The organism is Candidatus Microthrix parvicella Bio17-1 (assembly GCF_000299415.1).
Taxonomy (GTDB): Bacteria; Actinomycetota; Acidimicrobiia; order Acidimicrobiales; family Microtrichaceae; genus Microthrix; species Microthrix parvicella.
Window position 1 is genome coordinate 112,196 of record NZ_AMPG01000005.1, and the last position, 47,226, is coordinate 159,421.

The window sequence follows — 47,226 nt, forward strand, 5'->3', positions numbered from 1 at the left end:
GGTGAGCGCCTCGGCGGCAGCGGTCGCCTCGTCCAGCAGGGAGGCTCCTGCCATCTCGAGGCCGGTCAGGTCCTGCACCATCGTCTGGAAGTTCAACAGCACCTCGAGACGGCCCTGGGAGATCTCGGGCTGATAGGGCGTGTAGGCGGTGTACCAGGCAGGGTTCTCCAGCACGTTGCGCTGGATCACGGCGGGGGTGTGGGTGCCGTAGTAGCCCTGCCCGATCATCGACGTCACCACCCGGTTCTTGGCGGCCAGGCTGCGCATGTGGGCGACCACCTCGGGCTCCGACATCGCCACGGGCAAACCGGTCAGCGTCAAGGGCTCGGTGTCGCGCACCGATGCGGGCACGGTCGTAGCGATCAGCTCCTCCATCGAGTCGAAGCCCAGGTCGGCCAGCATGGCCACCGTCTCCTCGGAGTCCGAACCCAGGTGTCGGCCGGCGAAGCTGCCGATTGGGGCGGCGCTGGGGTTTGCAACGCTGGGGGTAACGGGGGAGTGGGTCACTGATGGCTCCTGGAGCGCGTGAGAGGACGAGGGTCCCCCCGCTGTCCATGGTGCCTGAGAGCTTCACCGGCGAACCGGCTTTCCCCTTCGGCGAGGGCCCCACATCGGATGAGAAGGGCCCTGCTTTCCAGCGTGTGCCTGACCCGGGCGGTACCGGTGCCTGAGAGATTCCGGGGTGGTTGCTCCTCCGGCGGCCGGGTGGCGGTTGCCCCCGACGCTCTCCCGTCCGAGATGGTCGGCTTCAGTTTTCCCTCATCGTAGCCGCGGTATCTTCAACCCGTTCCGGTCAGCGCCTTCAGCAGGTCCCAGCGCCATGCCTGAAGGGCCGGGGCGTGTTCGATCGGGGTCTTGCCCAGCCGCACGATCACCGTGTCGGCGCCAGGTATCACCGTGATCGACTGCCCCTCGTAACCAGACGCCCAGAACACGCCCAGCTCGGATCCCACCTTTACCCACCACTGCTCGCCATAGCCGACCGCATCGTCGTCTGGATCGACCGACTGGAGGCGCCGAGCCCGGTCGACCCATCCCTCGGGGAGCAGACGTTGGCCATCCCACACGCCATCGCGCAGGTACCAGTGACCAAAGCGGGCAAAGTCGCGGGCCGTTGCCCAGACGTACGACGAACCGACGAAGGTGCCGGCCTTGTCAAAGCGCGGCTCGGCGGAGGCCATGCCGAGCGGACCGAACACCACTTCGTGCAGATGGCGGCGCATCGCGGCCTCGTTGCCGCCCACCGCGTCCCCGATCATCCGGGAGAGGATGTTGGTGGTTCCCGACGAATATACGAAGTTCGACCCCACCGGGTCCTCCAGCGGCAACGAGGCCGCGAAGTGCGCCATATCGGCCCGCTCAGCGCCAAACAACATCGCCAAACACGTGGAGGCATCGGGGTCGACGTAGTCCTCCACCCAGTGCAGGCCACTGCGCATCGCCAGCAGATCGGCGGTACTGATCGCCGAGCATGGATCGGCCGGATCGGCCCATTCGGCGACGGTCGCAGCGCCATCGGGGTCGACCCGCCCGTCGCCAACCAGCGGACCCATCGCAGCATGCGTGATGCTCTTGGCCATTGACCACGAGACCAGCGGCGTGTCGGCGTCGGTCTCGGGCCCGTAGCGCTCCAGCACCAAACGACCACCCTGGATGATCACGACGGCCAGGGTCAGAGCCAGGTCGTCGCGTGGCTGATCGGTAAATGCTCGATCAACGAGGTCATGCACCGACTGCAGGTCGACGGCCCGCAGCTCACCCGCAGGCCAGTGGGCGGTGGGCCAGGCGACGTCCTCGGCCTGCGGCGGAAGCGGGGGGAGCGAGGCTTCGACGAACGGATCGGTGCTGGGCACGGAGTCTCCTGAGTTGTGGGTACCGATGAGATGACGGATTGATCGTGTGCGGACCGGCCGGTGTGGGCGTGCCCCCGCCGGACCGCCGGGCACTCAGCTAGATCGGGCGACCGAACGGCAACTCGTCCTGCCACGTCGACAGGAACGCCTCGGCCGCAATACAGGCCTCCAGCACCAGCCCGTCGTCGCCCCCGGGAAGGGCCGCCAGCACCTCGGTGATGAGGTTTCTCACCGTCGTCGCCACCGACTCGGCCGTCGCTCCATCCGAGGGCCATTGGGCCGACAGCGGACCGGCCACCGTCACGAAGTCGGGCAGCACCCGGCGGTCGGCCCGTGCCGCAACCGCCAGCGCTCTGGTGGTCACCGCCAGCCTGGCGTAGGGAACCACCACCGGCGCGGCGACTCCGGCCATGCGGTCGTGGTCCACCGAGTTGGTCTTGGCACCCACGAAGGCCACGTCGGACCCGGTGTGCAAGCCGTCGGCGACCGCCTCACCCGGAAGAACACCGTCGGCGTCACCCGCCCACGCGTCAAGCACCTCGGCGTCAAAGCCAGACGCCAGGGTGCGACCTCCCAGCGCAACCACCCTCGCACCCTCGGCGAGCGCAGCACGTGCGAGCGAAACCTCACCGTCACCACCACCGTCGATGGCCACCCTGGCACCGGCGAGCGGTCCGTGGGCCCAGGCGGCGGCTGCCAGCACGCCTTGGTTGGTCAACGCTTGATGAGTCTCGGGGTCGAAGTACATCGTGTGACGGGTGTCGAGAACACGAAGCGGGGCCAGGTCCGCCTCCGAGACCCCCTTCCCGGCGTCGAGGAACACTCGACGGTCACCAACCGCGTCGGCCAGGTTTGCTCCGAAGGCCTCCACCGACTCGCCACGAACCTTGGGGTCGGCGCTGATGCCGGCCGAAGCCCCGGACACCTTCAGGCCCAGCGCCGCGTAGCTGTAGGTCATCGATCGGGCCAGGCCGGCTGCACCATCCTTGAGGATCTTCCGGGCCCATCGAACAATGCCGGTCGATTCGGGGGCGTTGGGCAGGTCGATGAGTACAAAGCCGCCGCTGTCAGGTACCGAGACATACTCCACCGTCGAAGTCTGCCAGACCTGACCGCGGCATCTGGAAGTCGGTCATGGAGGAGGTCCGCCCAAAAAGCGAACTGCCGGTGACTGTGTGAGCAACCCCCCGAAAGCTCACACAGTCAACCGGCTCATCGAAGGAGGAATGAGATTCCTCAACTCCGATGTCGTGAAGGTGACATTACCCAACTTCCCTCACGATGTCACGTCGTTCTTTTGGACCGATGTCACTCGATCGTGTGCACCGACGAATCCCACTCGGATGTTCGCACAGCACGATATTGGTCGAGTTGAAGGCACAACGCCTCGCTGCTCACCAGGATCGCCAGCGGTGCCAGGGAATTTCGAAGCACGCCGGCCGCGTAGTCGGCCGGGATTCCCACCACCGCGTCGGTTGGGATCGTCACCTCGTAGCCAAGCCCCACGGCCTCGATCACGGCACCCAACACACCGACGTTCAGGGACACCCCACAGATCACCAGGTGGTCGACCCCAAGCGAGCGGAGCAATGAATCGAGTGACGTTCCCGTGAACGGTGTCATCCCATGGTGGCGGTGCGATACCAGGTCACGGCTGGGCACCGCACCGATCCTTGGATCCAACTCGACGGCGGGAGTTCCCTCGAGGACCTGGTGCGGGTTGTTCGCAAGGTGACGGGCCAACGGGGTGTTCAGAGGCGTGCCCCGGCGATCGGCCCTCCACGACACGGTGGCGTGTACCACCGGAATCTCCGCCGCTCGGGCGGCTTCCAGCATGCTCCGCACCGTTTCCAGCAGTCCTGACTCGGCCACGGCTTCACGAAGTTCGACCATGGTGGCCAGGTCGCCGACCACACCACGCTGTAGCTCCATGGTGAGGACAGCCGTGCGCGCCGGCGGCTCGTTGAGATCCGTCACGCTGAAACCTTCCGGGGGCACATCATGCCTACGGTAGAGGTTGCGCCCGTGAGCACGGTCGCTGAGTCATGGGCATTCAAGGGGAACTCCTGATGGAACAAGCAGCACTCGACGAGGCCACGAGGCACGAGTTGGAGGAACTGAAGTATCGCTACCTCCGCGGGATCGACACCAAGGACTGGGACCTGGTGGCCGACACCCTGTGTCAGGACGTGGTGGGGGAGTGGAGCGGTGGTGCGCTGCACTACGAGGGGCGCGCGGCCGTCATCGGGTTCTTTACCGAGGCGATGGGGCGAGAGAGCTTTCTTTCGGCGCATCGGGTGACCCATCCCGAGCTGGAGCGCACCGGCGAACGGACCGCCACCGGCATCTGGGCGCTGACCGACCAACTGGTTGATCTGCAGTGGCAGTTTCTCTTGCAGGGCGCCTGCTTCTATCACGACGAGTACCGCATCGACCCCGACGGGCGGTGGCACATCTCCCGCACCGGATACCAACGCACCTTCGAGCACGTCACCCCGCTCGCCGACCTGCCCGGCTGGCGGCTCACCGCCTCCGGGTGGGAGAACGACGGCAGGAGCAGCCTGGTCTGAGACCAACTCAACAGTCGCGGCGCAGCAAGACAGGAGCGGGTGACATGATTGGGGCATGGACGACGGGTCGACCGCTGGAAGGCTGCTGGTGGCTTCACCGGACCTGAACGACCCGAACTTCGAACGGTCGGTGATCTACGTGATCGATCATGACGAGGCCGGCGCCATCGGCGTGGTGCTGAACAGGCCGGCGGACACCGAGGTGGACGAGGTGCTTCCTGCGTTGGCGCCCACGACCGCCGTTCCACGGGTGATGTTTCTGGGCGGTCCGGTCAGCACCCAGGGCATCATCTGCCTGGCGCGGGCGAGGCCCGGCCGGCAGCCCAACGGCTTCCATCACATTTCCGGCACTCTGGGTCGCCTCGACTTGGAGGAACACCTCGAAGGGGCCCAGAGCGAAGTGGATGAACTCCGGTTGTTTGCGGGCTACGCCGGGTGGGGTCCAGGCCAGTTGGATGGCGAGTTGATCATCGACTCCTGGTTCATCTGCGAGGTACACCCGGACGATCCGCTGGACCGTGACCCCGACACGCTGTGGCAGCGGGTGTTGCGGCGACAGGGCGGCCGCCTGGCCCGCTTTGCGCACGCGCCGGTGGACGCTGATCTGAACTGAGGGCCCTACGCCTTGTCCGCCACCTCGTCTGCAGCCTCTGCACCCAGCAGTCGGTTCAGATCCTCGGTGTGGAGTTCCGCAGCATCGGTCGTCTCGATGAAGTCCACCAGCAACTTGGTGAACCGACGGGGCTCCTCGGCATAGAGAAAGTGGCCGCAACCTTCCATGATCTCCAACCGGCTCCCGGCGATGGCCGCATGTGCCTCATGGGCGTGATCGATGGGAATAATCGGATCCTCGTCGCCCCAGACGATCAGTGTGGGGATATCGGCGGCCAGGTAGAGCTTGTCCATCGCGGACACCCGTTGCCCTCTCAGGTCCACCACCGAGCGGAGCGTGTGGGTGAACGCCTTGCGGGTCTCCCCATCCATCAGCGAGGTGTAGGAACGCCACATCTCGTTGGTCTTCGGTGCCGGGGCCAGGCCCATCTTGCCAAACCACCCGGTGACCGCCTCCACCCCGGTACGGATGAACGGCTGGAAAGCCAACGGCATCACCAACTCCAAACCCGGCAGCGCCAAAAGCTTCAGCAAGGGTGACACCTCCTCGCCCAGCCCGCCGGCGCCCACCAACACCAACCGCTCGCACCGTTCGGGGTGCTGGTAGGAGAACTGCATGGCGATGCCGCCGCCAAGGGACGTGCCCACCACCGTGGCCCGGTCGTGCCCGAGGGCGGCCAGAAGGTCACGCAGAAAGCTGGCCTGGGCACCGAGGGAGTAGTCGCCTCTCGGCTTGGCCGAGCGACCGTGGCCGGGCAGATCGGGCGCCACATAGGTGGCGTGCTCGCCGAGATCCTCCAGGATCGGCTTCCACGCCGAAGAACTTCCGGCCATGCCGTGGATGAGCAGAACGACGGGCCCGGAACCGCCGGTGCGGTACGAGATCTCATGCCCGTGCACCTTGATGGTGCGACGGTCCGAGACATGACGATCCTGATTGGTCTGGCTGCCCATGGAGTGCCTTTCGGGAGGTTCGAATCAAGTCTACTGGTAAACACCTGTTCACTGAAGCCGGATGTGAAGCGCGCACCAAGTTCCGTGGGTCGACCCGGTCTCGCTCGTTGTTCAGCGACGCCTCAGCCTGGCACCAATCAGCCGGCAGCGGATGCCCAGCCTCCGCGCCGATCGGTGAGCGCTGCTCCGCGTTCGCTGCCACCACGAGAGTTCGGATGGTGGCACGAGACGATGCAGGCCCTCGCCCGCCGGAATCGCCATCACCGGCCGATGGCGGGCCATCAACGGTTCGCTTCGGCCGGTCGCAAGGTTGAGCAGTGGGTCGCGCACCCTCCAGCGTCCCTCCGAGGGACGAGACCGTTGCGGCGTGACCACCGGAGCCCCCTCAAACACATAGTGGGTCACCTGGGACCAGCGGGTGGAATTGGGGTTTCGGATGGGCGAGCCACCATGCAGGGTGGTCGCAGCCCAGATCACCACATCGCCGGTTGTGGCGGTGATCTCTCGTGGCGATTGCAGGTCATCCGACCCGAGGGCGGCCGCATTCGCCATGCTTCCGCACACCGCCAACTCGTAGGCACCATCATCGAAGCGGCCGGCGTCGGTCTGAAACTCCTCGGGCGAGAGCGCCGGAAGTCGTTGCGACCCGGGAACCAGCCGCAGCGGACCCTGCCCCTCGGTCACGTGTTCCAACGCCACCCAGGCTCCACACATCAATCCCCCCGGCACGGTGTCGAAGTGCATCGAGTCGGCGTGCAGCGGCTGTTCCGTCCCGGTTCGGAAGTTCAAGGTCTGAAATGGGATCGGTCGCATGGAGTACAGGCCGACCAACGTGCTGACCACTGCGGGGTTGGCCGCAAGTGCCCTGACTGCGGCAGACGTCCGCCACAGATCCTGAATCCGATCGGAGTCCCTGCTCATCGAATCCCAGCTCGACTCGACGTCTGCCCGCACCCGAGCGGCCGTTGCAACGTCGATGAGCCCCCGCACCACCACGAAGCCGTCCCGCACGTAGTCGGCCTTCAGCCCGCTCTCGTCGACAACGCCGGGTTCAGCGGACGAATCCGACGCCCGAACGTTCACCGGCGGCTCAGTGGACCTGGCCGACTACGCCGGTCGGCGTCAGCCGGACCAGGAGGCGGCCCTCGTCGGCCATGGCCTGCCGGTACTCGCCCAGGTCGGGGTGGGGCTCTCCTGCGACGGCTGCGTAATAGTCCACCATCAGGTCGCTCGTGGCATCGCCGGCCCGCTTGGTCGGCTCGCTGAGTTCCGCCCGGGCATCGAAGGACACGTACGACCAGGTGGCCGGGTCGGTGAGGTGGAGAACCACGCGCGGGTCGCGGCGCATGTTGGCGGTTTTGGCCCGACCGTTGGTCACCGAAATCTCGAAGAGTCCGTCGCGAATCCCGTAGACAATGTCCGACGACTGGGGTCTCCCGTCGGAGCGGATGGTGATGAGCACGCCGTGCTTGCGCTTGGCCGCCCATGTCAGTGCATCGGTGAGGTCCATGGGCCCGAACGTAGTCCTGCCGACGTGTCCAGTCTCGCCACCGACTCAGGCCACATAAGAGCCTCCAAGAAGCCCGGAGCGATTCATATCGCGGATCTCTGGCGACAAACTCAGCTACCTTCCGAGCCCCAATTCGGGTTGTAGGTCGCCGTCGTGACCCCGGCTTCGGCGAACAATCGGAAAGGTCGCCGAGTACCCCAGGATGAACCGGCGTGGCCCCTCAGTCTGGAGGCGGCGCGTCGGCCTGCGTTGCGAGTTGAACGTTGGCTGGACCAAGCGCGACCGCCAGGCCGTCAACCGACAAATCCCCAACGGCACCACCTGGAATGTGACCCGTGGGTTCGAGCTGGAAGAACCTTCCGGCGGCCTTGGCGGTGGACCGGGTGATCACCGCTGATCCGGCGGCGCCGATACCGGCACCGATGCCGAAGGGAACCATTCGACCGATTCGAAACGCCCCATGTTCGATTCCCAACCTGGTCGGCAACTGGGCGCTCAGCTTGGCGTTGAGCGTAACGAGGGCCTCGTCCGGGATCTGGCTCACCAGCTTGGCTCCGCCGGCGGAGCCAAGCCGCCCCGCAAGACCCTCGACTCCAGCCGATGCACCGTTGGCCATCGTCAGCACGCTGACCACCCAACTGCGCCGCTGTTCCAACGATTGGGCATCGTGTCCCGCGGCGATACCAATGGCCAGGATCATCTCGCCCATTTTGGTGATCGAGTAGGCCAGGTCTGCCGTGCCGGACACCATTGCCGTGCCCCTGCCGGCACCCGGTATCGCCGCCGCTCCGCCAGCGAGGGCGGACACCGCAGCGAGCTCACGGATGTAACGCTTGGCGATCAGCTTGATCAATTCGTCGGAGTTGCCGGGCCGATATTTGCGACGCAACTCCTCGACCATGTCACGGGCAGCCGGGTAGCGCGTGCGCGCCACCCGCTCGATGGCGGGATGAAAGATCCTGTCGATGGCTCCGGCCATTGGCGACTCCCGGGTTTGGCTGCCAAGCCAGGATACGGGAGGGGAGTGGCGCCATCGCGTCGCCTCGGCACCGCGCGGCACCTGGGTCGATAGGGTCCACCAGATGACGCCGCTCCTCGGCCGGCAGGCCCTCCCCGCGCGACCACAGCTGACAATTCAGCCCCGAAACTTTGCGGCGGATGACCCCGGCGGGTGGGATCGGTTGGTCGACACGGCCGTCGCCGCCGACGCCGCAGGCATTGACCGGATCATCCTTTCGGACCATGTGGTGTTTGGGGAGAACCCCGAGGCCTATGCAGACCCCACGCGTGGGGGTACCAAGGGTGGACGCCAGCCGACTGGACCCGACGGGCACTGGTTGGAGCCGTTGACGACCCTGGCGTTCTTGGCCGGACAGACCACCCGGGTGCGTTTGGGCACCAGCATCCTGCTCGCAGCACTGCGACGGCCAGTGGTGCTTGCCAAGACTGCAGCGACGCTCGACGTGTTGTCCGGCGGGCGGTTCGATTTGGGGGTGGGAGTCGGTTGGCAGGAGGAGGAGTACACCGCCGCCGGGCTGGAGTTCGCAGCACGCGGCCGACAACTCGACCACACCCTCGAGGTCTGCCAAACGCTCTGGGGCCAAAGCCGAGCCTCCTATGAATCACCGGAGTTGAGCTTCGACGGCATCCACGCCATGCCGAAGCCTCTTCAGGCCGGCGGAGTGCCGATCTGGATCGGCGGCACCGTGCAGCGGCGCTCGATGGAACGGCTGGCCCGCTTCGGCAGCGGCTGGATCCCGTGGGGTCCGGCCGTCGCGGACCTCAAAGGGGGAGTGAGGGCGATGCGGGAGGCGCTCGAGCAACTCGGACGCGACCCGGCGACCGTACAGGTGACCAGCTACCTCCCGGCCATCATGGACAGCGACGGCGTCCTCGACCTGGCGGCCACGGTGACGGCGGCACCAACCTGGGTCGAGCTGGGCATCACCGACTTCAAGGTACCCATGGTGGTGCCCGCCGGGCTCGGGCCCGCCACCGAGGCGCTGACGGGGCTCGTCGAGGCATTTCGTGCCGCGGTGGGGTAGCAGCGAAACCGTCGATCGGGCAGAATATCCACCAATGATCGACCTGCCGTTGGACGCCGAACTCAGCCGGTCGCTCGATCTGCACACCCGACATCCACGCCTCGACGTCCTTTGGGCAACCGGCGCCGTGCGGCTGACCGATGCACCCGAGGTCTGCCCGGAGGGTGAGTGGCGCAGCCTCGATTACCTCGATTGGAAGTCCGGCGGCGACACACACTTTGCGCCGCTCGCCTCGGTCGACGGTGGAATGAACTGCGTGGGCTTCTCCAACCTTCGCCGAGCCGACAAGGACGGCATCTGGACCGCCAATGCCTCCGTGGCGCCGTCGCTTCAGCGGTACGTCCAAGACGTTGGTTGCAACTTCGGGCGCGTCCGGGTGATTTCGCTCAAGCCCCAGGCCAGAAGCGAGGCCAAGACGCTGCTGCACCGCGACCAGAACAACCGTTACAACCCGGAGAACGCAGGCTGGGTGGTCCGTTCCTGGCTCGAACTCACCGACAATCCAGACAGCTACATGATGCTGATGGACAACGATCCCGACGGCTATCCCGATCCGGCAACCGAGATTCGAATTCCGCTGCACCGAGGGTCCCGCTTTGTGGTTGACACACAACGGCTCTGGCACGTGGTGGTGCATCGTGGAGATCAGCCCCGGCATGGGCTCATCTCCAGTTTCGAGTCCGGGCCGGAGCTCGACCGCTGGATCCGTCGCAATCGCTCGTTGCCCGCACGCTTCGCAGACGCATACCCGGCGGCGGGCGAACCGCTCAAGCAGCTCCGGTCGCTCACCAGGCGCTTGAAAACCCGGTGAGTCGTCCCGGATGACGATTCGTCAACCACCCTGCCGAACCGTGTCACTTGACATAACGAGGATTTACGGCGGCGTTCTCCCAGCCCGGCGCGGGTGGCTCAGACATTCGACGGGTATTGTTGGCCCCAAGCAGTTGGTGGCATCTCCGACGGTGGCGACGGTGTCGCACTAGACCCTGGAGCACTATGCGTACGCCCAACCTCGAGGACGTGGTGGCCAACGGCAGCGATCACCCGGTGCCCAAGGTTCCGCTGCCCGACCATCACGATCGCCGGCGACCGCTGGTGCTGTGCCTCTGGGACGCGCCAAACATGGACGCCTCGCTCTTCTCGGTGACCGGTGCAGACCATCACACCGTGGTTCGCCCCCAATACGACGCATTCGGCAAGTGGCTGGTCGGTCAGGGCACACCGTCCACGGAAACGGTTGAGGGCCGGCGCCCGGGTTCGCCGATGGACGTCGAGGCCCTGCTGTTTCTCTCGGTGGTGTCCAACCGTGCAGCCCAGGTTGCACCGTTCGTGACCGCTGCCCGCCAGAGCGGGTTCACCGTGTTCTGTCGGGACCGCGACGAAGGCGACATCGACGACGCCTTGGTTGCGGCGAGCGCCCAGCGCCTGGCCGAGCGAGACCAGCCAGGCACGTTGATCGTGTGTTCGGCCGACCAGGACCTCGCCCGCGTGACCGCCGACCCGGCCAAGGCGGCCGGCTGGAGGGTGATGGTGGTCGCCTATCGCGAGCTGTGCGGCTGGACCGACGAGGCCGGGTATGAGTTCCTCGATCCAGAGGAGATCCCGCACCTGTTCCCCAAGCCACTGAACCGATTCGATCTGGCCCACCTGCCCACCGGTGGCGTGTTCGCACCCTCGCTTCGCACGCTTACCCCCCTCCAGCCCTGAGGCACGTCGTCAGCTACGGTTCGGGAGATGAAATCCGAACCTGATGGTGCGATTCCCTGATGAGCCCACCGCCCACACCGGAACTGCTCAGTCGATCCCGACTTGATGGCATCCCCTGGTCGGCACGAGCCACCCGAGGACTCTCCGGCGCCCTCATGGCGGTGGGCGTCACGCTGCTTCCCTGGATGGGCCCTTCGATCACCCCTGGGGCGGGCATCACCTACGCCGCGCGGTTTCCAGTGTTGGCTGTGTGCGCCTTGGCTTGTGCCCTCGTGGTGTTCTCAGGCTCGCTGAGACCCGACCCTCCCCCGACCTCACCGCTCGATCCCCCGGTTCCGAGAAGCAAGTCGGTGTCCCTGGCGGCCCTGGCCGCTGCCGGGTTGGTGCTTGGCACCAACCTGATCGCCGAGTTGTTGGCCGCCCTGTCGGTCGGGCGGACTGCATTGGAAGCCCTCGATGGCGCCCCCGTCCGCCTGTTGCCCGGCCCAGGTCAGCTGTTGTTTGGCGCATCGGCCATGGCTGCATTGTTGAGTGGCGCCGGGCGTCCACCGGTCTTGACCTTCAAGTCCTGGCTCTCACGCGGGCCGCTGGGCACGGTTCGTGGCTGGATCGTGCTCGGCGGGATCGCCATCGTGGCCCTTTCCAGAGGGGACACGTGGCTCCAAGCTGCGAACTTCACCGTGACAGGAGCGGAGATTCCGGTGTTGGGACAGCTTCTGGGCACACTGATTCTTGGGTTGGTCGTGACTGCGCTGTGGACCATGACCCGTGGCGGCGCAACCCCCCGCCTACTTGGTGGAATCTTCGGCATCTCACTGTTGATCCTTGCCGGTGCCACCCTGTTGATCAGCGGATTCGTGGTGCGGCTGGTGCCGACCGATGCACTGGAGCTCCGCGCCGCAGAGTTTGCTCCGTCCGGCCTCGGCGATCAGTTGGTCGGTCAGACCGCGGATGGCCTGCGAGGGGCGGGCGCAGGAAACGGCCCGATCCTGGCCATCATCGGGGTGGCCCTGTTGACCGTCGGCGCCGCATTTCCCTCGCTCCGCAGGAACCGGGCGCAGCAGCAACCGGCCCACGCTGGAGAACCGGCCTCGGCTCCACCGCCGCCACCCCCATCACCGCCGCCTCCCCAACCACCATCGCCACCGTCGGCCGGAACTCCTCCCCCACCCCCGGCAACCTGGTGGGAAACCTCCGAAGGACTCGATCGATGACCGCCTTGTTGTGGAGTCTCAGTATCTGGTCGCTTGTCGCCGTCGCCTGGGCGCTGATCTGGGGTTCGATCGGCTGGACGAGGGGCGAACGAGCCGGATTGGATCCGGCCAAGGCGGCTGCGCTGTGCTGGTTGATCGGACCGTTTGCCCTGCCTGTCATCAACCGCTGGCGACGGGCACAGCTTGGGTCCGTGGCCATGGCGGAGCGTCTGGTCCACGGAACACATCACACCGTGGCCGCCGCCGGCCGCGCCGGCCAACGCCGACGCCGACGCCGACGCTGACGACCACTCGCTCAGCCGGAGTCGCAGCCGGTCGGTCGCCCCGGACCCTGCCCCCCGGGCCCCGGATCCGACACCCCTGGATCGGACAGCTCGGCGTCGGGCTCGACCACCTCGGCATCCCAGATCCGTCCGGCTCCCTGCGGTGTCGACGACCGCGCCGACGTGCTGGTTGAGGCTCTGCCGAATCCCCCGCTGAAGCCAAACCCGCCGGCGCCACCCGGGGAGCCCATCGAAACGAACTGAAACCCCTGGCCCATTTTGGCGGTGAAGCGTCGCTTCAACAGGGAGCGAAGAGGTATCCGGGTGACCGGCAACAGCAAGAGGAAGCCCGTGATGTCGGTGATGAAACCCGGGGTGATCATCAAAGCGCTCGCTCCGAGGATCAGGACACCATCCACCAGTTCGTCGGTGGGCAACTCGTTGACACGGAGACGGTTGTCGACCTTGGCCATCACCCCCTTCCCCTGCCGCCTTAAAAGCCAGGCGCCAAGCAGGCTGTCGAAGAGCAGGAGAGCGATCGTCGGCCAACCGCCGATGGCGTCGGACACGGCGATGATCGCCCACAACTCAGCCAGCGGAACGACAACCAGCAGGAGGAGCAGCACCAGAAACATGTGGGGACACCGTACCGGCGGTGGCGCCGCGCGGGACGTCGCCGGTCGGCGCAGTGACGCTTTGGGTCAGGCCTCCCCGGCGGCGATGAGCCTGCCGAGGGCAACCAGGCTGCGGCTGGCGCCGCCGAGTTGCAGTTCGTGCTCCTTCATTTGCAGGAAGTAGCGGTGCACCGGGTAGTCGCGGTCGACGCCCATGCCGCCGTGAAGGTGCATTGCTGCATGCACCACCCGCTGCCCGGCATCGGCGGCCCAGTACTTGGCGATGGCCACTTCGGCCGCAGCCGGCATGTTGGCCTCCAGACGCCACAGTGCCTGCGCCGCCGTCAGGCGGACGCCCTCGGTATCGACAAACGCGTCAGCCGCACGGTGGGCAACCGCCTGGAACGCGGCAATCGGCTGCTCGAACTGCTTCCGATCTTTGGTGTACTGCGCCGTGATCGCCATGGCGGTCGCCACCCCGCCCGTCACGACGGCGCATTGGGTGGCAACCGCCCGTTGCCAGGCCCAGCTCAAGGCATCGGCGCCCACGGCGATCACGTCACCGGTCGCCCCGACAAAATCAAGGTTGGCGTCCGGGCTGGCCGCCGTCGTTCGCAACGGCGTACGGGTGACCCCCTGCTGATTGAGTTCAACCAGGACGAGTGCAACCTCGCCGTCGGAGCCAGTCACCGGCACGACCGCCGCGTCGGCGATCTGGCCGGCGGGCACCGCCACCTTGGAACCCGTGACGGTCACCCCACCGCCGTTCTCGGACATGCGGGCCGTTGGGACGCCGGGCTCGCCGCCGTCCTCATGCCATGCGGCGGTCAAGACCGCGTCGCCGGCGGCCACTCGGTCGAGCCAGGAGTCGCGCACCTTTCCGAACCCCAAATGCGCCAGCGGCAGCGCTCCGAGCGCCAGCGTCTCCCATAACGGCACGGCTGCCGCGGTTGCCCCCCGGGCCTCACAAATGCGCCCCATGGCCACCAGCCCCAACGCCGCTCCCCCGCCGCCGGGCAGATCCTCCGGCAGGCAGGCCCCGAGAATGCCGGTGTCCGCCAGCGTGGCCCAGAGCGCACGGTCGAAACGCGGTCCGGGCGCCGACCCGTCGGACGGTCGTTCCAGCTCCCGCAGCCCGGCAGGGTCGCTGCCGTCGGTCAGTACCTGAAGTGCCAGGTCACCGATCGCCTGCTCGGAGTCGTCGTAGGAGAAGTCCATGTTCTTGTCCCTTTTGGGTCTACGTCCACCAGCGTCGGTTGTACGTCGGGCGCAACAGGTTCGTCGCGTCGCTACGCCCGCAACGGCCGGGGCATCCCCAGGCCGAACATGGCGATCAGGTCTCGTTGAATCTCGTTGGTTCCGCCCCCGAAGGTGAGGATCAGCAGCGAGCGATAGTTCATTTCGAGGCGCCCGGCCAACAGATCGCCGGCCGAGCCGCGGGCCACGTACCCGCGAGGTCCGAGGATCTCCGTAAGCAGCCGGAACGACTCCAGGTACCACTCGGTTCCAAACACCTTGATCGTGGACGCATCCGCCACATCCAGCGTGCCCTGGGTTCCGGTCCAGGCAACCTTCCAGTTGATCAGGCGCAGGTAATCGAGCCCCGAGCGCACGCGGGCCAGGTTCATCTGCACCCACTCATCGTCAATCACCCGACGGCCGTCGGCGTTGCGGGTGGCCAAGGCCCAGTCGCGCACCTCGGTGTATGCCTGTTCGAGTAAACCTGACGAGCACAGCGTGACGCGCTCGTGATTCAGCTGGTCGACGATCAGCGACCAACCGTTGTTCTCGCCGCCCACCAGGTTGTCGGCCCGCACCCGCACGTCGTCGTAGAACACCTGATTGATGTCGTGCTGACTCAGCAGGTGCAGCGGTTCGATGGTGATGCCCTCGGTCTCCATCGGCACCACGATCATCGAAATGCCCTTGTGTTTGGCAGCCTCCGGATTGGTGCGCACAGCCAACCAGCAGTAGTCGGCGTCGGAAGCCAGCGAAGTCCACATCTTCTGACCGGAGATGACGTACTCGTCGCCATCCCTGGTGGCCTTGGTGGTCAACGAGGCCAGGTCGGTGCCGGCCTCGGACTCGCTGTAGCCGATACAAAACAGGATCTCCCCGGCAAGGATCCGGGGCAGGAAACGCCGCTTTTGCTCGTCGGTGCCGTTCTTCATGATGGTGGGACCCACCGTGTTGATCGTGAGCATCGGCACCGGAGCGCCGGACCGCATCGACTCGTCGTAGAAGATGAACTGCTCGATCTGGCTGCGGCCCTGGCCGCCGTACTCGGTGGGCCAGCCAATGCCCATCCAACCGTCTCGGGCCATCTGACCGATGACCTCCCGATGCACCTTGCCCACTCCCTCCTCAACGTGAAGCGCCTCACGAACCTCGGCGGTGAGGATGCGGTCGTAGTAGCCCCGCAGTTCGGAGCGAAGCGCCTCTTGCTCTGCGGTGTAGGCCAGCTGCATGGTTCTCCCCCGATGGGCTGATGATGGCGACGGTGCGGGGACGAACGATAACGCGTTCTCGTTTTGCTCTGCTGCCGGCCCAGCGCACGTGGGCGGTTGACCGCGCTGGGGCCGAGCGTCGAGGCCCACCGGCACGGTGCAACGACACGCCGTGCAGCATCACCAGGACCAGTGCGATCACGCCGGTCACCGAGGCGAGGACCAGGAGGTCGGCGGTGTTGTAGAGGTGCTTCAGCTCCCCGGTGGCCAGACGCTCCGGGTTGCTGAGCCGCCTCAGCAGTCCGCCCAGCTCCCACAAGCCGGGCAGAGCGGCGATCAGCGTCACCGCGCCCAGTACCCAGAAACCGAACGACACCCGACGGGCGCGTCCCGGGCCCGCCCGCGACGCGCCCCCAAGCAACGTGAGCACAGCAAAAGTGGCGGCACTCCAGGCCAACACCACCAGCGACGCACCTATGGCGTCAGAGGGTCGGTGCCAGCCGATTGCCAAGGTGCCATTGGCCACCATCGTGGCCGGCGCCCCGACCACCAGGGCCACCGTGCCCCGCCAAAGCTGAGGCGCCACCAGAATCAGCCCCACTGCGACAGCCACCGCCACGGTGGCATGTCCGGACGGGTAGCTGTTGAAGGGGTAGGTCGTATCCAACGACGGGCGATCCAGTACCGCCTTCTTCAGCATCTCGGAGGTGGCGAATGATCCACCGATCACCATCGCTGCGGCGGCCGCCTGAGCAAAACGTCGCCGCGACAACGCCCATCCGAAGGCCAGCGCGGCCCCAGCCAACAGCGCCAGGCCACTCCGACGCGTCAGGCGTGCCACAACCGACCAACGAAACCAACTCCGCTGCTCCGCACGGCCGCTGACCACCGCATCGTCCAGCCGCTGGCCGATGCCCGTGCGAACGGCGACCAGATACAGCACCGCCACGCCAAGGACGCCCGCAACCACCAGGACAAGCGCACGCGCCACGACCCAGGTACGCCACGACACCGTTGGGAGGCCGCCGCAGAGTTCGACCCGCTCATCGATAGTGATGCTCGTCCCGCTCACCCGCCCAGTGTGCCCGCTGGGGCCGCCCCCGCCGGGGACCTGGCAGGATGATTCGGTGACCTCCCCAACCACCCCAACCCCCGCTTCTCCGTCGACCACCACGGCGCATCACGACCTGTGCGTCATCGGCTCAGGTTCTGGCAACACGTTCCTCGATGAGCGCTTTGAGCACCTGTCGGTGGCCATGATCGAACGCGGGGCCTTCGGCGGCACCTGTCTGAACCGGGGCTGTATCCCATCGAAGATGCTCATCTACCCGGCAACGGTGATCCGCCTCGCCCAGGAGGCACGAGCACTTGGGGTGGACCTGACCCTGGACGGGGTGCGTTGGAGGGAGATCCGGGATCGCACGTTTGGTCGCATCGATCCCATCGCCGCCGGAGGTGAGGACTACCGCCAAGGCCAGGATCACCTCACGGTCTACAACGGTGAGGCGACCTTCGTCGGCGACCGTACCGTCGAGGTGGTCGACGCTCACGGGGCCACCCAACAGGTGAGCGCCGACCGGATGGTGCTTGCCGCCGGTGCCCGCCCCCGCATACCCCAGGTGGCGGGCCTTGAGACGGTCCCGTTTCACACCTCCGACACGATCATGCGCATCGACGAGGTGCCCGGGCACCTCGTCATCATCGGGGGCGGCTTCATCGCAGCCGAAATGTCGCACGTGTTCGGCACCTTCGGCGCGGAGGTCACGGTCATCGGCAGGTCATCGCGGGTGCTCAGCCACGAAGACTGGGAAATCGGCACCCGATTCACACGGGCGCTCGGCCGGCAGATCGACCTGCGGGTCAACGTGACGGTCACCTCGGTGGAACCGACCGCGGCCGGGGTTGTTGCCCACTGCTCCGACGGTTCGGTGGTGGAGGGCGACACCCTGCTGGTGGCCGCCGGACGTGTCCCCAACGGGGACCAACTGGCCGTTGAACGCACCGGGGTGCGCCTCGACGAGTATGGCTATGTGATCACCGACGACACGCTGGCCACCGACGCACCCGGCGTCTGGGCGCTGGGAGACATCCGTAACCCCCTCCAACTCAAACACCTGGCCAACCGTGAGGCCGACATCGTCGGCCACAACCTTTCCCATCCGGACGATCTGCATCGGATCGACGAGTCGGCCGTACCCCACGTGGTGTTCAGCCATCCGGAGGTCGCTCAGGTCGGCCTTTCGGAGGAGTCGCTTCAGGCGTTGGGCCGGCCGTATCTCGTTGGCCGACGCGACTTCGGCTCCACCGCCTATGGCTGGGCGATGGAGGACTCGGTTGGGTTCGCGAAGGTGCTGGTCGACCCGGAGACGCGCCTGATCCTCGGTGCTCACATTCTGGGCCATGAGGCGTCGCTCCTGATCCAGCCACTCGCCCAGGCCATGGCCCTGGGCAACACGGCCGACGAGGTCGCCCGCACCGTCATCTATCCCCACCCGGCGCTGACCGAGGTGGTGGAGCAGCTGCTGCTGGAGGTACCCCACGCTCCGAGCACCGGCGGAAAGTTCAAACCCTGGGAGGGGTAGGACGCCCGTACCAGGGTGACGTTCCCAGCGCCCGCATCGCAGAACGCTACGATTGATAGACGGTCTCGGGCACCGCCCGAGACCGTGGCGCGTCAGCACTGCTGTGCCGACCCCAGACCGACCCCGGCCCTTCGCCACCGCACGGCGGGCCCATGCACCGACGAGAGAGCCAACCATGTCAAGCCGCCTCGAGATCGAAATCACCAGCCTTCCCGGCGACGACCGCTTCACCTGGCGTGTCGTCGGGGCCAAGCAACCCAAGGGCGAGGGCCCCCGGACGCTGCTGCCCGAGGGGACCAAGGTGGGCGACCAATTCAAGGCCGAGGCCGACTTCGGTCTCGATGGCATCGACCTCACCAACATCACTCCGGCCAGACGCCAACGCAAGGAGGCCACGACCCTCGAGCTCATTTCGAACGAACCCTCCCAGTTGGTCACCACCAAGCTGGCGGAGAAGGGTCGGGGCGGCGGACGCCGAGACGACCGTGACGGCGGTCGAGGCCGGGGACGTGGCCGAGAAGGCGACCGTGATCGCGGCCGTGGCCGAGGTCGGGACAACCGGGGTGAAGGTGGCGGGCGCGACGACGGCCGCGGTCGCGGCGACCGTCCGCATCGCCCGGCGCCGCCCGAGGTGCCCACCCGGCCCAAGGCAAAGCGGCTGCGCGCCGGAAAGACCCATCGCAACGAGGTACTGGCGTCGTTGCCGGACGAGCAGCGACCCGTTGCCGATCAGCTGATCGCAGGCGGCCTGCCCGCGGTGCGCGCCGCCATCAAGGAACAGAACGAGCACAACAAGGCCGAGGGTCGCCCAGAGGTGAAGCCCGGACCACTGATCGGACTGGCCGAACAGCTTCAGGAACAGCTCCGAACGGCAGAATGGCGCGATCGCGCCGAGGCGGCCGTGGAACAGGCCGACGAGGTGGACCTACGCGACCTCCGTTCGGTGGTGGTGGCCGGCGACACGGCCGCGAACGACGAGGACACCCGTGCCCTGGCCAGCCGGCTGCGCGACGCACTGAACAGTCGCGTCGAGACCGAACAGACCGCGTGGGCCGAGGAAATCTCAGCGTTGATTGGGGCCGGTCGGGTGATCCGTGCGTTGCGGGTATCCAGTCGGTCCCCCAAGGCCGGTGCCCCGCTGCCCGGCGATCTGGCCACGCGACTGGCCGGTGCCGTGGTCGACTCCGTGGACGACGCCATGACCGACGACCGGTGGGGCGCATTGCTGGACGCGCTGGCCTTCTCCCCCATTCGTGCGCTCGTGGATCTCGACCACATCCCGGCGAAGCCCAGCGAGGAACTGTTGGGCACCGTTCGGGCTGTGGCCTCCCGGCTACCCGAACTGGCAAAGAAGTTCGGCGTGGACCCTGCCACTGCGCCCAAAAACCCACCCAGGCGTCGCCGCCCCGGTGGTGACAAGGCGAAACCGGGGCGCAAGCCCAACGAGGCCAGGCAGGGCGATCGACCACCGCGCGATCGACCACAGCGGAACGCGCCCGGCGGCGGCGTGCCCAAGGACCAGGCCCCCACGGACCAGGCCCCGACCGAGGCGCCGGCCGCGGACGCAGCGCCACCCACCGAGACGGCTCCCGTGTCGGTGGCTGACGACACCGACACTCACGAGGGTGTCGTGCCCGACGCGACCGACGCCGAGTAACTCGCCCCAACCCGTCGCCGGCTCCTAACTTGGGACGATGACGAACGAGGAAACCACAGCCAGTCCGGTGATCGAGGGCAACAACAAGGTGCTCATGGAGCGCCGCGGCCACGTCGCAATCATCACGATCAACCGTCCCGAGGCACGCAACGCCGTCAACGGCGACGTGGCTCAGGGCATCGAGGCCGCAATCGACCAGTTGGAAGCTGATGACGACCTGTGGGTCGGAGTGCTCACCGGTGCGCGCACCGAAAAGGGCTGGATCTTCTCGGCCGGAGCCGACCTGAAGGCCATGAGCACCGACCCGGGCGCCATGATGACCGAGAAGGGCGGATTCGCCGGGTTCGTCGCACGTGAGCGCACCAAGCCGGTGATCGCCGCGGTCGACGGTCCGGCACTCGCCGGGGGAACCGAGATCGTGTTGGCCTGCGACATGGTCGTTGCGTCGGAGACGGCCGTGTTCGGCGTACCCGAGGTGCTGCGCAATCTCGTCGCCGCCGGCGGCGGGCTGTTCAGGCTTCCCCGCGTGTTGCCCCGCAACGTGGCCATGGAACTGGTGCTCACCGGGCGCCTGGACTTCCCGGCCGAGCGGGCTCATCACTTCGGTTGGGTGAATGCCCTGACCGAGGAGGCCGATGCGTTGGACGGTGCCGTCCAATTGGCCGAGCAGGTGGCCAAGGCTGCTCCGCTGGCCGTCCGCGAGAGTCGCAAGATCGTGCTTGAGTCGGCCCTGGCCGATGAGGAGACCGGCTGGCGGCTGTCCAACGAGGGAATCGCCAAGATGTTCGGCGCCGAAGACTTCGGTGAAGGTCTCACGGCCTTCTTCGAGAAGCGCGACCCCGTATGGAAGGGCCGCTGAACCCGGTCCTCGTGTTGTGGCTGCGGGGCCAACGCCCCGCAGCCACTCAGGCGATGGTGTCGATGATCTCGTTGGCCGAAAGAAACTCTGCCAGGCCAGGCGTGAGATCCAGAGCGGCAACATCCCACACAGGTACCCAGCGTGCGTCTGAGACGTCCGATCCCGCTTGTGGCTCTTGATGCGGATCCAACAGGGTCACCTGGAAGTCGACGACCACGTAGTGGGCACGGGTCCCGGCCGAGTCGGGCAGGAGTTCGGCAATGCCGACCTGGTTGCTGCACACCCCCACCACACCGGTCTCCTCCCGAAGTTCACGAATCACAGCTTCTGCAAGCAACTCGCCGTGCTCCACACGGCCGCCAGGCAACGTCCATGCGCCCACGTCGGGTGCGGTCGCTCGCCTCACCAACAACAGTTCGTTGTCGCGCTGCACCACCGCACCCACGGCCACCTGAGGCCGTTCACCCAACGTCAAGGCTCCACCGGTGCGGGGGAGGCTCTTCGGACGCCAAACTTCGATGCACCACGATCGCCCGGGCGATCAGACCGGCCGCCTCAAAGAAGTTCTTGGTGGCCCGGTCACCCGGGAGCGCCAGCGAGTCGATACCGATACATCCCGCAGCGCGAGCCCAGCTTTCCACCGCTTCGATCATGTGTCGCCCGACGCCCACCCCGCGGGCATCGGGATGGGTGTGGATCTCCTCGACGACGGCCAGGAGGCCATCTGCAACGGGCTCAAGGCGGGCTACCGTCACCCCGAGCGGCACATCAAACACCGTGCCGACCACAACCAGGCCGTCGGCCAAGCGGTCTCGGAGTCGCTGCTCGGTGACCGGTGCTGCGTTGGCCAACGCCCAGGTACCGCCATCACGCTGGTTGAGTTGCCCGTCGTGGGCCTGACGGACCAACTCGAGCACGGTTGGCAGCTCGTCCAGGGTGGCACTGCGAGCTTCGATCGGCCCCGTCACATCGACGATTGCAGTTGACGAACCCGCGTCAGGATGGTGCGTCGCCCGCGGTTGGCCTGCTCGTAGGCACCGATGGCGGCCAGCTCAGCGGCGGTCAACGCGTCAAGACGCTTCACCACCTGGGAGGCGGCAAGCTCATCAAAGCCAGGAATGGCCAGGTCGCCAACCACTGGCAATGGCTCAGATGGGGTCGGTTGCACCGAAACGGTCTGCGCCACGGTTCCGCTGGGTGCCGGCCCGTCGTTGGCGCTCATCGCCGAGAGTCGGTCCTCGACGCGAAGCGGGCTGACGTTGGACGGGCGGGTCATCTGGCGCACCGGATGCAGCCGCGGGCGGTCCCCCAGGTCGAGTCCAGGAGGATCCATCGGAAGACCGGCATGGGCGCAGACGAGCCGGCCAAGTCGCACGCCGAGCGCCATCTGACCCTGGGTACGGGTGATCAATCGGTCGACAGCACCGGCCGAGCCGATGGCCAGCCGCGCGAGCGGCGTGTCGAAGAGCACGTCCTCGGGGGCTTCAACGGGGAGCGTGGCAGCCGGGATCACGACATTCCGAATGCGATCTGGATGCCAGGGCAGTCTTCCTCGCCGGACGGACACGTGGGGTTGACCCGCCGTCCGAACTGGCGTGGATGCACCACCATAAAGCACCCGGGGCAGGTGAACTCGCCCTCCTGCTTGGCCGTCACCCCATCTGCCTGCTCCACCGGTGCCGGCTTCTTCACCGGAACGACAAGCGCCTCTTCCTCTTCTTCATCGTCATCATCGAGGTCGTCCTCGGAGGCGATTTTCCCTTTGAGGATCGTGTCGAGGTCGGCCTCGACGTCATCGGGGCCAAGGTCCTCCTCGTCGTCCTCGTCCTCGGACGGCGCCTTGGCGGCCGCTGAGGCATCGTCCTCGGACGGCGCCTTGGCGGCCGCAGAGGCATCGTCGGAGTCGTCGTCGTCCTCCTCGGGGACCTCAACGAGGTCCTCATCCAGGTCGGTGGACAGATCGTCGTCGTCGAGCTCCTCGTCGAGCTCTTCGACCTGGTCGTCGAGCTCGTCTGCATCATCTTCGAGATCATCGATGTCGTCAGCAGCCATTGCAGTAAATCCTCAGAACGTCAGCGGGTGGTCGGGCGGCATCATAGACAGCTCTCGCGTCCTCGCCGACCCGGCTTCTCGGCGAAGCCGGTGCATTGCCTACAACCTGGACTCGGCGGCGTCCACCCCAGCGCACAAAAAGTCACCCGTGGACGCCGGGAAGCGCCCTATTCGGCGGCCGCACCGCGCCTGGCCTCCGCCCGGCGCTCGGCCTCGAGACGCTCCAGTTCCACGCCAGACCCATGGTCCACATAACTCATCATCTCGGCCACCAACCGGTGACCCGCCTGCTCGGCGATCGCCCGGTGCATCTGCTGTGCCACCACCCGGTAGCTCACGTGCCCCTGGGGTGCCGAACGCAACTCCGTCAGATGCATGGCCTCCCGCGCATTGAGGTTCATGACAAAGCGAACCCGGTAGGCCAGCGCCACGGCATAGCTCGCCCGGTCTGGGAACTGTCGAGCCAACAGATCATGCAAACCCGCCGAGGTTGCCATCGCCCGGTCGTACTCGGCCGCCGCACCGGCGTCATCCACCTCGGCCGGCCGCAGGTAGCCGTGGTGCGGCGTCAGGTTCTGCCACTCGATCGTCATCATGCGGTGCCGCTGGAGGTCGCGGAAGGCTCCGTAGTCGGCCACCACCTCGAAGCGATAGTTCACCCGCTCGAGCCCTCGACCCGGCTTGTGACGCCGGTTGGACCGCTGCCCCACGTACGCGGCGACCACCGCACGACGGTCATCAGCACCCATTGCGGCCACCTCGGCGAGCAGCGTTGCGTCACTCAGATGAGTGTGGGGGGCCAACATGGCGGCGATCATCTTGGTTTCGGCCTCGGGATCCCAGTCCACCAGACGCACTGCGGCGTCACCCTCGCTGTCGACGCGGCCGTCGAAGAGCCGCTCGGCGACCTCTGACATGGTCGAACGGTTGGTCGCCAGATAGTTGCTCCAGGCGCCGCCCCGGTCTGGCACGTCCACCCGCTTCAGGAAGGATGGGATCACCTTGCGCAGTTCGTGGAGCATGTCATCTGCGTACGCACGGGCCTCTGGCAGCGGATGGGCACGAAGGCGCAGGAGAAGCGCCTCGTAGGCCTGGCCGCTGCCGTAGATGCCCACGTTGGATTGAGCGGCGGCCGGGAGGAGCCCCCGGAGCGCATCGAAGGATTTGGCGCGAATCGACTGGCGATACACAAAGTCGGAGTCGTCTGCATGCTTGGGATACACCCGACGGAAGTGGTCGCCAAGCACCGGGAGCAGCGATGAATAGGTGTCGAACAGGTCGTCCATGTCCCCGACATAGCGGGCGCCCAGGCGTGATGCGAGCACCTCGGGGTCGCGGTAGTACCGGAACCGACCGTTGACCCGGGCGTCGTAGGGGATGTAGCGGGTCGACTGCTCCAGGTAGCTGGCCAGGCGACCCCATTCGAGCAGCTTGGTCAGGATGTTTGATGCCTGCTCGCACGCCAGGTGCACCCCACCCAGTTGGGCGACCGAGTCGTCGCCGTACTCGACGAACACCTTGTCGTACAGCTTCTCCGCCCGTTCCAAACCAACCCCGGCGTCGGTGCCGACATCAGCGGTCAGTTCCAGGTCAACCGCAAACTCGTCCAGAAACAGCCGCCGCAGCGACTTGGCCGATCGGCTGTAGCGGGCGAACAACGCCCCCTTCACCACCTCGGGCAGGTTGGTCAGTGCAAACACCGGTCGATCGAGGTTGGTGAAATACCGGCGCAACACCAGCGCCTCGTCGTCGGTGAACTCCTCGGCCTGGTGGGTGAACACGAGCCGAGACTATTTCACTCCGGCCAAACTCTGGGCCATGGTGGGATCCAAAGCCGTCCACCCCGGCGGTTCCCCCAGCCGAGCGGTGATGGGGGTCAGTGCGTCACCGAGCGCCATTCCTCCGTCGCTGCGGTCAGCACGCTGGGATCGGCCCAGAGGTCGACGGCAACGCCGGCCATGGCCTTGGCACCATCGAGCACCGCCAGGTCGCCCGAAGGCGAGGCGGCGGCGACCGCAAACGCCTCGGTGTGGATCGAGCTGTCGGGCGGCGCTGCAGCAATCGTGGGGTGGATGCTGGGCACCTCGAGGCTGACGTTGCCCATGTCGGTCGAGCCAACGGTCAGCGAGGCGTGCTCCACCCCGGCCACGCTCCGCCCCAGGAGCGCAGCGTGGGCGCTGTAGCGAGCACCCAAGGTGGCATTGTGCACCAGCTCTGCGTACGGGGAATCCACCCAGACGACCTCCATCTCACAACCGGCGCTGAGCGCTCCGCCCTCAAGCGAAGCCAGCACCCGTGGCTTCAGCTGCTCGAGGCGGGCCAGCGTGCCCGAACGAACGTAGTAGTGCGCCGCAGCGCGCCGGGGCACCACGTTGGGCTGGTCCCCGGCCTCGGTGAAGATGCCATGGATTCGCTCGTCGGGAGCGATGTGCTGACGCAACGCGCCAACGGCGCTGTAGCCCAACACGGCGGCGTCGAGCGCGTTGCGACCCAGTTCCGGGTGAGCGGCAGCATGGGAGGCTTTGCCGTGGTAGGTCACCTTCACCTGCTGAACGGCGATGGCATACATCGACTCGACGTCAGCCGATGACGGGTGCACCATCATCGCCGCGTCGACCCCCAGCAGTGCCCCGGCATCGATCATGGCGATTTTGCCGCCGCCACCCTCCTCGGCCGGGGTACCCAGCACCACCAGGTTGCCGTCGAGTTCCTCGACCACCGATGAGGCGCCCAACGCTGCCCCAAGCCCGGCGGCGGCGATGATGTTGTGACCGCAGGCATGACCGATTCCCGGCAGCGCGTCGTACTCACAGATGATCGCCACCGTTGGGCCCGATCCCCCACCCACCCGTGCCTCGAATGCCGTATCGAGGCCGTACGCACCCCTGGTGACGTGGAGGCCCGCCTCCTCCAGCACCCCACACAGCAGGTCGTGGGCGTGGTATTCGGCGTATGCCAACTCCGGGTCGGCGTGGATGCGATGCGAAACGTCCAGCAACCGATCCGCCAACCGGTCGATCTCCTCGGCAACTCGGGCCTGGGCGGCCGTCTGGCCGATGCTGTGGGGCGTTGCACTCGCGTCGTTCACCATCATCTCAATGTAGGAGCAGCGCAGCGACGGGCGGCGCCCGGCCTACATCACCACGGCGAACGCATCCGGAACAACGCTCACAGTGAAGCGGTCCACCATGCCGTGGTCCAGCCCGTCGACGAAGAGTCGCCACGGGCCACCCGCCGAGTCGACCGACTTGGGCCGCGAGGTGGCCAGGTCCGGGTGAGGCAGGTGCGTGCCCGTGCGCAAACGGGCGCCGAGGCGCCGCCGATCACGCCTGGGTAGCGACCCGCGGGTCACCTCCAGGCGTCCGTCGTTGGGGTGACCGCGCGGCGCGATGTTCCAGTCGCCGAGGAAGGCCGCGTTGGCCACCACCAGCGTCTCGGCCTCAAACCAACCCATGTGCCGCAGCTCCCCACCACGAGAGCGGGCCGGCTGCCGAAACGCCACCACGTGGGCCACGGCCGCCATCGCCCCGCCCGCGGCACGGTCAGAGTCACAGCGAACCACCATCGCGTCGAGCGGAAAAAGCCAGGCATCAGGGCCGCTGGGGCTTCGGCCGCCGGCAGCGCCGCCAAGGGTGACAAACAGGTCACCTCCGGCCAGCCCGACTGCGGTGGCACCCTCGAACCTGCCAGGGTTCGGCTTCGGACCATCGAGCACCTGGCGACGAACCAGTTCGGCCAGTTCGGCATCGCTCGTGGCCACCGGCCGACCGATTTCGAGCGAGCAGGGACGGCCCCACTGCACCCCCTTCGCGATGGTCACGCCGGCGGTGAACCGGATGCGGTGTCGTTGGACCGGTCAGCAGCGGCTGCGTCGGTCGTCAAACCCGTCTCGAACTCCAGCTCGGTCATCGTGGAGACCACGCCCCGGTGCAGGCCATCGACGGCCGCCCGAGCGGTCACCGCCAGGCCGGGCCGGTCGGTCACCTCGGCGATCTGACGGGTGAGATCGATCAACTGACGGATCCAGCGCACGAAGTCACCGCCGGAGAGGTCTTCGTCCACCACGTCAGCGAGTCCGGCTCCGGCCACCCACGAGTAGGCCACCTCGACCATGCCGGGGTCCGGTCCTCGGGTCTGCGGGAGCCCGGCGGCCTCCTCGGCCTCGTTGACCTGCCGTGTGGCGCGCTCGATCTGGCGGAATCGCCGCCGGAGTATCGAGTTGGGAAAACGTGGCTCGGGTGGCGGCTCGGAGCTGCGGTGCTCGTAGGTGAACACCGAGATCAACCCGGCCAACTCCGCCGCGTTCAACCCGTCGAGCAGCCCAGTTTCCATCGCGTGGGTGATCACCAGGTCGGCCTCGTGGTAGAGGCGTGCCAGGCGTTTGCCTGGTGGGGTCAGCTGCCAGCCGTCGAGATACCCCCGGGCCTCCAGCACCGACACCCGCGCTCTCAGGTCTCGCTCCAAGGCCGTGTCGCGCCCGGCGATCCGGCGCCGCAACGTCTCCCGATCCCGGCCCAGGCGGCCCACCTCATCCAACGCCGTCAGGTGATCGTCAACGTCGGGGCACCGGGCAACCGGATGCTCCGCCGCAGCACCCACCCGCCGATCTTCCGCCGGGGGAACAACGGCAGCATCCTGCGCCCCGAGAATCGATTCCGGTGCGTCGTCGGTGGGCCTCGTGCGAGCGTGCCCCACGGCGCGTCGGGGGTTCAGACGTCCGAGGGCGACGCCGGCCTCCTGCGCAAACTGGTCGGTCTCCGGCCTGTAGGGCACCGGCAGGTCCACTTTCCCCACCACGGTCGGCTCCTCCGCGAAATCCATGTGTGTCAGCCGATGGGGATGCCCCGAGCGGTCGGCCACCCGAAGCCGAACCCGACCGCGTGACCGGTGAGCAACCGACAGCACCACCACCCGGTCTTCGGACCCCGGGTGTTGGATCACCTCACCCGGCACCAGGTCACCCACCGCATCGGTGATCTCCGCGCTGACGCCGGCGGAGCCTGTCAGGTCGTCGTGCCCGACTGGTCGAACGGCCCGTTCGGCCAGGACGAGCGCCGCGTAGTCCCCAACATCGCCCAGTTCGCAGACGGCACGTTCCTCGGCCTCAGCCAACACGCCTTCCACCCGGTCGAGGCGGGCCCGCAGGCGCACCAGGTCGGCATCGGCCTGGAACTGGGCGAAGCTGCGCTGCAGCACTCCCAGCGCCTCATCCCGCTCGTAGCGGGACACCAGGTTTGCGACCATGTTGTAGGTGGGATGGAAGGCGGATCGGAGGGGATATTCGCGGCTGGCCGCCAGTGTTGCCGCCTGTTCGAAGGTGACGAACGGCGACCAGGCCACCACCGCGTATCCCAGTTCATCGATGCCCCGTCGCCCGGCACGACCTGTCAGTTGGGTGAACTGTGCAGGGGTCAGGAAGTCGTGGCCGTCACCGGTGAACTTCGTGAGCTTGTCGATCACCACGGTGCGGGCGGGCATGTTGATGCCCAGGGCCAGCGTCTCGGTGGCGAACACCACCTTGATCAAACCCAGCGAGAACGCCTCCTCCACCGCCTCCTTGAACGACGGCACCATGCCGGCATGGTGGGCGGCGACTCCAGCCTCGAGGGCCGACAGCCAACGCTCGTAGCGCAACACCTTGAGGTCGGCGACCCCCAACTGGGCGGTGTGGTTTTTGGCGATCGTTCGGATCATGGCCCGCTCCTCGGCGGTGGTGAAGCGCACCCCCGAGTCCCGGCACGCCGCCATGGCCTCGTCGCAGCCGTTGCGACTGAATATGAACCAGATCGCCGGCAGCAGCCCCTCGCCGTCGAGCCGCAGCACCGACTCCACTTTTCGTGGAGCACCGAACGGACCCCTACGACGGCGTTGACTCCGCTGAGGACCACCGGCGCCACGTCCCCGTCCGGAGGGCAACTGTGCATCAAATCGGTGGCCTTCCGGGTTGGGACGCCCGTCCACCAACAGCCCCAACAGGTGATCCTCCTGGGCGGTACGGTCGGCCACCAGGTACAGCGGGCGCAGTTCCACGGGGCGCTCGTGCTCGATCACCGTGCGGGTCGGCCCTCGCAGGGCTCGAATCCACTCGCCGAGTTGCTCGGAATTGGACACCGTGGCAGACAGGGCCACCAACTGTGCACCCGCCGGCGCGTGAATGATGACCTCCTCCCACGTGGGGCCGCGTTGAGGGTCGGCCAGGTAATGCACCTCATCCATCACCACCACGCCCAGACCCGCCAGGTTTGGACTCTGCACATAGATCATGTTGCGCAGCACCTCGGTGGTCATCACCACCAGGTCGGCCGAGCCGTTCAGCGCATTGTCCCCGGTGAGCAAACCCACTCGCGCCGAACCCCAGCGGGCGGAGAAGTCACGAAACTTCTGGTTGGAGAGCGCTTTGATCGGAGTGGTGTAGAACGCCCGGCGGCCCTGGGCGAGGGCCCGTTCGATCCCATGTTCGGCCACGAAGGTCTTGCCCGCACCCGTGGGCGCCGCGACCAGCACCGACTCCCCGTCGTCGATCGCCTCGATCGCCCTGATCTGAAACTCATCGGGGGTGATCGCCCCCTGCAACCGGCTCACGAGGACCGCAGCGCCTTCTCCCGCCGTCTGACGATCAGTTTCCCGACCAGGATCGACACCTCGTAGAACACGTACAGCGGGATTGCCAGCGCAAACATGGAGATCGGATCGACGCTGGGAGTGATCAGCGCCGCCAGCGCGGTGATTCCAACGACGGCCTCCCGCCGCCACCTCGCCAGCGTCGAAGGCTGGACGATGCCAACGAACTGCAGAGCGATCAACACGATTGGAAACTCGAAACCCACCCCGAAGGCCGCCATGGTGAACAGAACAAGCGTCGTGTACTTGGTGACGTTGGTCAGGTTGTTGATGCCCTCCCCACCCACGCTCAAGAGAAATTCCAACGCCTTCGGCAGGGTCAGGTACGCCACCGCCGCGCCCGCCAGAAACAGCGTGGTCGAGACAACGACGAATGTGGCGGCGTACACCTTCTCTTTTCGATACAGCCCGGGCGCAATGAATCGCCACAACTGGTAGAAGATCACCGGCAGTGCAAAGAAGATTCCCGAATAGGCGGCGACTTGGGCCCGGAAACCAAACGGTTCCAGCGGGTCGAAGCTGGTCAGCGCACAGGTGCCCCGCTTGGCTCCAACCGCGTCGCAATACGGCAACGTGAGGAAATCAAAGATGCGCTCGTAAAAAATCCATCCGAGGAGCGCCCCGATCAGGATGGCGAGCGCCGACCGAACCAGCCGATCGCGCAACTCGCGCAGGTGATCGACCAGCGTCATGTCGCCCGCGAGGCGGGTTTCGTCGTCGGTGGTCACGTCTGAGGTCACGAGTCTGCGTCCACCTGATCGCTCGCATCCACCAGGGGCGCCGCCCGTGTGCTGAACGCCACGTGGTCCGGCCCCTGAGCCGCCTCACCAGCAACCTCAGGCTGTTCGTCCGCGGCCGCAACCTCAGCCTCCGGGTCCGACATGGCCTCGGCAACCGCTTCTGCTTCGGCCGCCACTTCCACGTCGACCGGTACGCTGCGACCCGCCAACTTGTCGTCGACGTTGAGCGGAAGCTGGGGGCCGGCCCGCGGGGGTTCCCCAGGCTCGTCATTTCGTTCCTCAACCTGGTCCGAACCTGTGCTGCCAGTGGTATCCGAAGCCACGGCCGCGGCCTTCTTGGCCGCAGATTCCTCGGTGAGGTCCAGTTCGGCCATGCGCACGATCTCGGACAGTTTCTTGCGCGGCCGCATTGCGAATTCGCCAATCTCCCTCAGCGGTTGCATGGCGGGGTCGTCAACCACCTCGCGCACCTCGTCGGACATCGACGAAATTTGCGCGCGGGCCTGAGCGATGCCCTTGCCGATCTTGCGCGCAACCTCGGGCAGTCGGTCGGGACCAACCACCACCATCAGCATGATCAGCACAGCCAACAGTTCCCCGCCACCGAGGCTGTCAATCAGACCAAACATCAAAGTTGCAACTCCGGGGGCCGTGGCCACCCGGACAGTCTACCGACGGCCCAACACAAGACCTTGGAGGCCCCAGGCCAAGCCGACCGCGTCAGCTATTCCCGAAGGCGGACGTCCACTCATCGCCATGGATGATCTCGTGGAAGGCAAGCAGGTCATCGTGGGAGATCGGTCGGCCGGACCGGCACTCGCTCAGCTCGGCCGGCAACGACCACCTGGTGAGCGACACCCCTGCCGACACCAGCGCCTCGACCACGTCACTTTTGGCGGGCCGCACCTCGGCCATGGTGCACGTGGGGCACCTGAAGATGTAGGTCGCAGCACCGGTTTCAGCACAGACGCGCAGCTGTAAGCCAGGGGAACGCAGCTCCACGTCCCCACAATCGGAACAGGTTGCTCGGATCAACGCCACGGGTTCACCTCATCTGATGCGGTTTGCACCCTTTCGTATCGGATCGCGAAGCCGCGCTGTGAGGGAACGACACGATCGAGCGTTGCGAGAAGTCGAATTACCCACCTGGACTTTCATCGTCGGTGCAACGTGGCGCACCATGGGGCATGGCCCATCCCACCCTTGACGGTCCTACGGTGTACCTCGCCGACGGCGGCGCGCCTGAACAGGAGGTCGACCACTCCCTGGCCGGTTTCGCACTGGCCCGTCGACTCGGTGCCGATGGCTGGGAGGTATCGGGTCGGCTCAGCGCCGACCACATCGTCCTCCTCGCCAGGTCGGCAACCTTCGGTTGGCGACGCCGACCCCACGCAGCGTCCCCAGCGGCCCAATCGGAGGCGCCTCCCCTGGCCGACCTGCTGGCGATGGACATCGATGAGGTGCCGATGGTGTCGGTGGCCGTCGAGAACCGGGCCACGCTGGATGCCGTGGTTCTGGCGGCGCGTGGTGCCGGCGCCCTGGAACGCATGCTGATCCGTTGTCCCGACCTGGAGCTGCTGGAGACCGCCGCGGCGGACCTGGGGCATGAACGGCCCGCATTTATCCACGAGGCACCCCTCGCTGCAATGGCAACGGGTCCGGAACGGCACGCCGACCGACTCAGAACCGGGTCGATCGAAGGTCAGGCCATGATGTTTGGCCAATGGACCGGCGGGCTCACCGCCATGTTTCACCGTTTCGGTCGGCTCTGTGTCGGCCGCGGCGCCACGCACGTCCGCATGATCCGCGAGTTCGCCCAGATGGGCATCGACACCGTCTCGAGCACACACCCGGATCGCCTGGACGAGGCCCAACGAGGCCCCGGGTCGCCGTAACCAACACAAACCCGTTGAAAACGGCTCTCATCGGCGTACCCTGAACGAAATACACAGAGGAGCGACCGATGAGCAAATCCAGGAGTGGAGGCCCACCGGCGCCGGTTCAGCCTCAAACGTCCGATGGCATGGTCGCATCCAACGGCAAGGCCGCTCAATTTTGGCGTGCAGTCAAAGTCTCCCCCGGCAGCGGCGTGACCATCCTCGTGTTCATCGCTCCTGCCTTGGCTGTGGCTGCGCTCTGGAACCTCCGTGAATCAAACATGTACTTGGCCGCCCCGCTCCAGATCGTTCTTGGATCGGTTGCATTCCTGGGTTCCATCCTGGCGATCGTCGTCGTCTTTGCGCGGCTTGGTCTGTACGACGCAAGCAAGGCCCTGGGGCTTCCATCCGGAACCGTCAGAGCGTTGATCGCATTGATCCTCCTGATCATTTTTGTCATCTTCAGCAATGTGGTCTTTGGAAATCTGGCCAGCAGCGGCAGGGAAACATCATTCAACTACCTGTCAACCGAACAGGTCGCAGCCCTTCCAGGGCCAGTCATCAAACGTAACGCCGACCCCGGCCCGGACGGCGAGTTTGGAACTGCGGACGACGGTTTCTCCGGTACGTACCGGGCCAGCCCCAACTCCGACGCCGTTGCACTGGGCGGGCAGATCGTGACGGCCCTCATTACCCTCGTCACAGCGATCAGCGCCTTCTACTTCGGTTCGGGTTCCCTTGAATCTGCGGCGAAGGCACTCCAGCTCCCAGATGGTGCGAATACGCTCAAGGTCGACAGCCCCGGCACTCCAGCCATGATGGAGCGGGATCCCGGGGGCACACTGCTTCCCGTGATCATTCGTCTCAGCGGCACCGCTCTGGACCAAGGAAGTGCACAGACTGACGTCCAAGGTGACCCAACGGGGGTCGCGACGGCGTCCATCTCGGAGTCGGGCATGGTGACCTATCGCCCCGGTGCGCCGACCGGTCCCGTCACCTTGACGTTCCGCTCCACCGGGGACGCCACAGTGTCCACTCAACTGGTATTGCACGTTCCTCCCCCACCCGATCCGGAGGTCGATCAAACCGTGGTCGCTGACACGAACGAAGGCAGCCGGTAGAGGAGCGCCGTCCGTAGGAGACCGTCCGGGTCGAGGATCGATCAGTCGGATCCAGCCCGTGGCTCTCCAAAAACCAACCGGCACCAACCGGGTGGGAATCAGGCCCGGCATCGGGTCACAGCCCTCGGAGCCTGCTGAGCGGCCAGACTGTTGCAACCGCACGGCCTTCGACAAGTTCGTTGGGGATGGTGCCGAAGAACCGGCCGTCCTCGGACAGTTCCCGATTGTCACCAAGAACCAGGATGTGGCCCGGCTGCACCTTGATGGGCGCGTTGATCAGGGTCTTCACGTCGTCGCCAAGCCACGGTTCGCTCAGCGGCTCACCGTCAACCATCACCCGATCTGAGGAACTGGTGATCGTTTCACCGGGAAGTCCGATGACCCGCTTGATGAGGTGTGATGGGGCTGATGGGTCGCCGGGTCGGTAGTCGGGCGGCCTCCGAAACACCACCACGTCGCCGCGGTCCGGCATCGAGCGGGCGGAGAACAGCTTGGACACCAGCACGCGGTCACCCAGCTCCAACGTCGGGCTCATCGACGCCGACGGAATGGAGAACGCCTGAAACGCGTACGTCTTCACACCGATGGCAGCGAGCAGCGAGAGGGTCAGCACCACGAGCCACTCGGCGATCCAACGGCCGGTGGAGACACCCCGCCGGCCTCGGCGGAGGCCGAGCCCTCGTTCGGTTTGACCGCCGGTGGAAATGCCGGGGATCACGTCGCCAGGCGACGCGGACCCGGCGGTGTCCGAGGCCCGACCGCCTCGACCCGACAAGGGCTGCGGGCTGGACGGACCGGCCGATGGGATGCCGCTCGGTCGACCACGGGGTGCATCGCCGGTGGCCGCTGGAGACGAAGTAGCCGGCCGTGACACCGAGCGGTTGCGCTCTCCCATGGACGACCAGGTTACCGCCCACTCCGACAATTCCACGGCCTGGAGGTCCCAAACCAGGATGGCGTCAGAGGCCACCGATGCGGCCTGGCGGCCACACCCGGGCGGTCGCTCGCCCCACGATTGCGTCCTCGGAGATCGGGCCGAAACAGCGGCCGTCCTTCGAAGCACCCCGATTGTCCCCCAGCATCAGCAGGTGGCCTTCGGGCACGGTGATTGGCTCTGACATGTCGGTGACGGTGCCCGGTGGGAGGTAGCTCTCGTCCAGCGGTTTTCCGTCGGCCATCACCTGTCCGGAAGGGCTGGTGATGGTCTGACCCGGAAGCCCGATCACACGCTTGATCAAGTCCTGAGGATCATCGGATCCGAACGGACACTGGGACACGTCGGGCCGCTGGAACACGACCACGTCACCCTGATGGAGGTCGGCGATGGAGTCGCTGGGCTTCCAGACCACCACGCGGTCGCCACTCAGCAGCGTGGGCACCATCGAGTCGGATGGAATCGAGAACGCCTGCAACAGAAATGCCCGCAGCAGTAGGGCCAGCACCAGGCCGACGGCGAACACGGCCACCGTCTCGGCCCAACTGCGAGCTTTCGCCGCCAGCGCCGACCGTCCGGCGGACGCTTCGTTCTCGACCGGTACCTCGACCTCGACCTCCGCCTCGGCTTCGACGCCGGCTCCGGCTCCGGCTCCGACCGCTACCTCGACCGGCGTCAACCCGGGCGTTGCATCATCGCTGGAGGATGTTGGCGGCTGGGGCTGCACGGCGCTCGGCGGGTATGGGGCCCGCACACGCATCGGCTTGCCCATCCCGTTCAGCTGCGGAGCGGGCACCGCCCACTTTGGCTCGACGGCCGGCGTGTTTCCCGCCTGCGGATCGTCGCTCACGACACCGTCCCGTCGTAGCGGGCCAGCACCGTCCGCGCCGCTGCGATCCCCGCTGCCAACAGCTCGGTCGGGGCCGACACCACCTGAGCCTCCGGCCCCAGCCTCAGCAGCAGGCGGCTGAGCCATGCCTCACCCGAGATCGCCAGCCGAATGAGCAAGGTGTCGTCTTCGCCCGAGACGACGGATTCCACCGGGTAGGCCTCGGCGATCCAGCCGTACGCCTTCGGCACCCGCAACTCCACCACCGGTGACCCGTCGTCTGGACGGATCGACAGGGAGGGGTCCTCCGGCGGGGGGCGACGACGGGCCTCATCGAGCACTTCGGCGTCGAGCACCCGGTCGAGGCGAAAGGTTCGAGGGGCATCGGCACGATGGCAATAAGCGGCCAGATACCAATGGCCCGCCTCGTTGCGGAGCAACCATGGATCGACCACGCGCTCCTCGGCCTGATCGCGGCCAAGCGTGTAGTAACGCAGCCTCACCTGCCGGTCGGACTCCAGCGCGCCTCCCAGAAGTTCCCGTTGCGTTCCGGCGGCGGCATCCCCCAGATCGACGCTCAGGTCGCGCTCGGGGTCGGCACCGATCGCCCGTGCCAGCTTGGACAGGCCGCGCGCCAGGGGCCCGTCGAGGTCGGTTCCGGGTGTGGCCAAAAGTGCGGCTCCGGCCGCCAGCAGGGCCAGGTTCTGCGCAGGTGACAGCGCCAGGGGCCGCCGAAACGCCTCACCCAATCGAAGCTCGATGTGATCGTCCTCATCGATGGACACATCCACCAACGCGTCGGGCGTGTAGGGGTAGACCCCCACCATGAACACCACATTCAGGTCGGCCAACAACTCATCGCGATCGATACCAAAACGTTCGGTCACCTCGGAGACGGTCACGCCGGGCCGCTCGGCCACCCACGGCAGCACCGCAAGGATGCGACGCAGTCGATCCCCGGCGGTCACCCGGCTGCTCACGGCCGTCCCTCGGTTGCGATCAACGAGTCGAGAACCGTCGACACCCAGTGGGTGAGGTCGGTTCGTGCCCAAGCCGGTTCGATGACCTCCACATGGTCGAGGTGACTCAGCACGTAACTGCGAAATGGTTCCCAACGGGTCAGCCGCACTCGCAGACGCAACGAACCGTCGGAACGTTCGGCAAGCACTTCGGCGTCGGGGAGCTCCAGACGGACGACCGGCGCCACCACGGAATCGACCTCCAAGGTGACCTCCTCGGCGGGTCCATCGTCATAGGTCCACGGTTGGCCGGTACCGGGCCCACCGGTCGGCTCGTGGGGGGCCGCCGAACCCGGTGCACCCAACTCGATCCGGTCTCCCATACGGTCCACTCGAAACGACCGGCGCTCACCCTTGGCGCGGTCGAACGCCGCCAGGTACCAGCGACCGCGCCGGTACTCCAGACGCTCCGGGTCGACCAACCGCTCGGCATCGCGATACACAAAGCCGGCGGTGGCCCGCCCGCTCACCGCGCTGAACAGCGGCAGAAGCGCCGCCGGGGTGGGCACCTCGGCGGACAACGAGACCGGCGAGCCGGCGCCGCCTGCGACCCCACCCAGCTTCCAGAGGCCCGAATCGTCGTCGAGACCTCGCAACCGCACGATTGACGTCGCCAGGTGCAGCGCCGCCAGTTCGTCGGTGTTCAGTTCAGGGTCGTCCATGCCGTAGTCCGCATCGGTGATGCGATACCCGACGACCGGCGGATCGGCGCCGGGCAGATCCTCCATCAGGATGGGCAGGCCCATGGCCCGCAGGTCATCCTTATCGCGCTCGAACGCGCGGTGGAACGCCTCACCGCTCTCCGGATAGCCCTCGACCCGCCGATGGATCTCCTCGGCCCTCAAGCCTCGAGGACCCTCCATCAGCGCCGCAATCAGATTCAGTTGGCGTTCGAGCTTCTTGGATGACACCGAAGGGTCATCTTAGGTCAGCCTTCAGGGTTTCCACCGGGCAACGATCCCCGGGGTGCGCCACCCGCCGGTGGGCACAGCGGTTTCACTGCACCATCAGACCTGCCGCCAGGGCACCGGCGGCTGCGGCGGCTCGAAAAAAGAGCGGGTCGTCATCGATACTCCGGCCCATCGTGGTGACCCGCAGGTCGAACGCGCCCAACGTCTCGGTTGGGTCCGGCACGTCGCCCGGATCCCGGACCTCCACCTCGGGCAGGTCGGCGGCCTCGGCCGGGACCAGCGCCACCAATGGTCGGGCGAAACACAGCCTGGCGGCGGTCTCGGTGTGGTGGCTGATGCCTTGATGCCGCGTCCGCCCATCGCCGTCCGATGCCCTCACCGCCAACACCGGAGTGCCTCCCATCTTGCGAGCCAGATCCAAGATCTGCGCCACCTCCACCGAGGTGGTGCCGAGCGAGGTCCCCGTTCCGACCACTCCCGGACCCATGGCCACCACGATCGCGTCGGCGGCGAGCACGTGTCGGGCCAGCCCCAAGGCCGAGGCAGCGCTGACCGCCTCCAGGTCGCCGCCGAAGGCATGCCCCGCCGTCACCGTGCCGCACAGCACCCCGGCCGAGCGCAGGCCGACCACCAGGTCCGACATCACCAGCGGCAGCGCTGCGCCATCGGTCATGACGTACGCGATGCGGGCCTCCGGCCGCATTGCGGCGATGGTGGCCGCCACGACCGCCATCTGGCTGTGCAGCGAGCACGCCACCACCGGCACCCCGTCAAGCGAGGCGTCCGCCGCTTCGGGGTGCACCAACTCGTCGGTTCCCGCATCAACCTGCAGGCTGGTGTAGCGCAGCTTCATAATGTGGTCCGGGCCGTTTCGCTGGAACTCACGACGCGAGAGGTTCCAGTGCACGACGTGCCACCCCCCTGTGCCAAGGCTCAGTTCGACCGCAGTCGTGTTGCATACCACCTCGTCGTCCAACGCCACCGGGCCGGTCAGATCGACCAGGACGTAGGCCCGAGCCGTCTCGTCGAGGCCAAGATTCACCCGAACGCGCTGCAGCCCGGTCCGCTCTGAGATCAGCTCGGTCACCCGGCCGGTTCGAAAGGTGGGCATCTACGTTCCCGTTCGGCCCGTGCTACAGGCTGTCGATGAGATGCTGGACCCGCTCGTCGTGAGCCAGGAACGGGTCCTTGCACAACACCGAGCGTTGGGTCTGATCGTTGAGCTTGAGGTGCACCCAATCGACCGTGTAGTCGCGCTTGCGCTCCTTGGCCCGCCGAATGAACTCACCGCGCAGCCTTGCCCGGGTGGTTTGGGGGGCCAGGTCGACCGCCTCGGCGATTGCATAATCGTCAACCATGCGCTCCACCAGCCCTCGGCGCTGCAGCTTGTAGAACACCGATCGGCTGCGGTCGATGTCGTGGTATTGCAGGTCGAGGAGGGCCAGGCGGGCATCGTCGGGAGCAAGGTTGTGACGCTCGCGGTAGGCCTCCACCAGCTGATACTTGATCACCCAGTCCAGCTCCCGCCCGAGGGTCATCGGGTCGTCTTCAAGGCCCACCATGACGTGCTCCCACATCTGCAACGCCTGCTTCTCCTGCAGATTCAGTTCGTGGTTGGCCGCATAACGCAGGGCCCGTTCCAGGTACTCGGCCTGGATCTCCAGCGATGACACCTCCCGCCCGTTGGCCAGACGCACCCGCGCTCGGCCGGTGAGATCATGACTGATTTCCCTGATGGCCCGAATGGGGTTCTCCAGTGTCATGTCTCGCAGCACCACGGTGGGATCCTCCAGCATTCGCAGCATGAGCAAGGTGGCACCCACCTTCAGGTAGGTGGAGTACTCCGACATGTTGGTGTCGCCCACGATGACGTGAAGGCGGCGGAACCGCTCTGCGTCGGCGTGGGGCTCATCGCGGGTGTTGATGATTGGGCGGCTGCGGGTCGTCGCCGAGCTGACGCCCTCCCAGATGTGTTCGGCCCGCTGTGACACCGAGAAGTGCGAGCCCCGGCTGGTGTTGATCACCTTGCCCGCACCGGCGTAGATCTGGCGGCTGACCAGGAACGGGATCAGAACCTCGGAATAGTGGGCCAGGTCGTCCGAGCGATTGGTCAGGTAATTCTCGTGGCACCCATATGAGTTGCCGGCCGAATCGGTGTTGTTCCGGAACAGATACACATCACCGCGAATGCCCTCGTCGTGCAGGCGCTGCTCGGCGGAGCCCAGAAGCTGTTCCAGGATGCGCTCGCCCGCCTTGTCGTGGGCGACAAGGTCGGCCAGGGAATCACACTCGGGGGTTGCGTATTCGGGATGTGAACCCACATCGAGGTACAGGCGGGCACCGTTGGCCAAAAAGACGTTGGATGAGCGCCCCCAACTGACCACCCTGCGGAACAGGTACCGCGCCACCTCGTCGGGGCTGAGACGTCGCTGACCGCGCAGGGTGCAGGTCACCCCGTACTCCGTCTCGATCCCCATGATCCGGCGTTGCATCGAACCAAGCTACCCGTGCGGCCCGTCGTCCGAGGCCGTTGTCGGCGCGGTCGAGCGAACCGAATCAGGACGGCTCAGGTGCCAGCGGCCTCGTCATCATCGGACTCCGCCTTCGACTCGTTCGATTCCGATGGCGACGACACCCCTGTGGCTTGACGGGGCTCGGCGGTGGCCAGGTCGGTGGCGCCCGTGTCGGTGGTGACGGTGGCCGCCAACGGAAGGTCCGCAGCCTCCGGAACCGACTCGACTTCGGTTTGGGCGGTTGCTCCACCCACATGACCTCCCAAGATCTCGTCGACCTCCCCCTCAGCCAGCCGGCGGAACGAACGATGCTCAACCTGGCGATCAAGGACGGCCACCTCCAGGTCTGAGGCCGACAGCGCGCGCTCCGGGCCGGCCAACGCCGCGGCGGCCAGCCGCAGGCCGGTGGCCAGGTCCGGGGTGCCCTCAAACTCGGCGGACACCCGATCCCGCACCGCGTCCGCGTCGCCGCCGAGCACGGTGAAACCGGACTGATCGATCAGGGTGCCGTCGTAGAGAATGTGAAAGAGGCGGTCGTCCGAGGGAACGCCCGACACCTCGGCCACCAGGATCTCCACCTCCATCGGCTTCATCTCATGGGTGAAAACGTTTCCGAGCATCTGGGCGTACCCGTTGGCCAGGCTCCGGCCATCGACGTCCTCGCGGCTGTAGGCGTACCCCTTGAGGTCGGCCGAGCGCACGCCGGCGATACGAAGTTGGTCGAACTCGTTGTACTTACCCACGCCCGCAAAGGCGATGCGATCGTAGATTTCGGAGATCTTGCGCAGCAGGCGGCTGGGGTTCTCAGCGCAGATCAGGATGGCCTCGCTACAAGACAGGCCAATCAGGCTGCGGCCCCGGGAAATACCCTTTCGGGCATAGTCGGCCCGATCCTTCATCACCTGTTCGGGTGCGACATAGAAGGGCTGAGTCATAGAGCTCCGATCGAATTTCGGGGGGCGAGGCTTGCGGGTGGGCTTGCGGGTTCAGTGGTTGTCGTGCGCTGCCGGTGAGCCGCGTTGAGCGCGAAGCCGTTCGACCAGCACCTGGGTGCGTTCGGCCAATTCAGCCTCGTCCACCCGCTCGAAACCACGTTCCGTGATGGTGGCCACGATCGGATAGATACCACGCAACAGGTCGGGACCACCGGTTGCCGAATCCTCATCGGCCGCCTGAAACAGCGCATCGAGTACGAGGTCGACGCCATCGGCCTGGGTCAGATCGCTTCGCCAGCCCAGCTTGACCACGGTGCCGGCATGCAGGCTGCCCGACCCGGTGGCGGTGTGATCGGCCTCCTCGTAGCGGCCCCCCGTGACGTCGTATTGAAACAGGCGTCCTTCGCCCCTCCGCAGGTCGTATCCAGCGAAGATCGGCACCACGGCGAGGCCCTGCATCGCCATCGGCAGATGCTGAGCCACCATTTGGCTCAGCTGGTTGGCCTTACCCTCCAACGACAGGTGATCACCCTCCACCTTCTCGTAGTGCTCCAGCTGCAGCTGAAAAAGCCGCACCATCTGCACCGCAGGCCCGGCGGCGCCCGCGATGGCCACTCCGCTGAAGCGGTCGCCGGGGAACACCTTCTCAATGTTGCGATGGCTGATGAGGTGCCCGGACGTTGCCCGACGATCGCCGGCCATGATGACGCCATCGGCAGAGCGGACAGCCAGACAGGTGGTGCCGTGCGGAATGCCGAACCCTCCGTCGCCACCGTTCAGGGTGCCCTCGGGAGCCGGGGGCTGCAGCCCGCTGTCGCGAACCAGGCGGGCAAAGTCGGGTCCCGGGTCGGCGCCGGGCGGAAAGTATGGGAGGTTCATCGCCAGCCAGCGTAGCGGCGAGGCCCCTGTGCCCGAGGGCCCCGACAGCGCCGCAGCCCGCTGCCACGATGGCTAGGCAATCGGGAACGCTCCCTTGACCAACCAGGTCACTCCAATGCCGTCGGCGGCGCCCCGCTGGCTGGACAGTGTCATGAATCCTCGATTTGGCGAAACGGTGGGACCGGTGAGCTCCGACCCATCATGGCCGTCGACCCGCAGGATCGGCGTCACCGAGCCGTCAAGGGCCAACGCCACCAACTCCATGTTGCCGCCGTCCTCGGCCACCAGCAGTGACTTCGATGAATCGTCCCACCACAGGTTGTCCACCCCGCTCAACACCGGGTCGTCGCCCGATGCCCGATACACGATCGACATCGTGGCGGCCTTAGGGTCGTAGGCCCACACCGTGTTGTCCAGCTTGGTGGAGAAGAACACTTTCCCCGCACCAAGCGCCAACCCTTCGCCGCCTGCGTAGGCGGTGGATTCACCCACCTGGGCGCGGGTGGCCTCGGACGCTGCAGATGGATCGGGCACCTCCAGCCACTGCACCGACCCGGTGCCGTCCGTGTCGCCACCGCTCACCTTGGCCACCTCCAGCGTGCCGGAGCCCAGGTTGGGCCACGACGATGGCGTGAACCGGTAGAACCGACCGTCAGGCTGATCCTCGGTGAGGTACAGCGCCTTGCCCGGCTCGTCCACTGCGGCTGCCTCGTGCTTGAACACGCCCAATGCAGGTCGCGGCTCGCCGCTGTTCGCGATGGTTGGGTCGGCCTCCCAGATGCGACCCTGGTCGAATTCCTCCCCCGACAACCACGTACCCCACGGGGTGGCGCCGCCGGCGCAGTTCAGGGCGGTCCCACCGAGGATGCGGTGAGCAGCCATGACCTCGCCGTCATCGGTCAGATGGATGGCGCTGGCGCCTCCGCCCTCACCTGGGCCGGTCTCATGGTTGATGGCCACCCACCAACCGTCACCATCGGGGTCCGAGAAGGTCGCGGCGCCGTCGGGCGACGGCGACCAGGTGTAGTCGGTGGAAGCGACCTTCTCCCCGGTTCGTGCCAAGACACTGGCGCTCCAGCCCTCAGGCACCATCAACCCGTCGGCGCCGGAGTCCACGGTCGGCTTGGTCCAGAACGTGGGCGCCACCGGCCGGGTGGCGGTGGGGTTCGATCGTGTCGTCGAGGCACCACCGGCAGCCGACACCGGGTCGTTGGAACCGGAACTGCATCCTGCGGCCAAAAAAGCCGCCCCCACCGGGGCTCCGGCGAGCGCCGCCAACAGCCGGCGTCGATCGGTATCCGGCACGTTGCGCGCAGCCATCTCTCCGACCTCCCGGGTGCTACTCGCCGCCCTTTTGTACGTAGGACTTCACGAAGTCCTCGGCGTTGGTTTCCAGTACCTCGTCGATCTCGTCCAGCAGGTCGTCCAGCTCGGCCTTCAGCTTCTCGCCGGTCTCGGCCGCAGCACCCGCAGGTACCGCATCGTCGACCTGTTCGTCCTCTTGGCGGGACGGTGCCGCCTTGCGCTGTGTCTCTCGTTCAGCCATGAGCCCTCCTCGGTCGGCCACTCAACCTACTCCAGGCCTGTGACGGTTGGATGTCCGCCACCATCACCGACGTGACCAAAGACACACACATCCTCCCGAACCCCAACCAGTCCGGGTAGTCCCTTCGATGTCACACCCCATCCGCATACTGGACCCATGAGTTCGACGGCGGTCCTCCACTCGACCAGCACCAGCAGTGGCAAAGGTGAGGGTGAAGGCGACGACCATCTGTCGGTGTTGCGCGACAGGCTTCGCCGCGAGGGCCTGGCAGAGTCGGCCGCCGGCGACCCGGTCGGCTCCCATCGGCATCCCGAGCGGGTGGCCAACCATTCGGCGACCGTGGCGTTGGAACATGCCGAGGCGGCATTGGACGAACTCTTCGCCGCCGGTGTCTGCCCGGGCGACTCCCGCGATGCGGTGGTGTGGATCGAGCAGTTGGAACATTTGGGCCGACGGGTGGACGCCGCCAGGGCCGAGCTGACCGGTGCGATTCAGGCTCACGTCCTGCACGCACCCGACGGTCACGGGTCCGCCAGGATCATGGTCCGTCATGTCGGCAAACTGTCCGACGCCGAAGCCGATTTCCGGGCCAAGACCGCCACGGCAGCCGCTCGGCTTCCCAAGGTCAGGGCCGCCTGGCAGGCCGGCGAGCTGTCAACCTGCGCGGTCCGGATCCTGGGCCGCATTCACGCCAACCAGCGGGTCGCACCCGCCATGGCCGCCCGTCAGGACGAGTTCATCGCCGACGCCAGATCGTGGAGCAACCGCACCTTCGCCCGCAAGGCCTACCGGTGGGCTCGTCTCATCGACGAGGACGGTCCCGAACCACGCAACGAACGCGATCACCACAAACGCGATGCACGCCTCACCCAGAACCCTTGGGACCTCTCCTGGGAGGTCACCGGGTTCTTCGCGTCCACCCAGGGTGCCCAGATGCGCGAGATCTTCGACCACTACCTCGACGCCGAGTTCAAGGCCGACTGGGAGACCGCCAAGGCCAGGGTGGGCGACGAGGTCAGCAACGACGACCTGGACCGCACCGACGCTCAACGCCGCGCCGATGCGCTCTTTCGGATCTTCCAGGACGCCGCAGCCGCACCCGAAGGGGCGGTGCCGCCGGGTTTCGTCCACAACATCGTTTGGTCAGCGTCGGCCTTCCAGGAAATGCTCGCCGCCATGGACGCTGACCGCGCTCCGAAGTTCGACGCCGACGACTTCATGTGCCGGACCAACGACGGCCACGACGTCGACCCAACCGAAGCCGCCGCCACCAGCCTGTTGGGCCAGTTCCGCCGGGTCGTCGTCGACGCGGCGGGGGTGGTCATCGATCTGGGGAGGGCCCGTCGTTTCACCGGATCGGCCCGCACCGCCGCCACTGCCGTCCATACCCACTGCGTCTGGCCCGGCTGCCACGCCCCAGCGAGCCGCTGCGACATCGACCACCTCCACGAACACGGCCGCGGCGGCCTCACCAACCCTCACAACGCCGCCCCGCTTTGCGGTTTATGCCGCATTCGGCATAAGCCACATTATGCCGAATCCGTGATTATGCCGAACAGTGGTGCGGATGTGTTGGTGAGCGCGGAGTTTGGGTTGTCGTGTTCGGCATAATCCTGGGGTTCTGATCGAGGCTTCCTGTCCGCTATTGGACAGGAGAGTGACGATGAGTGGTCCGTTGGATGTTCGGGTGTGTGGCCCGTTGGTCCCGTTTCGGGATGGTTTCGTTGAGGAGCTGGGCCGGAGTGGCTATACGCCGTTGTCGGCTGCGAATCAGGTGCGTTTGTTCGCGCATGTGAGCCGGTGGATGGCCTCTGGTGGTCTCGATGTTGAGGCGCTTTGCGAAGCTGAGGCTGAGTTGTTCCTGGCTGATCGGCGTGCTGAGGGCTACACGTCGTTTCATTCGTTGAGGGCGTTGGAGCCGCTGTTGGGGTTTCTGCGGTCGGTTGGTGCGATACCGGAGCGGGTTGTGGTTGGCCCGGTCGGCCCGGTTGAGGAACTGGTTGACGGATACCGGTGTTGGTTGGTTGAGGAACGGGCGCTGACGGTCAGCACGGTCGAACGGCGTGTGCGAACAGCTTGGTTGTTCCTGGGGTCGACCGGTGTCGACGTCGACGTTTTGGAAGCGGGTGATGTTCACCGGTTTGTGGGCCGTGAGTGTCCTGAGCGGAGTGTTGGCACAGCAAAGCTGTTGGTGTCCGATACCCGTTCGTTTCTGCGGTTTTTGTTCGCAGCTGGTTGGACGTCGGTTGATTTGTCGACGGCGGTTCCGGGGGTTGCGGGCTGGCGGGGCGCGGCGTTGCCCAAGGCGGTGGCATCCGAGATGGTTGCGGCGTTGTTGGCGGGGTGTGACCGGACCACTGTCGCCGGACGGCGTGACTACGCGGTTTTGGTGTTGTTGTCACGGCTGGGGTTGCGGGCTGGTGAGGTGGCCGGGTTGTGTTTGGAGGACATCGATTGGGACGCCGGGGAGATCACGGTGACCGGCAAAGGGGTCCGGGTTGAACGGCTCCCGCTCCCAGCAGATGTGGGGGAGGCCATTGTCGGCTATCTGGCTCACGGTCGACGCCCGACAACGGACCGGAACGTGTTTCTGAGGCTGCTGGCACCTCACGGACCAATGACAAGAGGTGCTGTGCAAGGGGTTGTGGGGCAAGCGTGTGAGCGGGCCGGGATCGAACGATTCGGCCCTCACCGGCTGCGACATAGTGCTGCGACCGACATGTTGGGGGCCGGTGCCGCACTCGCCGAGGTCGGCCAGGTTCTCCGTCACCGAAGCATGTCGACCACCGCGATCTACGCCAAATGCGACCTCGAGGCGTTGCGTTCGTTGGCGATGGTCTGGCCCGGAGGTGCCCGATGAGTGACCTCCATGGTGCTGTCGATGACTACCTCACGCTCCGACGTTCGTTGGGCCACAAACTCGAACGACATAACCGTCTTCTCCACGACTTCGTCGAGTTTCTCCACGGCCGCGAGACCACCACGATCACAACCACCCTGGCCGTCGAGTGGGCAACCATGCCCGCCGAAGCGCAGCCCGACTGGTGGGCGACCCGGCTCGGGGTGGTCCGCGTGTTCGCGAAACATCATCAGGCGACCGACCCGGCCACCGAGGTTCCTCCCGCCGATGTGTTCCCGGCGCACTCCCGGCGGGCCGAGCCGTTCATCTACACCGACACCCAGATCCGTGCGCTGCTCGCCGCGGCCGACAAGATCCACACACCGTTGAAAGCCGCAACGTATGGGACGTTGATCGGCCTGTTGGCGGTGACCGGGATGCGGGTCGGTGAGGCGATCCGCCTTGACCGCACCGATTTCGATCCGGACTCGGGGGTGCTCACGATCCGTGACACCAAGTTCGGGAAGACCCGCCGGATTCCGTTGCATCCAAGCACCACCGACGCGCTCGTCGCCTACAGCCAGCTTCGGGACACCACCCTGAGCACCAAGCGGTGTGAGGCGTTGTTCGTCTCGACGGTCGGGACCCGGCTCTTCTATGAGAACGTTCACCCCAACTTTCAGCGTCTCACCAGGGACGCCGGGATCACCACCGGCGAGCGTTTGCCTGACCGCTTCGACCCTTCAAGCGTTCTTCTGTGACCGGCTCATCAAACAACGAGCCGCCAGCCCGAACACCATCGCCGCCTACCGAGACACCTTCCGGCTCCTCATCGCCTACACCACCGACCACACCAACACCGACCCATCCGATCTTGATATCGGTCAGCTTGACGCCACCCTCATCGGAGGGTTTCTCCACCACCTCGAAACCGAAAGGCACAACAGCCCCTCCACCCGCAACACCCGCCTCGCCGCGATCAGATCGTTCTACAAATACGCGGCCCACCAGCACCCCGAACACGCCGAGACGATCCAACGCGTCCTCACAATCCCCCAGAAACGGACCGACCGGGCCACCGTCTCGTTCCTCACCCGACCCGAAACCGAAGCACTGCTCGCCGCCCCCGACACCGACACCTGGTGCGGGAGACGCGACCACACCATCCTCACCGTCATGACCCAAACCGGGCTCAGGGTCACAGAAACAACAGCGCTCACCATCGCCGATGTTCAACTCGATCGGCCCGGTGCTCACATCAACATCGCCCACGGCAAAGGACGCAAACAACGAGCAGTCCCGATCTCGACCGCTGTGATCGCTGTCCTCGGAGAATGGCTCCGAGAACGCAACGGGCAACCCGACGATCCGTTGTTTGGTGAGCCCCGCGTTTCTCGGACAGTGATCTGTGGCAGCCCTTACGCTGCCCGTGCCTCGTCGCGATAGCTGTCATGCACTTCAACCGGTGTCCGGTAACCGATCCCCGAATGAAGCCTGGAACGATTATACCAAATCTCGATCCA

Annotated in this window: 49 protein-coding genes and 2 riboswitches (1 of these 51 running past the window's edge); of the genes, 16 read left to right on the plus strand and 33 right to left on the minus strand. The window is 66.4% G+C overall.

Translation table 11 applies throughout. From position 1 onward, the window contains the following. The 4 genes from gcvP to MPARV_RS0117525 all read right to left on the minus strand — a co-directional run. Positions 1-507: the 5' end (the start) of an aminomethyl-transferring glycine dehydrogenase gene (gcvP, locus tag MPARV_RS0117510; RefSeq protein WP_020379186.1), read on the minus strand. 2,439 nt of this gene lie to the left of the window's left edge; only the first 507 of its 2,946 coding nucleotides appear in the window; it begins with the start codon at positions 505-507; its stop codon lies off the left edge, out of view. A gap of 31 nt (positions 508-538) precedes the next feature. Next, positions 539-644, minus strand: a riboswitch (glycine riboswitch). A 1-nt stretch (position 645) separates the two neighbouring features. Next, positions 646-742, minus strand: a riboswitch (glycine riboswitch). Positions 743-779: 37 nt separating this feature from the next. After that, positions 780-1,853 carry a serine hydrolase domain-containing protein gene (locus tag MPARV_RS0117515; protein WP_020379187.1) on the minus strand — a complete coding sequence of 358 codons (1,074 nt, stop codon included), beginning with the start codon at positions 1,851-1,853 and terminating at the stop codon, positions 780-782. A 97-nt stretch (positions 1,854-1,950) separates the two neighbouring features. Further along, positions 1,951-2,943 (minus strand): hypothetical protein, encoded by a 993-nt coding sequence (locus MPARV_RS0117520; RefSeq protein WP_020379188.1) that lies wholly within the window; start codon positions 2,941-2,943, stop codon positions 1,951-1,953. A gap of 218 nt (positions 2,944-3,161) precedes the next feature. Continuing rightward, positions 3,162-3,830: a cysteine hydrolase family protein gene (locus tag MPARV_RS0117525; protein ID WP_020379189.1), complete on the minus strand. Its 669-nt coding sequence runs from the start codon at positions 3,828-3,830 to the stop codon at positions 3,162-3,164. 92 nt (positions 3,831-3,922) lie between these two features. On the opposite strand from MPARV_RS0117525, the gene MPARV_RS0117530 reads away from it, so the two are divergent. Together MPARV_RS0117530 and MPARV_RS0117535 are read left to right on the plus strand one after the other, a co-directional pair. Continuing rightward, entirely contained in the window at positions 3,923-4,423 is a 501-nt protein-coding gene (locus MPARV_RS0117530; protein WP_157789709.1) for a nuclear transport factor 2 family protein, read from the plus strand. Positions 4,424-4,478: 55 nt separating this feature from the next. Beyond that, on the plus strand, positions 4,479-5,036 hold the full coding sequence (locus tag MPARV_RS0117535; RefSeq protein ID WP_020379191.1) for a YqgE/AlgH family protein: 558 nt from the start codon (positions 4,479-4,481) through the stop codon (positions 5,034-5,036). A gap of 5 nt (positions 5,037-5,041) precedes the next feature. Here MPARV_RS0117535 and MPARV_RS0117540 read toward each other — a convergent pair whose 3' ends face one another. The 4 genes from MPARV_RS0117540 to MPARV_RS0117555 all read right to left on the minus strand — a co-directional run bounded on the left by MPARV_RS0117540 (position 5,042) and on the right by MPARV_RS0117555 (position 8,478). Then, positions 5,042-5,989 carry an alpha/beta fold hydrolase gene (locus tag MPARV_RS0117540; protein WP_020379192.1) on the minus strand — a complete coding sequence of 316 codons (948 nt, stop codon included), beginning with the start codon at positions 5,987-5,989 and terminating at the stop codon, positions 5,042-5,044. A 111-nt stretch (positions 5,990-6,100) separates the two neighbouring features. Continuing rightward, positions 6,101-7,072, minus strand: a complete 972-nt coding sequence (locus MPARV_RS23070; protein WP_020379193.1) for a phytanoyl-CoA dioxygenase family protein — start codon at positions 7,070-7,072, stop codon at positions 6,101-6,103. A 7-nt stretch (positions 7,073-7,079) separates the two neighbouring features. Next, on the minus strand, positions 7,080-7,499 hold the full coding sequence (locus MPARV_RS0117550) for a PPOX class F420-dependent oxidoreductase (RefSeq protein ID WP_020379194.1): 420 nt from the start codon (positions 7,497-7,499) through the stop codon (positions 7,080-7,082). A gap of 220 nt (positions 7,500-7,719) precedes the next feature. After that, entirely contained in the window at positions 7,720-8,478 is a 759-nt protein-coding gene (locus MPARV_RS0117555) for a hypothetical protein (RefSeq protein ID WP_020379195.1), read from the minus strand. Between the two features lie 103 nt (positions 8,479-8,581). Between MPARV_RS0117555 and MPARV_RS0117560 the strand changes: the two genes are divergently transcribed. From MPARV_RS0117560 to MPARV_RS0117580, 5 genes are all read left to right on the plus strand, one after another. Further along, positions 8,582-9,544 (plus strand): TIGR03619 family F420-dependent LLM class oxidoreductase, encoded by a 963-nt coding sequence (locus MPARV_RS0117560; protein WP_020379196.1) that lies wholly within the window; start codon positions 8,582-8,584, stop codon positions 9,542-9,544. Between the two features lie 34 nt (positions 9,545-9,578). Beyond that, a complete protein-coding gene (locus MPARV_RS0117565; RefSeq protein WP_020379197.1) occupies positions 9,579-10,355 on the plus strand; it encodes a hypothetical protein in 777 nt (258 codons plus the stop codon). Between the two features lie 185 nt (positions 10,356-10,540). Next, positions 10,541-11,251 (plus strand): NYN domain-containing protein, encoded by a 711-nt coding sequence (locus tag MPARV_RS0117570; protein WP_020379198.1) that lies wholly within the window; start codon positions 10,541-10,543, stop codon positions 11,249-11,251. Between the two features lie 59 nt (positions 11,252-11,310). After that, positions 11,311-12,465 (plus strand): hypothetical protein, encoded by a 1,155-nt coding sequence (locus MPARV_RS25240; RefSeq protein WP_020379199.1) that lies wholly within the window; start codon positions 11,311-11,313, stop codon positions 12,463-12,465. Continuing rightward, positions 12,462-12,749, plus strand: a complete 288-nt coding sequence (locus MPARV_RS0117580) for a hypothetical protein (RefSeq protein WP_020379200.1) — start codon at positions 12,462-12,464, stop codon at positions 12,747-12,749. Before MPARV_RS25240 ends, MPARV_RS0117580 begins: the two co-directional genes overlap by 4 nt. 11 nt (positions 12,750-12,760) lie before the next feature. Here MPARV_RS0117580 and MPARV_RS0117585 read toward each other — a convergent pair whose 3' ends face one another. From MPARV_RS0117585 to MPARV_RS23080, 4 genes are all read right to left on the minus strand, one after another. Further along, the gene (locus MPARV_RS0117585; RefSeq protein WP_020379201.1) at positions 12,761-13,363 is read right to left on the minus strand and encodes an FxsA family protein; all 603 of its coding nucleotides are present in this window, start codon (positions 13,361-13,363) and stop codon (positions 12,761-12,763) included. A 66-nt stretch (positions 13,364-13,429) separates the two neighbouring features. Further along, the gene (locus MPARV_RS0117590; RefSeq protein WP_020379202.1) at positions 13,430-14,560 is read right to left on the minus strand and encodes an acyl-CoA dehydrogenase family protein; all 1,131 of its coding nucleotides are present in this window, start codon (positions 14,558-14,560) and stop codon (positions 13,430-13,432) included. Positions 14,561-14,631: 71 nt separating this feature from the next. Beyond that, positions 14,632-15,810, minus strand: a complete 1,179-nt coding sequence (locus MPARV_RS0117595; RefSeq protein WP_020379203.1) for an acyl-CoA dehydrogenase family protein — start codon at positions 15,808-15,810, stop codon at positions 14,632-14,634. Then, the gene (locus tag MPARV_RS23080) at positions 15,722-16,861 is read right to left on the minus strand and encodes a phosphatase PAP2 family protein (RefSeq protein WP_157789710.1); all 1,140 of its coding nucleotides are present in this window, start codon (positions 16,859-16,861) and stop codon (positions 15,722-15,724) included. The genes MPARV_RS0117595 and MPARV_RS23080 overlap by 89 nt, the downstream gene beginning before the upstream one ends. Positions 16,862-16,916: 55 nt before the next feature. Between MPARV_RS23080 and MPARV_RS0117605 the strand changes: the two genes are divergently transcribed. From MPARV_RS0117605 to MPARV_RS0117615, 3 genes are all read left to right on the plus strand, one after another. Then, a complete protein-coding gene (locus MPARV_RS0117605; RefSeq protein ID WP_202948859.1) occupies positions 16,917-18,371 on the plus strand; it encodes a mycothione reductase in 1,455 nt (484 codons plus the stop codon). Between the two features lie 175 nt (positions 18,372-18,546). Further along, entirely contained in the window at positions 18,547-20,028 is a 1,482-nt protein-coding gene (locus MPARV_RS0117610) for a hypothetical protein (protein WP_012228677.1), read from the plus strand. Positions 20,029-20,065: 37 nt separating this feature from the next. Beyond that, on the plus strand, positions 20,066-20,887 hold the full coding sequence (locus tag MPARV_RS0117615) for a crotonase/enoyl-CoA hydratase family protein (RefSeq protein ID WP_020379206.1): 822 nt from the start codon (positions 20,066-20,068) through the stop codon (positions 20,885-20,887). 46 nt (positions 20,888-20,933) lie between these two features. Here the strand turns inward: MPARV_RS0117615 and MPARV_RS0117620 are convergent, their stop codons facing one another. The 11 genes from MPARV_RS0117620 to MPARV_RS0117670 all read right to left on the minus strand — a co-directional run bounded on the left by MPARV_RS0117620 (position 20,934) and on the right by MPARV_RS0117670 (position 31,302). Next, positions 20,934-21,356 carry an NUDIX hydrolase gene (locus tag MPARV_RS0117620; RefSeq protein ID WP_031279109.1) on the minus strand — a complete coding sequence of 141 codons (423 nt, stop codon included), beginning with the start codon at positions 21,354-21,356 and terminating at the stop codon, positions 20,934-20,936. Next, entirely contained in the window at positions 21,349-21,855 is a 507-nt protein-coding gene (locus tag MPARV_RS0117625) for a GNAT family N-acetyltransferase (protein WP_012228680.1), read from the minus strand. Before MPARV_RS0117625 ends, MPARV_RS0117620 begins: the two co-directional genes overlap by 8 nt. Next, positions 21,852-22,400, minus strand: a complete 549-nt coding sequence (locus MPARV_RS0117630) for a hypothetical protein (protein WP_020379208.1) — start codon at positions 22,398-22,400, stop codon at positions 21,852-21,854. Before MPARV_RS0117630 ends, MPARV_RS0117625 begins: the two co-directional genes overlap by 4 nt. Beyond that, positions 22,397-22,939: a DUF4193 family protein gene (locus MPARV_RS23085; RefSeq protein ID WP_012228682.1), complete on the minus strand. Its 543-nt coding sequence runs from the start codon at positions 22,937-22,939 to the stop codon at positions 22,397-22,399. Before MPARV_RS23085 ends, MPARV_RS0117630 begins: the two co-directional genes overlap by 4 nt. Positions 22,940-23,106: 167 nt before the next feature. Further along, positions 23,107-24,720 (minus strand): FAD-dependent thymidylate synthase, encoded by a 1,614-nt coding sequence (locus MPARV_RS0117640; protein WP_020379209.1) that lies wholly within the window; start codon positions 24,718-24,720, stop codon positions 23,107-23,109. 95 nt (positions 24,721-24,815) lie between these two features. Further along, positions 24,816-26,030 (minus strand): M20 family metallopeptidase, encoded by a 1,215-nt coding sequence (locus MPARV_RS0117645; RefSeq protein ID WP_157789711.1) that lies wholly within the window; start codon positions 26,028-26,030, stop codon positions 24,816-24,818. Between the two features lie 42 nt (positions 26,031-26,072). Then, entirely contained in the window at positions 26,073-26,759 is a 687-nt protein-coding gene (locus MPARV_RS0117650) for a diacylglycerol kinase family protein (RefSeq protein ID WP_020379211.1), read from the minus strand. Then, the gene (locus MPARV_RS0117655; RefSeq protein ID WP_012228687.1) at positions 26,756-29,521 is read right to left on the minus strand and encodes a DEAD/DEAH box helicase; all 2,766 of its coding nucleotides are present in this window, start codon (positions 29,519-29,521) and stop codon (positions 26,756-26,758) included. The genes MPARV_RS0117650 and MPARV_RS0117655 overlap by 4 nt, the downstream gene beginning before the upstream one ends. After that, positions 29,518-30,300: a twin-arginine translocase subunit TatC gene (tatC, locus tag MPARV_RS0117660; protein WP_012228688.1), complete on the minus strand. Its 783-nt coding sequence runs from the start codon at positions 30,298-30,300 to the stop codon at positions 29,518-29,520. Before tatC ends, MPARV_RS0117655 begins: the two co-directional genes overlap by 4 nt. After that, complete coding sequence (locus tag MPARV_RS23090) at positions 30,297-30,959, minus strand: Sec-independent protein translocase subunit TatA/TatB (RefSeq protein WP_012228689.1); 663 nt, start codon at positions 30,957-30,959, stop codon at positions 30,297-30,299. The genes tatC and MPARV_RS23090 overlap by 4 nt, the downstream gene beginning before the upstream one ends. Positions 30,960-31,020: 61 nt before the next feature. Then, a complete protein-coding gene (locus MPARV_RS0117670) occupies positions 31,021-31,302 on the minus strand; it encodes a hypothetical protein (protein WP_051012049.1) in 282 nt (93 codons plus the stop codon). A gap of 185 nt (positions 31,303-31,487) precedes the next feature. Between MPARV_RS0117670 and MPARV_RS0117675 the strand changes: the two genes are divergently transcribed. Both MPARV_RS0117675 and MPARV_RS0117680 read left to right on the plus strand, forming a co-directional pair. Then, the gene (locus MPARV_RS0117675; protein WP_020379214.1) at positions 31,488-32,195 is read left to right on the plus strand and encodes a PI-PLC domain-containing protein; all 708 of its coding nucleotides are present in this window, start codon (positions 31,488-31,490) and stop codon (positions 32,193-32,195) included. A gap of 68 nt (positions 32,196-32,263) precedes the next feature. Continuing rightward, a complete protein-coding gene (locus MPARV_RS0117680; RefSeq protein WP_157789712.1) occupies positions 32,264-33,298 on the plus strand; it encodes a hypothetical protein in 1,035 nt (344 codons plus the stop codon). 115 nt (positions 33,299-33,413) lie between these two features. Here the strand turns inward: MPARV_RS0117680 and lepB (MPARV_RS23095) are convergent, their stop codons facing one another. The 10 genes from lepB (MPARV_RS23095) to MPARV_RS0117730 all read right to left on the minus strand — a co-directional run bounded on the left by lepB (MPARV_RS23095) (position 33,414) and on the right by MPARV_RS0117730 (position 42,864). Beyond that, the gene (gene lepB / locus MPARV_RS23095) at positions 33,414-34,193 is read right to left on the minus strand and encodes a signal peptidase I (protein WP_157789713.1); all 780 of its coding nucleotides are present in this window, start codon (positions 34,191-34,193) and stop codon (positions 33,414-33,416) included. A 64-nt stretch (positions 34,194-34,257) separates the two neighbouring features. Then, complete coding sequence (gene lepB, locus MPARV_RS0117690) at positions 34,258-35,082, minus strand: signal peptidase I (protein WP_020379217.1); 825 nt, start codon at positions 35,080-35,082, stop codon at positions 34,258-34,260. After that, positions 35,079-36,041 carry a helix-turn-helix transcriptional regulator gene (locus MPARV_RS0117695; protein WP_012228696.1) on the minus strand — a complete coding sequence of 321 codons (963 nt, stop codon included), beginning with the start codon at positions 36,039-36,041 and terminating at the stop codon, positions 35,079-35,081. Before MPARV_RS0117695 ends, lepB (MPARV_RS0117690) begins: the two co-directional genes overlap by 4 nt. After that, positions 36,038-36,991 (minus strand): helix-turn-helix transcriptional regulator, encoded by a 954-nt coding sequence (locus MPARV_RS0117700; RefSeq protein WP_020379218.1) that lies wholly within the window; start codon positions 36,989-36,991, stop codon positions 36,038-36,040. The genes MPARV_RS0117695 and MPARV_RS0117700 overlap by 4 nt, the downstream gene beginning before the upstream one ends. A gap of 85 nt (positions 36,992-37,076) precedes the next feature. Further along, positions 37,077-38,102, minus strand: a complete 1,026-nt coding sequence (locus tag MPARV_RS0117705; protein ID WP_020379219.1) for a DUF3866 family protein — start codon at positions 38,100-38,102, stop codon at positions 37,077-37,079. A 22-nt stretch (positions 38,103-38,124) separates the two neighbouring features. Then, a complete protein-coding gene (gene pafA / locus MPARV_RS0117710; protein WP_012228699.1) occupies positions 38,125-39,483 on the minus strand; it encodes a Pup--protein ligase in 1,359 nt (452 codons plus the stop codon). Positions 39,484-39,557: 74 nt separating this feature from the next. After that, entirely contained in the window at positions 39,558-40,439 is an 882-nt protein-coding gene (prcA, locus tag MPARV_RS21665) for a proteasome subunit alpha (protein WP_012228700.1), read from the minus strand. 51 nt (positions 40,440-40,490) lie between these two features. After that, positions 40,491-41,318: a proteasome subunit beta gene (gene prcB / locus MPARV_RS0117720; RefSeq protein WP_012228701.1), complete on the minus strand. Its 828-nt coding sequence runs from the start codon at positions 41,316-41,318 to the stop codon at positions 40,491-40,493. Positions 41,319-41,390: 72 nt separating this feature from the next. After that, positions 41,391-42,638: an alkaline phosphatase PhoX gene (locus MPARV_RS0117725; protein WP_020379221.1), complete on the minus strand. Its 1,248-nt coding sequence runs from the start codon at positions 42,636-42,638 to the stop codon at positions 41,391-41,393. 19 nt (positions 42,639-42,657) lie between these two features. After that, positions 42,658-42,864, minus strand: a complete 207-nt coding sequence (locus MPARV_RS0117730) for a ubiquitin-like protein Pup (RefSeq protein ID WP_012228704.1) — start codon at positions 42,862-42,864, stop codon at positions 42,658-42,660. A 156-nt stretch (positions 42,865-43,020) separates the two neighbouring features. Between MPARV_RS0117730 and MPARV_RS0117735 the strand changes: the two genes are divergently transcribed. From MPARV_RS0117735 to MPARV_RS0117750, 4 genes are read left to right on the plus strand one after another with little or no spacing between them, the layout of a single operon-like run. After that, positions 43,021-44,475 (plus strand): HNH endonuclease signature motif containing protein, encoded by a 1,455-nt coding sequence (locus tag MPARV_RS0117735; protein WP_020379223.1) that lies wholly within the window; start codon positions 43,021-43,023, stop codon positions 44,473-44,475. Positions 44,476-44,527: 52 nt separating this feature from the next. Beyond that, positions 44,528-45,724, plus strand: a complete 1,197-nt coding sequence (locus tag MPARV_RS0117740) for a site-specific integrase (RefSeq protein ID WP_020379095.1) — start codon at positions 44,528-44,530, stop codon at positions 45,722-45,724. Then, the gene (locus tag MPARV_RS0117745) at positions 45,721-46,464 is read left to right on the plus strand and encodes a tyrosine-type recombinase/integrase (RefSeq protein WP_020379224.1); all 744 of its coding nucleotides are present in this window, start codon (positions 45,721-45,723) and stop codon (positions 46,462-46,464) included. The genes MPARV_RS0117740 and MPARV_RS0117745 overlap by 4 nt, the downstream gene beginning before the upstream one ends. Next, positions 46,361-47,149: a tyrosine-type recombinase/integrase gene (locus MPARV_RS0117750; protein ID WP_020379225.1), complete on the plus strand. Its 789-nt coding sequence runs from the start codon at positions 46,361-46,363 to the stop codon at positions 47,147-47,149. The genes MPARV_RS0117745 and MPARV_RS0117750 overlap by 104 nt, the downstream gene beginning before the upstream one ends. The last annotated feature ends 77 nt before the right edge of the window (positions 47,150-47,226 follow it).

Excerpts from the sequence above, each read along its gene's own strand:
- MPARV_RS0117530 (WP_157789709.1), top strand. The coding sequence starts at position 3,923 with ATGGAACAAGCAGCACTCGACGAGGCCACGAGGCACGAGTTGGAGGAA.
- MPARV_RS0117535 (WP_020379191.1), top strand. The coding sequence starts at position 4,479 with ATGGACGACGGGTCGACCGCTGGAAGGCTGCTGGTGGCTTCACCGGAC.
- MPARV_RS0117540 (WP_020379192.1), bottom strand. The coding sequence starts at position 5,989 with ATGGGCAGCCAGACCAATCAGGATCGTCATGTCTCGGACCGTCGCACC.
- MPARV_RS0117550 (WP_020379194.1), bottom strand. The coding sequence starts at position 7,499 with ATGGACCTCACCGATGCACTGACATGGGCGGCCAAGCGCAAGCACGGC.
- MPARV_RS0117555 (WP_020379195.1), bottom strand. The coding sequence starts at position 8,478 with ATGGCCGGAGCCATCGACAGGATCTTTCATCCCGCCATCGAGCGGGTG.
- MPARV_RS0117560 (WP_020379196.1), top strand. The coding sequence starts at position 8,582 with ATGACGCCGCTCCTCGGCCGGCAGGCCCTCCCCGCGCGACCACAGCTG.
- MPARV_RS0117565 (WP_020379197.1), top strand. The coding sequence starts at position 9,579 with ATGATCGACCTGCCGTTGGACGCCGAACTCAGCCGGTCGCTCGATCTG.
- MPARV_RS0117570 (WP_020379198.1), top strand. The coding sequence starts at position 10,541 with ATGCGTACGCCCAACCTCGAGGACGTGGTGGCCAACGGCAGCGATCAC.
- MPARV_RS25240 (WP_020379199.1), top strand. The coding sequence starts at position 11,311 with ATGAGCCCACCGCCCACACCGGAACTGCTCAGTCGATCCCGACTTGAT.
- MPARV_RS0117580 (WP_020379200.1), top strand. The coding sequence starts at position 12,462 with ATGACCGCCTTGTTGTGGAGTCTCAGTATCTGGTCGCTTGTCGCCGTC.
- MPARV_RS0117585 (WP_020379201.1), bottom strand. The coding sequence starts at position 13,363 with ATGTTTCTGGTGCTGCTCCTCCTGCTGGTTGTCGTTCCGCTGGCTGAG.
- MPARV_RS0117590 (WP_020379202.1), bottom strand. The coding sequence starts at position 14,560 with ATGGACTTCTCCTACGACGACTCCGAGCAGGCGATCGGTGACCTGGCA.
- MPARV_RS0117595 (WP_020379203.1), bottom strand. The coding sequence starts at position 15,810 with ATGCAGCTGGCCTACACCGCAGAGCAAGAGGCGCTTCGCTCCGAACTG.
- MPARV_RS0117610 (WP_012228677.1), top strand. The coding sequence starts at position 18,547 with ATGTCAAGCCGCCTCGAGATCGAAATCACCAGCCTTCCCGGCGACGAC.
- MPARV_RS0117615 (WP_020379206.1), top strand. The coding sequence starts at position 20,066 with ATGACGAACGAGGAAACCACAGCCAGTCCGGTGATCGAGGGCAACAAC.
- MPARV_RS23085 (WP_012228682.1), bottom strand. The coding sequence starts at position 22,939 with ATGGCTGCTGACGACATCGATGATCTCGAAGATGATGCAGACGAGCTC.
- MPARV_RS0117645 (WP_157789711.1), bottom strand. The coding sequence starts at position 26,030 with ATGGTGAACGACGCGAGTGCAACGCCCCACAGCATCGGCCAGACGGCC.
- MPARV_RS0117675 (WP_020379214.1), top strand. The coding sequence starts at position 31,488 with ATGGCCCATCCCACCCTTGACGGTCCTACGGTGTACCTCGCCGACGGC.
- MPARV_RS0117680 (WP_157789712.1), top strand. The coding sequence starts at position 32,264 with ATGAGCAAATCCAGGAGTGGAGGCCCACCGGCGCCGGTTCAGCCTCAA.
- lepB (WP_157789713.1), bottom strand. The coding sequence starts at position 34,193 with ATGGGAGAGCGCAACCGCTCGGTGTCACGGCCGGCTACTTCGTCTCCA.
- MPARV_RS0117705 (WP_020379219.1), bottom strand. The coding sequence starts at position 38,102 with ATGCCCACCTTTCGAACCGGCCGGGTGACCGAGCTGATCTCAGAGCGG.
- pafA (WP_012228699.1), bottom strand. The coding sequence starts at position 39,483 with ATGCAACGCCGGATCATGGGGATCGAGACGGAGTACGGGGTGACCTGC.
- prcA (WP_012228700.1), bottom strand. The coding sequence starts at position 40,439 with ATGACTCAGCCCTTCTATGTCGCACCCGAACAGGTGATGAAGGATCGG.
- prcB (WP_012228701.1), bottom strand. The coding sequence starts at position 41,318 with ATGAACCTCCCATACTTTCCGCCCGGCGCCGACCCGGGACCCGACTTT.
- MPARV_RS0117725 (WP_020379221.1), bottom strand. The coding sequence starts at position 42,638 with ATGGCTGCGCGCAACGTGCCGGATACCGATCGACGCCGGCTGTTGGCG.
- MPARV_RS0117730 (WP_012228704.1), bottom strand. The coding sequence starts at position 42,864 with ATGGCTGAACGAGAGACACAGCGCAAGGCGGCACCGTCCCGCCAAGAG.
- MPARV_RS0117735 (WP_020379223.1), top strand. The coding sequence starts at position 43,021 with ATGAGTTCGACGGCGGTCCTCCACTCGACCAGCACCAGCAGTGGCAAA.
- MPARV_RS0117740 (WP_020379095.1), top strand. The coding sequence starts at position 44,528 with ATGAGTGGTCCGTTGGATGTTCGGGTGTGTGGCCCGTTGGTCCCGTTT.
- MPARV_RS0117745 (WP_020379224.1), top strand. The coding sequence starts at position 45,721 with ATGAGTGACCTCCATGGTGCTGTCGATGACTACCTCACGCTCCGACGT.
- MPARV_RS0117750 (WP_020379225.1), top strand. The coding sequence starts at position 46,361 with ATGAGAACGTTCACCCCAACTTTCAGCGTCTCACCAGGGACGCCGGGA.